Below are 57,671 nucleotides of genomic sequence, written 5' to 3' on the forward strand. Positions count from 1 at the left end.
GTTTTTATAATCACTTCCAAGCCTTTTGTTCTTATTTATTTCATTTTGCCGCTAACTCGCTGTGAACTTGGCGGATTCTTTTTGTGAAACAGGATCCCGGAGGGCTCCGGGGGACAAAAAACGACGGTTATGGCCAGATCGGACGCAGGGAAACAGCGCCGAGACTGGGGAAACGCTGTGGAAAGGCGGCGCAAGGGGATGGTGGAACCGCAGCGGATACGCAGTAGAAAGGTCGGATTGCCTATGGGCTAGACTTACGCCACAGCAGCGCAGAACCGGGGAATGCGACGAAAAAGTCGCAGCAAGGCCAGCTATACGCAAAAAAACAGTGAAGGGAGAAAAGTGCATGGGCAGCGGGAATCAGAACCGGAGAATGGACATCTCAGCGAACCCCTGAAAAACAGTCGCCCGGCCCAGAAAAAAATCCGATGGGACGGTCTCCAAGTCGGGATAACGGACAGGCGGCGGATAGACAGGCCTAAAAACCGCAGCAAAAAAAACCCACCACCATAGAAAAACAGCCCGAAAACAGGGGAGCTCAGGGTAAGGACAAATCCAGAGTTTAGTTAGGGTTTGTTTAGGTTTAGTTTAGGTATTACTTAGGTTTTGTTTAGGTTTTAGCTAAACTAAACCTAACTATATGCTAACCTAAATCTAAGCTAGCTCTAACTTCATAGTTAATCAATATAGCAGCAAGTAATAAGATGACCAAATGGCCTTAGCTTTACGGAAAAGAATATAGCTGTTCACAGTGTGTTGATCAATGAAAATCTAAAAAAGCGGAGGTCGGAAATAAAAACAAACATTGAACCCCACCACAAATAACCAGGAGTTATCAACAAGGGATTACAATTTCAAGAACTTAAAATTAAAAAAAGGATTAGGTGTTCGAAAAAAAGTTATGCAAAAAAACAGCATTAGGCTGAACTATATTGTCTAATCGACAAGAAAGGAGAAAAAATCACTTCCCTTCACCTTTAAAAACCCAAAAACGCTGAAGCGTATAATTAAAGCCTAGAGAAACAAGCAACTCGACAAGTAACTTCGAAAACAAAAAATTGAAATGATATACATCCACCAGGAAGTGAATGCCAGTAGATTTAAGCAGAATACTACCACAGACAACAATCACAAACTTCCATAACTGGCTACCTACAGAATTTTGCGTGCTACCAAAAGACCAATACCGATTGATCAAGAAATTTACGACAGCACCTAGACTGCCACTGATTGCATTAGAAAAAGGAGCGCTAATATGCAGCAATTTATAACAGGCAGAATACACCCCAAAATCAAACAATCCGCCTAAAAAGGCGGAAAGTTGTGCTTTTAAAAAAGTAATCACCTTTGAAGACATATTTATTCCACCTCCTCTTGCTGCTTTTTTAATTTGTCTTCCTTATCCTTTGCATCGCCCAATTTCAACAAAAGACGCGTATCATTTGCATTGATAATAAAAAGTAAAATGCAAATGACGAATACACACCAATTAATAGAACCAGGCACGAAAACCTCTAATAACATCACTAAAGCGATAATGACACGTATTTCTGTTGGACCGAGTATCCCGGCATCTATCGTATATTTATCTGTAATCCTATACCTAAGTTGTGATATAATCATTGCCCATCCATATAACGAGACCAAAGTAAAGCCCAGATACTTATAGTCACCAGTCGTATAAAGCACATACCCTAATCCGATAAAGACTGTACTAATCCAATCCATTACGATATCCAACGCAAATCCATACCAACGGCGCGATTTATTCCGATAAAAAGCTATACGCCCATCTAATGAATCACCAAACCATTGAACGAAAAAACCGGGTATACCCAGAAGTAAATAGCGAATATCCACGTATTCTGCAAGTATAAAGCTCCCTAAAACCATTAACGAGCCAAAAAAACCGATCGCTGTAAGGCCATCCGAAGTAATCCAATTAGGAACCCTAGGTACAAGGTATGTAATCAACTTTTGTTCGGGTTCACTTAAGATATTTGTTCTCTTTCTATCCTGAAAAAGTTTTTTATTTATTTTTAACTCACTCATTATCTGCGATTATAGCCATTTATTTTCTTTATACCAAGCCAATGCCTCCATTAAGCCTTTCTTCAAATCATATTTAGGTTGGTATTGTAGCTGACGTTGAGCCGCCGAGATATCACAGCCCCAGTTTTCAGCTGTAAGTTCATTCAATCGCTCTGGATATAGTACAGGTATTGTTTTTGAATTTTTATATACACGTTCAAAGATTACTGCTACCGCTTTTACGACCCCTAATGGAATATGTATTCGGATCATTTTCTTTTGCGTGAACTCTTTGAAAAATTTTGCCATTTCATATCTGTCATAGACCTGACCATCACTCAGATTGTATACTCTTTTCCCTCCTTGATCGGAACGACAGGCATTTAAAATCGCTTGAACTAAATCTGTCACATAAATAAAGCTAAGTTTCTGAGGAGATCTTCCAACATAAGCATCCATTCCACCGTTCATTGTCTTGAAAAGAATAAAAATATCTTTCTCTCTGGGACCATATACCGCTGTAGGCCGTAAAATTGTCACTGGTTGACCCTCAAACTCACTCAATGCGAGTTCCGCCTTCCTTTTGCTTCGACCATAAGCTGTAACTGGACAATAGGGATTGCGTTCATCAATTAAATTGGATGCATAAGGAACAGGTCCTATCGCTGCAAGACTACTTACAAATACAAATCTGCGGATTGGGTTTTCCAATGAAAAACAAGCCGACGCCAGGTTTTTGGTATAACCAACATTGACCTTTTCGAGATCTTCTTCGCGTTTGGCGCGCGTCATTGCCGCCGCATGTACGACGTAGGTGTAGTTTTCCGATTCTAATAAAGCTTTGATGGAAGCTTCATCAGTGAAATCAGGATAAACAAATTTATCCACAACAGAACGAATTTCTGAAACATCACTCGACTTTCTAACGGCAGCATGAACTTCCATCCCTGCTTCCTTTGCCGCTCTTGTCAAATGATAGCCTACAAAACCACTCGCTCCGGTGATTAATACTTTTTCTATCATAATGATTTTTGATACAAACGATAACGTTTGTACAATTCTCCATTCATTTGTTCAATAGCGTGGTTCATCATGTAATTATGCTCCAACATCCATGAACATTCGGCCCCCTTAATATTAGAATCTTTTGATTCTTTTATAATTCGGCCATACAAACATGCTTCAATACCAAGCTTACGGTAGTCTTCCAATACCCCTAACATGAGTACACGAAGCAAGTTGATTTTTTTCTTGCCAAATAACAATTTAAAAATACCTGTAGGAAGTAGACGTCCTCGCTTCACTTTGATAAGGATCTGATTGATATCTGGTATCCCTAGACCAAAGCCAACAAGCTCACCATCTTTCTCCGCAACGATAGCAAAACGTGGATCGAGAATCATTTTTAAATCTTTGGCCGTATAATTAAATTCATCCTCTGTCATCGGAACAAAACCCGAATTTTTATCCCATGCTCTATTATAAATGTCACGAACTTTTGCTGCCTCGTTTTTAAAATCCTTCACATTGAATTGACGCAATGTAATGCCAGATCTTTTCAAACGCTCTTCCAGCCTATCCAAAAGCAATACAGAACGCTTATCCGCAGACTTTTCCATAACCAAATAAGCTCTCAAATCCACTTTATGTCCATAGCCTGAATTGGTAATCAAGTCGATGTAATAAGGTGAATTGTAGGGCATCATGGCCACTGGAGGCTTATCAAAACCGTCAACCAATAAACCAACGGTATCATTGGTCGATAAATTGATCGGCCCAACGATCGTATCCCCTCCTTTAGCTTTAACCCATTTTTCTGCAGTTTCAAATAACGCGTTTGCGACTTCTTGATCATCTATACAATCGAAAAAACCCCACTGTCCTTCATTGACATGATTAAAGGCATTATGGTTGTTGTTCCAGATGGCACATATACGACCGACAATCTTATCGTTACGATAAGCTAGAAAAGGTTGTGCTTGGGAATGTTTATAAAAGGGATGCTTGTCAGGGGAAAGCAAATCGTTTTGTTCAAGAAATAAGGCAGGTACATAATTAGGATTTCCCTCATAGAGACTATGAGGGAAATCTATAAACAGCCGTCTTTGTTTCTTTGTTTCAACGGGTACAATCTGAATCATACGATTAGATTTTATATTAATGTTTCAACTTCAGCTTGTTTGAATACTTTAACCATCTTCTCAATTGCTTCATCGATTTGGTCATAAGTATGTGTCGCCATCAATGAAAAACGGATCAAAGACTCTTCCGCAGGAACTGCCGGAGAAACAACTGGATTAACGAATACACCATCATCTTGGAGCATTTTAGTTACCCAGAACGTTTTTTCATTGCTACGGATAAATATAGGCAAAATAGGACTTTCCGTAGCACCTAGATCAAAGCCATGATCTAATAATTGTGCTTTGGCATAATCTGTATTTTTCCACAATTTTTCGATGTGTTCAGGTTCATTTTGAATAATCTCTAACGCCTTCAGTGTAGAAGCAACAGATGCTGGCGTCATTGACGCACTAAACATTACCGAACGTGCATTGTGTTTCAAGAAATCAATCACATCAGCATCACCCGCTACGAATCCACCTAAAGAAGCTAATGATTTACTAAAAGTACCCATGATCAAATCTACATCGTCATTAAGTCCAAAATGTGAGGCTGTACCAGCCCCTTTGTGCCCAATAACACCTAAGCTATGTGCATCATCTACCATAACAGCAGCATCAAACTCATTAGCTATTGTAGTAAGCTCCGGTAAGTTAACAATATCACCTTCCATACTAAAGATACCGTCAGTACAAATTAATTTTGCGCTTTCTTCAGGTAATCTAGATAATTTAGCACGTAAATCGTCCATATTATTGTGACCGTATTTGATCACTTTTGCAAATGACAAACGGCTACCATCAATAATTGACGCATGATCACGTTCATCAAGCAAAATATAATCATTACGTCCCATCAGACAAGACAATGGTCCAAGATTTGATTGGAAACCTGTACTAAATAGAATCGCGGCCTCTTTACCCACATAAGCAGATAGTTTTTCTTCCAGTTCTACGTGAATATCCAACGTACCGTTTAAGAAACGCGATCCAGCACATCCAGTACCATATTTTTCCAAAGCATCTTGCGCTGCTTTTATAATACGTATATCAGTCGTTAACCCTAAATAAGAGTTAGAACCGAACATCAATACACGTCTACCATCGATTTTTACCTCGGTATCTTGCTTTGATTGAATAGGTCTAAAATAGGCATATAAGCCTTTAGCTTTTAACTCCTCTACAATCTTAAATTGCGATATTTTTTCGCCTAACTTTCCTTTACTCATGCGATAAAAAGGTATTTCTAAAACTATTTCTAACTTTTAGATGTTATTGTAACAAACAAAATTCTCGAATTGGACTTTTATATAAAAAACTCTGTCTTCGAATAAAAATCTGTTCTACCCACAATGTAAGCTAAAATTCTACGTTGTATATATTCACAATAATTCCAAAAAACGTTGCAAACATACGAAAACATAATCTGACTTTCACTTAAATTTAGTCATATTTTTAACACATCGCCCAAAACAGTTAATTTTATTTTAATACTCCGCTAACATCTCCCCACACAATTCTACTATAAAATAAGACAATTTTAATAATTATATTTGCGAACTATAAATTATCCTATAATTAGTTACATTTAGGTTCATTGCACTAGCAATGGTATAGACTTACTAATATACAACAATATATGGCTTTATCTTCAGATATCAATATAAAAAATAAAAAAGCTTCTTTTGAGTATCATCTACTGGACAAATACGTCGCTGGAATTCGACTACTAGGCACAGAAATAAAATCAATACGTGAGGGAAAAGCAAATATCAACGATAGTTTCTGCAGTTTCTTTAACGACGGCCTTTACATTCGTAATATGCATATTGCCGAATATTCCATGGGCTCATTTTATAACCACGAAGCAAAACGCGACCGTCAGCTTTTGCTGACAAAAAGAGAATTGAAAAAATTAAAAGAAAAAGGCGAGGAACGTGGTTTTACAATTGTTCCATTGCGCATATTTATCAGTTCACGCGGATTTGCAAAAGTTGAAATTGCTTTAGCACAAGGTAAAAAAGATTTTGATAAACGGGAAAATATAAAGGAAAGAGATGTCAAACGTGAGCTCGATCGCGTCATGAAATTCTAAGGCCATCTTTGCGCCAGGACGAATGCTCCTGGCGTGATACCCACCCTATTTTTAAACAGCCGAACGAAATAATTAACATCGTTGAAGCCTGCCCCAAAACAGGATTCCTTTACATTTCGAGTCAAGAGCAAAAGCTGCTTTGCTTTACCAATACGTTGCTGAATCACATATTCCATTGGGCTCAGCCCGAGTTCTCGATTGAACATTCGAGTCAAACTTGCCTTGCTCATATGAGCGACCTTCTCCAATAAGTCTATGGATATTTTCTCGGTGATATTCCTACGAATAAACTCCTGTAAATGAACAAGTACTTTGTTGGGCGATTTCCCCACCTTCAATGCCATAAGAGACTGTGACTGCAGCAATCGAATTGTGAGCTCCTTAAATGTCAGATCTGCCAAAACATCTTTAAGCGGATTTTCACTTATAATAATCTGAAACAATTTATTAACAAGTTCGGCCAGTTCGTTCGAATTGTAAAGATGAAAAAGCTCAGGATCAATATGCCAGCGGCCCAACTGTTCCTTTGGATAAAATTCATTTAAATAATCCAATACAGCTTCTATTTTCTCCTTTCGGATGGTGAGGGCCGAACACTGCGTAGGTCGCTCCAATGTAGCTTCCGGAAAGTCAATATGCATACCGACCATGGCCGGTAATACGATCATCTGCCCGGGCAGATAATCAAAAGCTTTCATATGATCCAAGTGCATAATTTTCTTCCCCTGGATCATATTGATCATCACCAGGTCATCAAACCGTAGGGGTACATGCTCCGAAACACGGTATGTCTCATATATATTCAGTTCTAGGCTATCCAATGTAAACGCGCGTCGGTTTTCCACCAGCGTACTGAGTTCCCTTCCCTGAGAAAATGGTAACGTATGAATCAGTGTCCTATCTCTCATATCGCATCAACTAAATATAATTGGAAATCAATCAAATATAACAAAAAAATCCAAGCATTTGTTTTGGGCTATCCCAGAATAATATCCCTACACTATACTGCAACAATGATGCTACCCTTTGCCTCAATAATGCTACGGTATTGAATAATTGCTGGCTAACTTTGATAAGAAGGGATTAAAAATAAGTAATAATAAATCATATGAGCGCAATTAAAAGACCATCGTTCAAAGAACGATACGACAATTACATCGGCGGTAAATTTGTAGCCCCGATCCAAGGAAAATATTTTGACAATATCTCGCCCGTAGATGGTAAAGTATATACCCAGGTAGCACATTCAACGAAAGAAGATCTCGATCTGGCGGTTGATACCGCGTCCAAAGCCTTTGAGACCTGGGGGAAAACATCAGCAACCGAACGCAGCATTATCCTCAATAAAATTGCAGACCGCATCGAGGCTAATCTGGAATATATTGCTGCAGTAGAAACCATAGATAACGGAAAAGCAGTACGCGAGACGCTAAATGCAGATATCCCGCTTGCTATTGATCATTTTAGATACTTTGCCGGAGTAATCCGCGCCGAAGAAGGATCAATAACTGAATTAGACAGCAATACCGTTTCCTTGATTGTACACGAACCGATCGGCGTTATTGCACAGATCATTCCATGGAATTTCCCAATTTTAATGGCGGTATGGAAACTAGCTCCAGCGCTTGCTGCCGGAAATACCGTTGTTTTAAAACCAGCAGAAAGCACACCGGCGTCAATTCTCGTCTTGATGGAAATTATTGGCGATCTGATACCGGCAGGTGTGATAAATATTGTGAATGGGTTTGGCTCGGAACTAGGCCGGGCCTTAGTAACCAATCCTAAAGTTGCGAAGGCAGCCTTTACAGGATCAACCGCAACAGGGCGATTAGTTATGCAATATGCTACAGAAAATATTATACCCGTAACACTGGAATTGGGAGGAAAATCCCCCAACATATTCTTCAGTTCTGTCATGGATGCTGACGATGCATTCTTGGACAAAGCAATCGAAGGTGCCGTTTTATTTGCCCTTAATCAAGGAGAAATATGCACTTGTCCTTCACGTTTATTAGTACAGGAGGATATCTACGATAAATTTATTGCCAGAGTCATCAATCGGGTCAATCAGATCAAAGTTGGGGACCCATTGGATCCGACAACAATGATGGGGGCCCAAGCTTCAAAAATTCAAAAAGACAAAATTATGTCTTATATCACACTAGGCAAACAAGAAGGAGCCGAAGTGCTGACTGGCGGAGACGAAAATAATGTCGGCGTAGGTTTTGAAGAAGGTTACTACATCAAACCAACGCTATTCAAAGGAAATAATAAGATGCGGATCTTTCAAGAAGAGATTTTCGGTCCGGTCTTGGCTGTAACAACTTTCAAAGACGAACAAGAAGCGATCACTATTGCCAATGACACTATGTATGGTCTCGGCGCCGGTGTATGGACCAGAGATGCGCATCAACTTTATCAAGTTCCACGCGCCATCCAGGCAGGCCGTGTTTGGGTTAATCAATATCACTCTTATCCAGCTGGCGCTCCATTCGGAGGATACAAACAATCCGGAATTGGTAGAGAAAATCACAAGATGATGCTTGCGCATTATCGTCAGGCAAAAAATATGTTAATATCATACAGCAAGGAAAAACTGGGCTTCTTTTAATACGCTGTAAATTAAAAACGCAATGAAGAAATGCATTATTCTTCATTTATCAATCCGTTCAGCAATGGTCAACAGAATAGATAGTACAGACAAAGCCAAAGATCTCATTCATACCCTTGAAGCACAACACGGTGCATTGATGTTTTACCAGGCTGGAGGCTGCTGTGAAGGGACTCAGCCCCAATGTTTTGAAAAAGGGGGGTATTTTCCGCGCATGAATGACGCCATGATCGGATTGGTTGAAGGATACGAGTTTTGGGTTGACCGGGATCTGTTTGAGTATTGGAAACATGCCCATTTCACACTTGATGTACTGGAGGGCTTTGGCCCGGGTGGTTTTTCGTTGGAAACACCACTTGGAAAAACCTTTAAGGTACATTACAGGCTCTTTACAGACGAAGAATTAAAAGAACTTAGCCCGATCAAACGTAGTGAATAAACACAAAAACGGGTGGAATAATCCACCCGTTTTTCTAAGTCTCTGCCAGCTCTTCCCCATCAAATTAGGCTGATTATTCAATATCCAAACCCTCCAAAACAGGAATTGGTTGTTTGTTTTCATCCAAAGCGACAAAAGTAAAGACTCCTTCAATAGCAAGTTCTCGTCCTTCTTTATACATATGCTCCAGAAATATTTCTACTTTCACTTTTAGGCTCGTACGCCCTACATTTTGGACACGCGCAACTGCCTCTATAATACTTCCGGAAGGAATTGCTTTATTAAAATCAATACGATCTGTTGATACTGTCACCAACGTTTTGCGACAGAATCTTGTTGCGGCCATAAAAGACACTTCGTCCATAATAGACATCGCCTTACCGCCGAATAAGGTATCGTGATGATTTGTCAAAAACGGGAATACTGTTGTACATACATGCGTTTCTGATAAATCAATACGTTCTTGTAAAGTCATTTATTGTTATTTTTAATGGATTCAAGAGAGCACAAATGTAAGGCTATCCAAAAACAGTTGAGTCATTTTTATCCAATATTTTCCTCGATATCGACTCCTATACCCTTTAACAACAAAGAAGCATTGAAGATCTTACACTCCCCTGTCTTCAGTTTATAGTCAAACAGCATCTGCCCTTCATCAACCTGAATATCGAAGTGATAATTTTTGATATCTTTTGGAAACTCCTGTTCCAAACTAGACAGCTGCAGATCGTGCGTTGCCACCATACCTTTACCACTCAAGCGAACCAACTGCTTAATAATCGCGCGTGAGCCCAAATATTTGTCAACCGAGTTTGTTCCGCGTAACATTTCATCAATCAGAAAAAAACTATCCGTATGTGAAGCTACAGTATCCAGTATAAATTTCATCCGATTGAGTTCTGCCTTGAAAGTGGAAGTACTTTCGTTGAGATTGTCTCTGATACGCATATAGGATATAAGTTTATAGATTGGTAGTTGAAATGATGAGGCGGCAACACTCGCTCCAGCATAAGCTAAAATTGCATTGATACCAATTGTACGTAAGAATGTGCTTTTCCCAGCCATATTGGATCCTGTTACCAATGCAACCCGATGATCGTTGCTGGTATAATCGTTGGCAACCACTAATTCATTCGGAATAAGCGGATGATAAATACCTTGCGCCTCAATCTTATCCTCATCTGGATTGACCAAGATGACCGGATAGACATAAGTCGGATGATTTCTTTTCCAAATTGCGAGACTATTCACAGCTTCAACTTTTGCCAATGTATCAAACGAATTCAAGATCTCTTGTTCATACTTATTTTTCCAATCGATAATCGCCAGTACCTGTCTAAAATCCCACAGCAAAAAAAGATTCAGGAATATCCCAACAAACACATTATTTCGTGCATCCAGATTATTGATAAGAACTGCTAATTTTTTAAATGCTTTTGAAATAGGTTCAGCATGCCCTCCCTGCTTTAATTCATTAGCCATTTCTTGTAAGGAGGCGGATTTCCATGCGTGGTTTTCTATAGCTTGTATCGCATCGGCATAGGAAGCCAGTATTCCACCAATCTTGTCTATTCTTGATGAAAATAAACCAACACTACCTGCTTTGGCGAAAGCCCAAAGAATATGAAACAAACCTAATATCGTTGCAACCGCTGCAAATTTGGAAATAAAAAAGCTTCCAACAAGCGCTAGCACAAATAAAACCGGGCCCACTTTGACATAGATACGCATGAAAGCGTTTCCAAAACTAAAATTTCCGTCTTGAAAATAATTGGACAAAAAAGTCTTAATATCTAGTTTATGATTAAGATTTGCTAGTAGTTTCGCCTGAAAATCCCATATCCATTCCGATTCACTCTCCAACTCCTTTGACGCTTCCTGATTCCGCTGGATCTGTTCTTTATCCAGGGGTGCATTTAGCCAAGATGCCAGCAAATCAATCGCCTGTTTTGTTGTTGACCGATTCAATTGGGCAAATAACGAATATACGCCGAATACGTCCATATCTGAGCTATAAGGATGATTACCATCCTCAAAGTTCTCTCCATTAGCATACATATTTGCTTTTCCATCAATGATGTTTTGCTCATTGGCCAGCACCTTCAGATAGGCTTCAAAATAGTTCTTCTGAAGCTCCAACTGGCTTTGTCGGCGTACCAAATACGCAAATAGGAACAATAAAGCAAAGAAACAAAAGAAAACCAATGGAAGACTTTCCAGCTGAAAAGTATAAAATAGCAAGGCTCCCCCACCAAGAATTACAAAGAGCCGGGTTAAACTCAGGGTATTCACCTGCTTGTTTAATTTTAAGACCGTGGAGGCAATTTCTTGATGCTTTTGATCGTATAATGTCGTGATTGGATTCATTCTTAAATAATTTTTTATTCCATCAGTTGGACGAAATCCATCCTATCCAAAATCATATTGTAACAAACTACAACTTTTAAATTGAGCGGATTCACAAGAGTAAATAGAAAACAATATATTTTCATTTACCTATCTTGCAAAAACAGCGAATAATGGTTCGAAGCACTCTTAATTTTTTCGAGACAATGTGAATTACCAGGCCTGATCACCCACCAAGGGCACAAAACGAAAAGTGTCCAATTCAATACGATCAAAATCATTTTCACCTACGCGAATTATTGTCATCATTTTCTGAGACTTCTCATCCCCGACCGGAATCACAAAAATCCCACCTATTTTTAACTGCTTCAACATGATTTCAGGAACGAATGGTGCCCCGGCAGTTACAATAATCTTATCGTAGGGGGCATGTTTTTCAATACCTTTGGAGCCATCACCCAAAAAGAAATTTGCCTTATACCCCATATAGGGTAATACCTGAATTGTTCGTTGATAAAGGTTCTCTTGGCGTTCTATCGTATATACGTCGGCACCAAGTTCAAGCAAAATACAAGTTTGATACCCTGATCCTGTTCCAATTTCCAGTACCTTATCCCCTTTTTTCACGTGGAGCAATTCGGATTGATAAGCGACAGTGTACGGTTGGGAGATTGTTTGTCCGTCACCGATTGGAAAAGCAATATCGCGATAAGCCTGATTCCAAAAGGTTTCATCAAAAAAGAAATGACGTGGTACCTTCCCAATGGCTTCCAATACTTTTTGGTCTTCAATACCTCTTCCTTTTAGATGCTCAACCAATTTCTTGCGTGCACCTCTTTCCCGATAATTATCAATAAACTTATACGCCATGATGTTTCAAATTTACCTTTAAAAAGGGATATTTAGCCGAACTATTCACAAATCACTTAATATCAAAGCAATATACAATACTGAACGTAGACCACACAACAAATCACAACCAAATAAAAACATTATATCTAAAACATTATCAAAAAGTTACATGCATTTCATCACGAAAAACTCAGTTCAGTTAGCACATGATCCAACGCTACGAGAACATAAAAACATGTCGTTAATAAGGGTCGACATCGACCTGAACACGAACGCCGCTATTGGTCTTATCAATCTCAAAATCCAATAAAACCGAACGAATCAACTCCTTTACCTTAGCAATACTAATATTTGTGCGTTCAATCTTCAATGTAATTGTCTGAATAAAATTATTTCGCACACGGGAGACCAGCGGTGGTTCAGGCCCCAATACCCTAGCTCCAAGCTGTGGTCGTAAAGCAGCGGCAAAACGATTCGCAGCATCATAGCATTTTTGAAAATCTGTATGCTTAATATCAATGCGAATAAGTCGATAAAAAGGGGGGTAAAGGTAATTCTTACGTTCAGTAATTTCCGTCATAAACATCCCTTCATAATCATTGTTAACGACTTGCTCCAAGACCCTATGATTTGTCGTATAACTTTGAATAATCACCCGTCCACCTGCTTCCCGACGACCGGCTCGGCCTGCAACTTGGGAAAATAGCGAAAAGGAACGCTCATAGGCACGAAAATCAGGAAAATTAATAATGGTATCCGCATTCACAACACCGATTAAACTAACACGCCCAAAATCCAACCCTTTGGCCACCATCTGTGTCCCAATCAGCACATCAAACTCATGCTCATCGAAAGCCGTAATAATCTTATCAAAGCCATACTTTCCTTTTGTTGAATCCAGATCCAATCGGCCTATCCGGATCTCGGGCATCAGCAATTCAAGTTCTTCTTCCACCCGCTCTGTCCCAAAGCCCTTACTTTCAATATGTGGCATTCCACAAGCTGGGCAGACCCGAAGTGGTGGCTCAACATGCCCACAGTAATGACAATGCATCATATTGGAACTTTTATGGTAGGTCAAACTGACATCACAATTCACACATTTGGCGACAAAACCGCAGGTATTACACTGGATCATGGTGGTGTGTCCGCGTCTATTCTGAAACAGAATAACCTGTTCCTTATTCTTAACAGCTTCTTCAATAGCTTTTAACAATGTTCCGGAGAAATAGGAGAACATATTTTCCTTTCGCCCTTCTTCGGGAATATTGACGAGCTCTACACTTGGCAACTGCGCATTGCCATAACGCTCCAATAACTGCACAAAGCCATACTTCTTTGCTTTAGCATTGTAGTAACTTTCCAACGATGGTGTTGCGGATCCCAAAAGCACCTTAGTCTGATGTAAAAAGCCGAGATAAATGGCTGTATCACGCGCATGGTAACGCGGTGCAGGGTCAAATTGTTTATATGAACTTTCATGTTCCTCATCAACAATAATAATTCCCAGATCCTGAAACGGAAGGAATACAGAAGAACGGGCTCCGATAACAACTTGAAACTCATTTTTCATCACCTTATGCCATACCTCAGCACGTTCATTATCATTGAATTTCGAATGATAAACACCAAGCTTATCACCAAAGTGCAGTTTTAATCGCGCAGTAATCTGTGCTGTCAATGCGATCTCAGGTAGAAGATACAAAGCTGATTTTCCTTCAGCTATTGCCTGTTCGATAAGTCGTATATAGAGCTGAGTTTTCCCTGAAGCAGTTACCCCATGCAATAGTGTTACCTCTTTTTCCTCAAAAGATTGTTGGATCTCATCATAGGCACGCTGTTGATTTTCATTGAACTGAAAATTAGCATCTAGTTCTATATCTTCTCCCTGAAATCTCGACACGACCTTCTCCTTCACTTCAAATACACCTTTGTCGATCAACGCCGTGATCGCTCCATTACCGCAACCTGAAGCTTCTGCCAACATCGGACGTGTAATCTCTTCAGTCTTTTTGACAAGCTGCATAAATGCCAAAACTGCATCTTGCTGTTTGGGTGCACGATTGAGACTATCCAATAATTCTCGTTTGGCGTCCTCATTTCTAAAGTCAGGGGCAAAACGTAAGAATACTTTTGTTTTGGGTTTATATCTTTCTGTTATTTCCTCGGAGATAAGTACGATCCCCTTGTCAAACAATTGCTTCAATATCGGAAATACCGTTTTCTGTCCCAATAACTTCACGATATCATTGACTTTAAGTTCTCCTGCTACCTCCAGGGCCTCAATAATGAGGTATTCTTTATCCGAAAGTGTCGAACGATCAAATTCTTCTGTTATAGAAGAGATCACTTTGGTTTCACTTGCCAGTTTTAATGCCGCTGGAAGTGCAGCCTGCATGACTTCACCCAAACTGCACATATAGTAATCTGCCAACCAATCCCACAATTTAAATTGGGCAAGGTTGACGATAGGTTTGTCATCAATGATATCTAAAATATACTTTGCTTCGTATTTCAGTGGAGCTTCTTTGCTGATCGATTTCACGACAGCCGAATAAATCTTGTTTCGTCCAAATTGCACAATGACCCGTACCCCAATCTGTACCCGATCATTCCAGTCAGCCGGAATACGATAAGTATATGTTCGTGCTAGAGCTAACGGTAGAACCACATCAATAAACAAGGTATCTCTTTCACTAAAAATCGAAGATTGCGGATTGGACATATTTTTTTATTATGGGATAAAAATACAAAAAAAGCGACAGAAAGAATACGTGAGTGACCTCCCTCAAAATAAAAGCCCTCCTGGATTTTTAATCGTTGGAAGGCTCTTTATCTAAAAAGCTAGCAAGCTTTATTCTATTTAAACAGCAGGATTATGATTTATTTTTTAATGCCGCTACAAATAAGGCTATCCAACCGATAATCAATGACAAGCCACCTAAAGGTGTTATGGGACCTAAGATAGCCGGATTCCCGAAACCAGTTATTTCCCTGATACTAAGTATATATAAGGATCCTGAAAAAAACAAAATACCAACAATAAAAGCAATAAAGGACACCTTGATTGAATAGGTTTTCGCACGCGAAAAAGTCGATAAAAATAACAATGCAAAGGTATGATAGAAATGATACTGATTTGCAGTTTTCCAAGTTTCGATATGATATGCACTTACCTTTCCTTCTAGACCGTGGGCACCAAAGGCACCTAATATTACAGCTAATGCTCCCAATAACGAAGCGGCTAAAATGATTCTCTTATTCATTATTATAAAGTGAATGCTGAAAACGTGTTTCTCCGATAAATGTATTAAAAACCGAACAAAATAAGGAATATTTTGTTAAATTTATATTACAAAGCCCCATTATTGAGATGATTTTCTAGCGCTTCCCGCATATTTTTGTTAGGTTTGTTTTACAGATGAAACTATCATAAGTTTATTCAAGTTGATCGCTTCATTACTATAAAAAACAAATTGACTGAAACGTGTCCATCTATACCATTGAAGATGAGCACTCATAAATATATATTCTGATGAAAAAAACAATAATCATCACTATTCTATTGTTCATAGCTGTCATTGCAGCAACGATTTATCTTTTCGGAGATTTCAATAAAAATAATAAACAGGATTCCAAGGCCTTACAATACCTCCCTGAAAATACGCTGGCCATAACATCCTTTGCCAACAACGAGACTGTAGACACGATATTTAAGGATTACGAATTATTTAAAGCCATTATAGGACAGGGAAATTTTAGTAATCTCGAGCGATTAAAAACAGAGTTATTACAAAGTGAACAATTGACACCTTTCGTTGCTGGGCAACAGATATTACTGTCTTTTCATCAAGAAAAAGATCAGATAACACCTCTTTATAGTGTACAAGTTGGGCAGAGCCTTGACAATAACACGCTGGCAACCCTTATCGGGCAAATCGGAAAAAATTATAAAGTTCAACCCTTTGATACGCTGGGCCAACGGTTCTTTGGATTCAATAAAGGAATAAAAGACAGTACGCTCTATTGCGCTTATTCCCATGAAATTATCTTTGCCAGTTATTCAAAACAGGTGCTTGCGCAAATTTTCGATAAGAATGTAAAAAAAATAAACACAAAGCAAATTGAATTCTTTGTCAATCACAACAATAAGAATACACCACTCAGTTTATATTTTTTCAATGAACAGTTAGCGCAGGTCGCCCGCATATTGATGAAATCCAAATTTGGCAATTACCTCAATTTAATTGATTCTCTCAAGGGACAAACTTCCTGGAATATGAATTTCAAACAGGATGCGCTTATCTTTAAGGGTGTAACTGATCTAACAGGCAGTAAAAACAGCTATCTACAATTGTTTGCCAATCAAACCGCTCAAGTACAGGCATTAGGAAACTACTTACCAAAAAATACAGCATCCTATATTGATTTCAGTATTTCCGATGAACATAGCTTCCGTTCGGGACTCAAAGAACTATTGATTCAGCAAAAAGAGTACGATCGCGTAAGCAAAAGCATTAAAAATCTTGAGGACGATACAAAGGTATCATTTGACAGTGTCATCGCCCCTCTTTTTAATGATGAATTTGCGCTGGCTGAATTAGACAATCAAGATGTACTGGGGCTGATTAGCATATCTGATTCGAGCTTATTCGCAAATAACTTTAAAAAATTCAGTTCATCTGTCGGTGACTCGATCTATCAATTTAAATATTCCCAGCTATTATATGCCTCTTTCGGAGAGCCGTTCAAAAGTTTTACAAGACCATACTTTACCATCGTTGATGGTATCATGGTTGTCGCAAATCGAACAGGCATCCTAAGAGATTATCGTGAATCTTTCCGTGAAAAGCAATTTCTATCGGGAACAGCAATTTTCAAAAATCACGCGGCTTTACAAAATAGCCGTAGCAATGTAACCTTCTATTTAGAGCCCAAAGCTGGCAAAAGCAATATTTTAGATAATTTAAAATCTGATTATGCCAAAAATTTTAAAGATGAAGAGCAGTTTGGTTTTCAAAATTTCTACTCATGGTCCTATCAATTAAGTGGTAATCAAGGGACATTCTCGTCCAGCTTATACGCTCTTTACAAAAGTGATACACGACTTGGAGGAAAACCTGAATGGACTGTACAGCTTGAAAGCCGCATCATCAACAAACCTTGGGTTTTGGATCAAGATGGCAAAAACAAATTTATAATGATCCAGGAGCAGGATCATACCGTACATGCGTTTTCGCCAGACGGAAAGGAACTTTGGCAAAACCTTTTCCAAGGCGAGATTTTAGGTGAACCAATTCAATTGCAAGATCTTAGCATCATTATTGTCACCAAAAGCAGACTATATCGGATCAGACCTGACGGAAAAAATATGAATGGTTTTTCTGTCGAATTACCTTCTACGGCTAGCTATGGGGCCACAATATCTAACTTCAATAAAGAACAACGTATCTATATTCCTGCCACAGATCGCATCTTAGCCTATTCATTAGATGGCAAAAGAATAGAGGGATTTGAAAATAATACTGTAGACAGCCGTATACTTTTTGATCTAAAAATAACCACACTGGGGCAAACCAATTACATTATAGCGGGTACAAGCACAGCTTCTGTTTATTTTTTCAATGAAAATGGTAAGATCATTCGCAAACAAAGCTTAGATACAGACGGCGAAAGCGTTCGGAATCCGATTGGTTTAGTAGCTGCCTCAGATGAAAAAAATTCATTTGTCTATGTCGCCGATAATAAAGGCAGTATTTTCAAAGTTCCTTTTGAAGGAGAGTCAAAAAAAATTAAATTAGGCAGCTGGGGCAAAGATGCTTTCTTTAATTTTGAAGATATCAGTGGTGGTGCAGACAGAGACTTTATCATTTTGGCCAACAATAAATTGAATGCTTACAGCAGCAGAGACTCCTCTTCCTATTTCGAATATAAATTCATCGAAGATGCGAGCAACAGACCTTTATTCTTTAAGCGTATTGGAAAATCCGACGTCTTGGGAGTCGGCACAGACAATCGGATGATTTATCTTTTCGGCTCAGATGGTTTAGTACAGGATGGATTCCCTATCGAAGGGTTTTCGAAATTCTATTATGGGCCAATTAACTATGGCGACAATGCTAATTATTTGATTTGTATGAAAAAGGATTTTAAGGTTTACGCCTACAAATTCTAAGCAACTGAAAATCATTTTTTTAACCCCAAAACAAAACACAATAAGACGCGAAAGATGTTTATAAAAAATTTGTCTAATCTAAATTTTTTATAGTAGGTTTGCAGACTTAATATGACTATGCTAAAATCGGAAGAATTAAAAGAATTATTGGCTGAACCAAAGCACATTGTAATCACCACGCATTACAAACCTGACGGCGATGCATTGGGTTCATCGTTGGGATTATATTTTTGGTTAACCGCAAAAGGACATCATGTCAATCTAATCGTACCATCAGATTTTCCTGCTTTTTTAGACTGGTTACCTGGTTTGGAAAATGTACAGATTTATACGCAAAATATCAACCTACATAATCAACAGATTGAAGCTGCAGATTTATTATTCTGTTTAGACTTCAATGGGCTCGCTCGCATTCATGAGATGGGTGATCCTATTCGTCAAGCAAAAGGGATCAAATGCATGATTGATCATCATTTGGATCCGGAAGGGTTTGAAGATTATGCATTTTGGGATCCATCTGCAGCTGCGACTGCACAATTGATCTATCGCTTTTTGGTGAATGAGATGCAAGATGCAAACAATATTAGCGCTGATATGGCTACTTGTTTATATACCGGGATTATGACCGATACAGGATCTTTTCGTTTTCGTTCTACCACTTCAGAAATTCACCGTATCATCGCAACGTTGATTGATTGTGGCGCACAAAACTGGGCGATCCACGAAGAAATATACAATAGCTCTTCGGAAAGCCGTCTCAAGTTCCTTGGATTTTGCCTGCTCAACCGTCTTGAAGTTATTCATGAATATAATACGGCAGTCATTCATGTCACCAAAGAAGACCTCAATCAATTTCAGGTCATCACTGGAGATACAGAAGGTTTGGTCAATTACGCACTTTCCATTAAAGGAATTAGATTAGCTGCGTTAATTATTGACAGAAATGAACAAATTAAACTATCTTTGCGATCGATTGGAGAAGTTCCTTGTAATGAAATCTGTAAATTGTATTTCAATGGGGGAGGTCACCTCAATGCTTCAGGCGGAAATTCGAAAGATAGCCTAGCTGTTGTGATCGCAAAATTCAAATCGATTTTACCAAATTATAAAGAAATATTAACAAAATAAGATATCGTAACATACATTAGAAAATGAAGAAAGCAATTCTATTTTTCGCGGCTGCCGGTCTTTTGATGACGTCATGCCAAAAATTCAAAAAGGCTGAAGGTGGTCTTGAGTATAAAATCGTGGATGATAATGCAAAAGAGAAAGCAGTATCAGGCGATTTATTAGCAATTGACATTGTACAATCGACAGATAGAGACTCTGTAATGAGCAGCACTTACGAAATGGGTATTCCTCAGATCGTTCAATTATATCCAGATAGTATTATTGCAAAAAATCCTGGAGACCCTACCGGTCTATTTAAATATGTTGGTGAAGGCGATAGCTTGGTATTCAAAATTAATTTGGATTCTATGGCAGCAAAAACACATCAACCAAAACCAGAATTTGCTGACAAGTTTTTAGTTTTCTCAATTAAAGTCAAAAAACACTTCAAAAAAGGAAAATTAACAGATCAACAATTAGGCGAACAAGTTCAAAAATATTTTGAAGAAGAATTGAACAAACACAAAACTGCTGAGCCTGCAAAATTGGATAAATACATCAAAGATAAAAGCTTAAAAACAACAAAAACAGCTTCAGGACTTCAATATGTAATTACTAAACCTGGAACAGGAGCAAATGCTAAAGTAGGTGATTCTATCCATGTTAATTATGTAGGTTCATTGACTACTGGAAAAGTATTTGACACGAACCTTCCGGATATCGCAAAGAAAGAAGGTATTTTTATGCCACAACGTCCTTACGAAGCATTGAAATTCCAATTGGGTGTTGACGGTGTTATCCCAGGATGGACTGAAGCATTCCAATTGTTTAACAAAGGTACTAAAGCAACCTTAGTAATCCCTTCATCATTGGCTTATGGCGATCGTCCTCAAGGTAAAATTCCTCCATATGCACCATTGGTATTTGAAGTTGAGGTATTGGATATCAAACCAGGAAAAGTTCCAGCTCCAACACCAGCGGCAACAACGCCAGGTGTAGGCGCACCAACTGCTACTGCCCCTACGGCAAAAGCTCCAGCAGCAAAGAAATAACTCTTTTAAAGATACAAGAGTTTTTTGACTCTTGTATCTTTTGCTCTTTCTCCCCTTATGATAAGATTAGATACGTTTTCAAACATATAATAATCCCATTATTATTCAACTCTTCCTAAACCTTATTATAAAAATGCAATATTAAACGATCAGATGCTGGTTATTTAAATTGTTTAACATTTTTATTTGTTTCAATTATAATTTCACTTTCTGCGACATCCACTCGATGAGAAATTAATGCAATCTGTGTTTCCTGCTCCACCGCTTGCTGTATCTAAATCACCTCGATTTAGCAGTCGTCAAATTTTTAAATATCAGAATTTGGCATAGAAATAATCAAACTTCAATCTTTTCGAAGTCTTACAATTTATTAAGCCAGCTGTCAAAAAGTTGGATAAAAGTATTGATACATTAGTATTCCCTAAAGTAGTTAGTGGCGTGATATTATTCACAATCAAAAAATTATTCAGATAATAATCATTACCTTCCAATTCTTCATCTATAAAATAAGATGTATTCAATTTCCTTTTAAAAAGTTCTTTTTTATATATGTCATCGATTTTAATAAGTTTGTCGTATGGAATGACCAATTCGAAGTGGTTTGATTTTACGTCCAGGAAAGCATTATAAAATTGCCTATGTTCGAAAATAATAAATGGGTTAATAATGATACATAAATTATTCCCAACGCAATCCAACAATTGCTGTATGCCCCGCAATTTAAACATATAATCTCCAGGTATATTTTCAATTTCCGACTTCTCTTCAGAATAAATACAGAGATTATAATCACAAAAATATCGTTCGAAATATCTTATTTGGACTTCAATTTGCTCCTTCGTACAATTTTCTTGGCATATAAATATAACATAACTTCCGTATAATGATTTCAGAGTACAATTTCTTGCAGATTTGATCGCCTCCACATATTTAATGGTACATTTCGTAAAGTCGTATTTATCCAGGTCATGATCCTCGAAAGGGGTGTAATTGATGTATTTTGATTTATAAAAATAGTGTTCGGATTGTTGTGCTGTAACACCAGCATTATGCAAGATTTTAGTATTATGCCATCTATTTACAGGTTGATAAGGCCAGCAAAAATCCAGCTCGCTATTAATTTCAAGATTAAATCCAAAATAGATACCATTTAACACCATTGACCACATATCGGCACACCACTCCTGTAGTTTTTCAAAATTTACCTCTTTGTTCGAAGCATAATCAATCAGAAGTGACTTGAATATAGGCTTATTATGTTTTATATAATTGTATATCGCTTCACTATCTTTTTCATGTTTATTCCAAAAAGTATAGTTAACACCTCTTATGACGTACTGAGCCCCCCCAAAATTTTCTATATTCTCTAATCCTTCATCAATAGGTAAGCCAACAATATTACATAAAGAGCTAATGATACTGGAACCAAATGAATTTAAATGCGCTAGCCCTATATAGTCCAACGTATTGGATAGATGCCAATTATAACTATCTGAAAAAGTCTTTTCATCTATTTTTTCTCTAAAAATAATATCGGCATCGTGATAAAAAATTTGCTTCTGCTCAAGCCATGGATATTGATCAAAATGTTTCTTTATTAAATGTGGTCGTATGGTAGGTGCATAGTAATGATCTTCCCGGGTATCTGGATAGAAAAAAAAAGAAGCCAAATCCTTATTTCTTTCAGCTAAATCTAAGACATCGGTATTAGATGTCTCGGATAAAATAACGTGGATATTTTCCTTTGGAATTCCAATCGTGTAAAAATTGTGAATATAGACTTGGATTTGCCAAGCAAAATAAAGATCCGATGGCTGAGCTGCTATATATATCATTGTTGATAATTAATCAAATAAATTAAACACAAAACCAATACTTTGCAAATCAGAACTTTTATAAATTGATTTATCCAAGAATAGTAGAGATAACTTACCATTTACCAAAGACCAGTTACCAGTTGTCATTACCATTAACTTTACTTTCTCAATTATATTATCGTCGTCATAAAGGTCACTTACCTGATATGTCGTTCTTATTAAACTCGAAAGTGATTGCCCTGCGTATAACATATGTTCCATTCTATTTTTTATAACGCTCAAACAAGCATCCTGTTGGGTAATCTTCCAAAGCATTACAAGATTATCAATTGAAAGAAAATCGAATTGTTCGATCGACAGATTCTCGGTCATATTTTTTATCAACACTAGAATATTTCCAAATTCCTCATTACCGCTTCGTACAAAACAGGTCGCTGCAAAGAAACAGTTATAGATGAACAGAATATTATCTTCCCGTAATATAATGTCAGATAATTCCAAAATCATTTCTTGCCAAATAGTATGAAGGTCCAAATAATCAAATCCAATATAGGCGTAACAAGTGAAATATTTACTTCTTACCATTTTATTTGCCGAACACTTATATCTATTTGGAATTAAGCTTGTTAAAGTGTTTTCTTCTATTTCAATAAAATCGTTTTCATGAAGAAACTTCAAGAGAACAACTAAGATCCAAATATCCTTGTCATTACACTCTTGATTGTTCTTACATTTATTAATGATGTCCTGAAGCTTCAACATTCCCCTCTCATAGATAGATGTTTCTTCGTTAATCATGCCAAACAAGACCATCGATACACTTAGTCCCAATTCCCCTGTAAAAAAATCGGTTTTATGAAAGAAATATCTATTATGTGATAACGCTTCGTCAATTATTTTCCGTAACATAGTTAATTCTCTTCAAAGAATTGTTCAACTTTTTGTTTAAATGCTACAAAAGCATTTATAGTTTTAGTATCATTGATTTTTTGAACGAAATATTCTGTAATATAGAGCCATTTAATAAACCCAACACATCCTAATGACATTAACGACTTTGAAATCATCATAGAATATTGGCTTGCTGCTAGGGCATATTCTAAGCGCGATTGTGGCTCCATTGCACAGAAAATTTTTAATAAGAGTTTCGCTTTGGAATTGATAATAGCAATTTTATATTTATTAAGTATTAGAAAACGGCAAAAGTCAAACAATAAAAACATAAGTTCGGCCTTATTAAAATTGTCATTCGTCCCTTGCAACACAAGCATTCTTTGCTGTAGAGACTTACTAAACCAATAGTACTGATCAACGCTTTTTGTCCATGTCTTAGCATATAATCTAAATGCAGTAGCTAAGTATTGTTCACATACCAAATTAGGGTATTTTTCCCTAAATAAATCTCGTAAATAGCAGCTTTTAAACGTTGTGTAATGAGCTAAACCGTAATTATTATATACTCGCTCACAATAAACTCCGATTCTCATATAGGTAGAAGCGAGTAAATTATTCGCATGCAATAACAGTAGATGGTTTTGGCTAAATCCGCGTACCACATCAAGCAGATATCTCAAGGAAGACCTCCGATCGCCATTAAGATCGAAGCATTGTGAAATTTGCAACTTGATAAATTGAACATTCACATAAGTTCCTATATCTGTCATCATTTTTAAATGTTTGAGAACCTGATGGAAAAGGTAATTCGCAATCAAATATTGTTTATTTATAAAACTAACAAATGAACTTATATAGAGTTCAAATGATGAGTTAAGCCTTCTATTTAATAAAAGCGTATTTATATTACCTAAATCTTCGTCATAAAATCTAAACGTAGACAACTCAAATATATCAGTCTGTTTAAAGATACGTGGAAGCTCAATAACTTTTGAAAGATAAAAATTATAAATATCATTTTCATTTTTAGAATATGAATCAAAATCTTTCTTTTCCTGACGTTTGCTTAGAGCAAAAAACAAATTATTCTTATAAGTTTCGGTCATTTTTCGAATATAATTACCTCAATTTCATCAATTAAACGTTCTTTGGTAATAAGACTTTTTCGGGCAAGCTCAACCAATAAATTGTCGTCATTAATATTAGGGTTATAATAGAGAGCAAGCAATTCATCCAGCCCAAATTTCCGCCGAATATATTCGCAAACCACAGCAGCGATGGTGTACGAGGGCACATTATTTTTCGCATTAGATATTTCCCTATTATATAGTTTCTCAAAATTATATAATGCCTTTCTATAACCTTCCTGCAATTCCATTCTTCCTTCATAATAGCTTATTTGCGGAGATACTCCACCATATAATGTAGGTATGCCCTCACCCAATATATACCCCATTCCACTTCTTTTTCCTAGTATCAAATGAACAAATTCATGTTTATGGATAGGCGAATCATAGGCATATACAGCATATTTCTCCTCCATATTAGTAAAACCGCCCACATATCCATAATATTTAGTCATATTACTAAGAATATCCATTTCCTCTATATTTGAACACATAAATATCTTAAACTTTTCTTTGTTCTGGCCGGGTCTCAAAACATTATACAGTGAATCCACGGTTTTACTAGCCGAAGTTAAAGCACTTCTGGAAATTGTATGATATGGGGAAATATAAAAGTCGAGATATTCAGTAGGGACATTCTGAAAGCGAGACAATTCGTATGGCAGACAGTTATCGAAAAATAATTTTCCATTAATATCAATAATAAAATATTTGTAAGTTAAATAATGCAGTCCATCCAGTGTAAAAACTTCTATCTTACAATAAGATAATGTATCATTTAGCATTTCTAATTCAGAAATCAACAATTTATTATTTTTCCGTATATCTTTAGGGCTGAAATTTCTAGACACCGCATCAATAAATACTGCATAATTATAGTCTTTTTTTTGTTGGTATTTTGGGTGCCAGAATTCTTTTGCTTGCTCTCTGTCGCCTGCAAAATAATTACGAATAAAATTAATCCTAGCTTCGATTTTGATATCAGTCGAATCAATTACTTCGTAGACATTCTGTGCTTTTAAATAATTGCCACAAAGTAATATTATATTCCAAAATAAAAACAATAGTATTTTTCTCATCTTAAATTGTTTTATATTTCTACGCATTACATATATAACATCGAAGGTAACGAGGTATTCTTGTAATTTTTCAGTAATCCATAGCCGATCCCTGCAATACCATAAAAAAAACCATTTAAAACTTGGTGTTTATTCCATCCCCCACATTTAACCATAGATAAATCCTTAACAACATCTGTATATTTTTGTCTCCAAACTTGTGTTATATTGTCTTTTCCCAAGACTGTCTCATAAATCTCCAGAATACCAAAAAATCCGGAACAAAGACTGTGGTCAAGGTCAACATATAACATTCCAACATCTATAAGTATCTTTTTGGCTTCTTCAATCTCGAAATGCAAAAAATCATTTGTATAGAAATTTGAAATCAAATGGCGGCTAAGAAGAATTCCTGCGACTCCGCTTGCCCATCCATGATGAACCTCTCCAACAAAATCCTCCGTTTTTTGCCAAAAACCCAGTTCCTTATTATAAAGAGATTGATCATATTTGAGAGCCTCGACACCAGCATCAAAGTATCTTTTATTTCCTGTTAGATCATGAACTTTAAATAGAAAGTAGCTTGTTGATGCTGTACCATGAGCGAAACCACCCCATTTATTAAAAGAAGTTGTTTCCCAGGTAATACCAAAGTTCTTTGCTAGCGAGGATTTCTCAAGTAAATATTCAGCAATTTCTTCAATCAGATATCTGATTTTATGTGGAAAAGAAGACTCCTTTTCAAACTCAATAAGAAGTAAACCGACACCAGTAGCCCCAAAAAGATAATCTCTTTTTTCATCTTTATGAAGTTTTAACTCAATATATTCGATCAACATTCCCTCAGTTTCAGGCGCTAGGGCAAATGAAAACCTATTGTCTATTTGTCGATAGAGCATGCTCATATAGAGTATGGATATTGGAAAATGAAACGTGCCAATGTCTGTCGTAGGATTATCTTTTATTTCATTCCAGCAATCCAAAAAATATTCAACACTTTGATCGTATATTTTCGTTGCACTAGACAAATATCTTTTATCGTCGCTTTCTTTATAATAAGCTAAAAGAAAGAGTCCAATTCCGGGAATACCATTAAATAAGTCGGAGTCCTGAATTCCTTGATTCCACATACTATCTTTTGTAATCGTGTAATCTATATACGTGAAATACCTATCGTTTGAAGCCCCCAGATTAAGCAAATATTCAGCTATCGACTCAACAAGATTATCTTTGCCCAGTCCTGAAACAATACCATTTTCAAGTTTCAAATTAACATTTTCATGAATAGTAAACGATCTTTTTATGGTATTTAACTGGATCTGATAATTCTCCTCAATTTCAAAATTTCTCATCTTTTCGATGGCAAAATCCAGCCCAGTCTTATTAAAAAATTTTTTGAAAACAATTTCACCATCTGGTCCTAATAGGTCTGTAGAATCTGACCACACCTGAAAAAATGGAATATCCCCATTTAATAACTGATCAATTTCAGATTGAATAACCTCCGCAGGCATATGAACAGGATGGTAACCTCGCCAAAGCATTTCCAATAAATACGCTTCTGCGGTGAAGCTTTGTAAAAAAGTCTGTGTAGATAACTTTGTCAAAAGCCGGGTATATATATTGGTATATCGAATCAATACGCGACAGATAATCGGATCACTGCTTTTAATCTGTTTTTCAACAATTTCTTTATTTTTCAAGATAAAAGAGTGCATATATTCAAATCCCGACAAAAAATTTTCCACATATTGATCAATTCCAATCTGCTTCGATTTATATATTGGAATATTGCTGTGCCTTTGATGATCTTCTAAAATCGATAACCCGCCATTGCTATACCCAGAATCGTTAATTGTCTCAAACCCAAACTGGGGCAAAAGTCCTGTTTTAAGAATGCCATTTATAAACAATACAGAAGTCTGCGAACTATCTTTATAGTTATTTCCTCGCTGGTATTTCGGATGGAGCAAAATCTCCAAATCAAAAAAACATGGGGTCTCTCCAACGGCAATTATATTATCAACGATTAAGTCTTGTATACCAAAAATATAAGCTAGATAACAGTTGATTCCTTGATTAAAATAAAATGAGCTGGCTTGTTCGACAAACTCCAGTTCTTTCTCGCGAATACCTTTATGCCATGAATAACTCATTTTATCGATTGAAGTAATTTCCACGAGTGATTTTGGCAGGCCCGTCTGCCATAAATTATTCATCAAACTAAAAAAATACTTTTCCCCCCTGGACGAACGTGCTTTATAGAATACTTCGACATTGTTCTCGAAAATTATTCCGATTGTAGACTGACAATTATTATGAAAATCCCCCAAATTTGGCTTGATATCAATTATCTTCGGGTTCTCTAAATCACTTAATAACTCGAGTATAATCTGATCAATATCAGCAGTGAGTCTAGAAAAAAAATTATTAATATGCTGAATATAATGATTTAGAATCTTATGAACACGATCGAAAAATACAGGATATTTATCAAATAAATAGTTATACCATTCTATAGATTCGGAAGCTTCCAAAACAAATAAACGTTCCGTTTCAATTGTTCGCATGGCTTGAAGTTCATTAATATATATCTTCAATTCTTCCTCTAGAATTCCATGATATGAGTTATAAAACTTTTCAATTATTGAATCTATAACTTTATATATGATCTTATCGTCCGATAGCATCGAACTGGGTCGAATGTAAGTTAATGCGTAATTCGAAAACGGGATAAATAAAAAGTGAAGGGGAGATTCCGTAATAGAAATTTGATCCTTAAGCAAAAAAAAGTCAAATCGTTCGTATAAAAAGAGGACTTCAGCTCTAAAAGCATCCAGTTTCTTCTTTGACTCTATTCCTCTAGGGAAAGTTAGATATTCATCAACAGATAAATACCCTCTATCTTTCAATAATCCTTCTCTCAGTGCTTTAACCTTATTATCGTCAAAAAAACTAGAAATTTTCTCCCAATTCATTCGTATGCAGATATAAAAAAAGGATTATAGTTAAAGACAACTTTACTATAATCCTTTAGAATGTTAAATTAATTTAAGGTCGGGTTCCACAGCAAAATGTCTGACAAACACAAGTACCGTCACAACAAACGTCACCACTGGTGGAACTGGAAGAGCCGCCACCGGCATTAACTGAAGTTCCTCCCACGATAAGCATTAATTCTTCATCGCTCAATTCTTTCTGCAAGTCAATTGTTAACTTTTGCTTCTTAATGTTTTTTAGATTTCTCATAATTAAACTGATTTATATATCTAAATATAATATTTTTTTTATAATATTAAAACACTATAAGAAAAAATTAACACAACTATCTCATGACATATAATCAGACAACCCTTTATTATTTTATATCAATTTCAAACCATTAAAGGAAATAAAAATGTTATAGCTCAAAACTCAGTATAAGAATATCCAACTAATAGTGTAATAAATGAAAATTTTTTAGCTATATTAGATAGATAGAGATATTTTATAAATCTGTATGCAAATATATTGTTCAAACAAATTAACGAGTACTTAGTAAAATGGGCACATTTAGTCAGGACGTATTTTACCATGTTCATCCGTTAGATTCTGTCAGAGACATCAGTAATATAACTTTTAAAAAAACTAGACGTGATTTCGAATATTGATTGCAATAGTGCAATTATTACTGAATACACTATTTTTATAATCTTATTTAATAATAAAACGCCATCCACATGAACTTATAATCTCAATTAAACAATGTAAAGTGATCTGCCGAATCAGTATATATATTCCAGCCCGGATTGACTGTTCTTATAAAGATAGACATTGTAACTATAAAAGATGTAAAACTAAAAGATAAATTATTAAAATTTCAATCGGTTAATTCAAGATGTTAAACAAATATATGATTGTATGTCAATAGAAAATGAGTATTATATCCCTTCATACAAACTTTCGATGAATGATAACGAAACCTTATCACATTTGAAATCGTATTTGAAAGATGCCATTTCAAATGAGCATGATATCGTATATTTTTATGAAGACGAAGCTATATATCACCATCATATTTTCGAAAATATAAATTTAATCGTGGATCACAGAATTCACTTCATCTCAAATAGAGTGATAACATCAGGTCCTTTGTTACCAATATCAAATAACATTTATTTCACTTATCGACTAGAGAAAGTAAAATCTTTTTACTTAACCTCCCCAATATTTAAATTACTGCTCCTATCAATCGAAGAAAATAGATTCAATAATATAATTGAATTATTAAGTGGCAGCATCCTAAGAAAGTTTGTCATAGGCAGTAAACAGCCTCAGTTATCAGAGCAGGAAATTATTATTATTGTACCATTTAGAAATTGTATTAATTTTATAGATGCGTGCTATGAAAGCTTAACAAAACAAAATTATTCAAACTATCGTATTCTTTTGATAGATGACTGCTCTACCGATGGAACATCAACATATATCGAAAAATTCCGAAATGAGAGAATAACTATTATTAGAAATCCAAAACAGCTATTTGCGATTGAGAGCATTGTATCTGTCTTAGCAAACCTAGCGCCTGAAAGTAAGAGTTCAATTATCACAATAGTAGATGGAGATGATATATTGCTCCACAATTTTGTTCTTCAAACGATCAATTGGTATTATTCTTTTTATCGTTGTAAACTTACCTATGGCTCATATATTTCCCTTTCCAACGGACAACTTCACTCATCAAGTTATTCGAAAGATGATTTTAATAATATAAGAAATGCTCGTTGGAATGCTTCGCATCTAAAAACTTTTCAATACGATCTTTTTCATACGTTACAAAGAACTCCAAATTTCGACATGAATTTTAAAAATGACAAAGGCTACTTTTTAAAAGCTCCGTATGATATGGCGCTCATGTTTCCTCTTTTAGAATTAGCTGGCCATATCCATAGTAAACACATCGAATATCCATTGTATGGTTATAGGATCCATTCAAATAATGATCATATAATGAACAGAAAGGAACAAGAAGATGGAGAGAGAATACTCAGAGAAAAAAGAATATAACTTGCTAGCTGTATTCGAATGACTACTATAAACACCAATATTCCATACGTATTCCATCAAATTATCGGACCCAACATAACATCTACGATCATTACATAGAATCCTGTAAACAAGTACTTACTCATAAATTCGAGTTAAAATTTGGAATGATCTGACAATTGACGAATTTATATCTAAAAAATATACTTTTTCCTTTGAAGCTTTCATTAATGCCAGAAATCACGCAGAAGCAGCGAATATTATGTGGATTGGGATATCGAATTATTGGACATAAATACTTTCTTACACGCTCTTCCCTGTACAAAAATCGGGACTTGCTTATTGCCACTATGAATGGGACCCTAGCTTCAGAATATTTTTGTTCGAATATTCACTGAAACTAAAAAAAAAATTACTCCCTTTAAAAATAATTGATTGTGTTAAAGTTCAAGGACGCCATAGTACTCGGAACCGTATCGGATGAGAGACAGCTTTGCAAAACAAAACCTACCGTAATGACAGTAATACCTGTCAAAGAAGTATTTGTCTAAGACTATTCTGAGATTCGGAATTCCGTCGAACCGAAACCAAAACGACCACTAATACATTATTGGGTACATTCTTGGATAAAATCGAACATGATGTGGAAAAAAATATTCTACAATATACTCACATCCTAAAATTCAATAAAAACCGAAGTATAAACTGTCTTTTAAGAATTTACGATGCGAGAGAATTTAACAACAAATCAAAATAATTTTATTTCATGTTTCACAGTATTTTATATCTATTGCTTAACTCGACTTTTCACCTAAAGCCTGCTTTAATTTTCTTATCTTCCACCAAAGTACAGCAACCGCCAGTACAAAACTAATAATCATAATAATAGTCAATGCGATTAAGGGTTTATGGGTATGATAGTTTTCAGCATGCTGGATAAATAGCAATCTAAAAATCCGAAGATAATGTGTAGAAGGGATAACATTCGCAATAGCTTGCACCCAACCCGGCATTAGACTCGAAGGCCAAGTAAAACCGCTCAGAATAAAAGCTGGTGTTGCGATCACCATTAATACTTCCGTTGATTTTAGTTGGGACGGTAAAACCATACTCACAAGCACACCTATAAAACATACAGCCAACAAAAACACGAAGGTACACAGTACAAAACGGCCAAAGTCTGCTTGGAGTGGCATTCGATAGTACTTACCAAAAGCCCAATACAACAGCAATATCCCGATAGACATTAAAACATAAGGCAATATCTTTACGAGAATAAGCCCAATCGGATTGGAAACTTTTTTGACAAGTTCAGCGAACGTGTTCCCTTCAAATTCTGAAGAAAAAGATAGAGCCAAGCCCAATAACAACACTTGTTGCAATACGGTGATAAGTACCCCTGGTAGCATAAAATAGAGGTAATTCCCACTTCGAATATTTTGCTTAACTATTGTTGTCTTAAAGGGCTCATACTGTTGGGCGGCCACTTTTGCCGGTACCCCACGCTTCATTTGCGATTGAATCTGTATACCTGCCTTAAGCGTCATCGCACAGACATTGACAGCCATTAAGGCTGTATTTGAAGTTAATGTATTCGCCCCATCAACAAACACGGTCACCTCTGGCAAACGGCTCTGCTGCACACCTGCAGCAAATCCTTTGGGGATATGAACAATTGTCGTTGCATCATATTGAATAGCGACATCCTTAGAATCAAACAAGGAAGGCAATACCTTTGCAACCTGAATACTCTCATTGTCCGAAAGCATATCTATAAATGAACTGCTTAAAGGACTGTTATCTTCATCCACTACGATTACAGGCATTTCGGTCACCTTGCCCTGTTGATAAACATGCCCAACTAAGACACCATACAGTACCGGTGCTCCTAGAAAGAGCATCAGCAGAACCTTATTATTAAAAAAGAGCTTAAACTCCCGTTGAATTAATTCTAGAAATCTTTTCACATCCATTCACTTTAATTCGCTTGGAGAACCACGAGCGTTTTTGTTAACAAATCTTTCGTTCCAGCCATATCCTCAGGGACGATCTTTAATTCAAATACAGCCTGCTGCGGGTCAAAATCAGGGTACGCTGAAGCGATATTGGCATAGGAATTCAATGCCTTGATACTAACGATCTTGGCGGGCACCTTTTTATGGTTCAAATAAGGTACTTCAACCGTTACTGTAGCACCTTTTTGTAATTTTCCGATCTGATTTTCAGGCAATGTAAATCTAAAATAAGTAGAACGATCAAGGTATCCATTAACAATTGGATAGCCAGCCATCGCCAGTTCACCAACTTTTAGATTGATTGTCTCGACGCTCATATCCTGCGGTGCAATCACGTATTTCTCCTGTGCAGCAACATTAACCTCAGATACAGCTCCAAGTGCTCTTTCCTTTTGCCCCAAAGCCATCACCTGCTGTTCTTGTCGGGCACCAGTCCTAGCTTCGGCCATTTCTGCCTGTGCAGCAAGATATTGGTTTTTAGCACCTTGATACTTTGCATAAGTCTCATCATACTTCTGCTGAGGGATCAGACTATCCTGCAATAGCGCCTCAAGTCTTCCGATTGACTTCCTCGCAAACTCGTATTGTTCTTTCAAACCATCGACTTTTGCCTGCAATTGGATCAGCTGCCCTTTGGTAGCGCCTTTAACAGCCATATTATATTGTGCATCAGCAGATTGCAGTGCTCCTTTTGCCTGCTCCTCCTTGGCGTCCACTTCAGGAATGCTTAAAATAGCCAAAGTGTCACCAGCATGCACAAAATCCCCCTCTGCAACAAAGATCTTCGCGATTTTACCGGGTACTTTTGTGACTACGGTCACCTGCTCTCGCTCCACTTTACCCTCGATGGGTTTTTCTTTCACTTGATTTGTACAGGAAACAAAAATAGACAAGGATAATATCCCATATAAATTTTTCATGTTACTCATGTATAGTTTGTAATAATTTTCCGGATGTGTGTAATAATTCAACTGCAGCATTTCGTTGTTGCAAAACGTTGTTAAAATAACCCAAATTGACTTTATACCAGTCATTTTCTGCTGCCAACAATTCTGTCACATCAATCAATCCCGCCTGATATTGCTTTACGGCCATAGATAAGTTGTTTTCAGCAACCTTCAGCTGTTGTTCACCTACTTTCACTTTCTGATTTCCAGTACCATAGCCAACTTTATTTTTACGCAATAACAGATTTAGTTTTTCTTCTGTATCTTCCTTTTTTGTAGCATTAATGGTTTGATCAAGTTTGACCTGTTTGATCTTGTTATGATGCTCTCCACCTGTATAAAGATCCCATTTTACTCCGAGTCCAACCAAGAGATTTGGGCTCCCCTTAATCGAATTTAGTGGAAGGTTGACTGTTCCCAATAACGGTTGGTCTTTTACACTCAATTTTGAATTGAATACATTTAAGTAATTTGCCGATCCAAAGGCAAAAACTGCTGGAAGGGCACCTCCTTTTTCCTTTTTATATAGGTATTCATAGGCTTTTGATGAAGCCTCCAAGGCCTTAAGTTCTGATCGTTGCTCAACATCATTCGGGATCTCCGATAAAAATATCGGTTTTAATCCATAATGAATTCCACTGACTTCCTGAAAAGGAACACCAGCTTCCTGTTGAATTTTTTGACAAAGGAGATCCCGGTTTCCAGCTACCTCAACTTTCTTCTCCTCTAGTTCAAGCAGAGCCAGTTTGAGTTTATCACGATCATAAGGAATAGCCAATCCATGTTGAATTGCTTTATTGACCTTTTCTTGTTCTTTTTTTAATCTTTTCTCCGAATCGACAATAAGTTTATCGACTTCGTCTAGAAGCATTAACTGATCAAAAGAAGCGATAATATCTTTTGACAGTGTCTCACGGCTTGCAGATTCTAAATATTGCTGTGCAACGGCCTTCTCTTTTAAGGCCTTTATTCCATTAGGTATTTGTAATCCTGAAAAGATAATTTGTTTCACCGAAACACCCGCATATGCCGCCTGTCCATGCATGCTAAATCCCGTCGCCCCCTCAAAAAGCCCTAAATTCAAGAGCGGAACATTCACGGTAGGAATATCCACACTACCGTTGCTATGCACATATCCGTATAGTCCTAAGGCCGATACATGTGGTAGTCTGTTCGCTTTTACACCCTCTGCCTCCAACCGTGCTTTGTCAACTTCATATGCCTTTAGTTTTAGTTCCTTATTTGTTTGGAAGGCCTTTTGAATAATATCTTTTACCGATGGGTCGACCAGCGACTGCGCATGCAGCTTATTTAAACACATAACCGATACAAAGGCAAACAACCCTATGCATAGTTTCTTATTCATCATATGATTCATTTATTCTTTAAAAAATAGGGCAACAACCGTTCTTCTGTTTAACAGCAAATAATAAAGTATGTTTTACCACATGTTATTTTTTCCAAGATAAGAAAAAAAGTATAGCCCATATATGACTCAAATTCTCCTTTTTGGTTTTTCCAGCTCAATTATCCGGCAATAAGAGAATCCGTTATTAATTTTCATTTTGTTAATTAATAAGTTATCTTTGGAGAACGAATTGAAATTTTGGTAATGAAGCCTACCTCTTTATTCGATAATAATAAAAAGAAGTTTTACCCTAATCCGCTTTTGCCTCCACGCAGAAAACTATGTTGCTTACTGATACACATACACACATTTACTACCACGCCGGTACCAATAAACTACAAGAATACTTACAACGTTGTTTAGACAACCATATAGAAAGACTCTTTTTACCAAACGTAAATAGTGCTTCCATCAAACCTGTATTCGATACGGTTGCAGCTTACCCTGAACACTGTTTTCCTATGTTGGGACTACATCCCTGTGATGTTAAGGAAAACTATATAGACGAATTAAACAACATCCAAAAGAGCTTGGAGAATAACAAAGTCCATGCCATAGGTGAAATTGGATTAGATCTTTATTGGGATAAAAGCACATTGGAAATTCAAAAAGATGCTTTTCGAACACAAGTGCAATGGGCTAAGGACCTTAATTTACCCATCGACATTCATTGCCGAGAAGCCTTCACAGAATTATTTGAGTTGCTGGAAGAACTTCATGACGAAAAGTTGTTTGGCATACTACACTGCTTCACCGGAACATTGGAGCAAGCCCAGCATGCAATTGACTTAGGTTTTGCGCTTGGCATAGGTGGTGTGGTCACCTTTAAAAAGGCAGGATTGGACAACGTCGTCAGAGAGATCGATTTAAAGCATATTGTATTGGAAACGGACGCTCCTTACCTTGCTCCTGTTCCCTACCGCGGCAAAGAAAACGAAAGCAGCTACCTAGTTTATGTTGCCCAAAAAGTTGCCGATCTACATGCGATGTCGATTGAAGAGGTGGCAGAAATCACAACAGCAAATTCAAAACGTATTTTTGGTATATAATCTATAGAATCCCATGCACAATATCTTTATTATCTACACTGGCGGAACCATTGGAATGGTCAAAGACGAAACAGGCACTTTTGTACCCTTCGATTTTGAACTGATCAAGCGTAATCTCCCTGATTTAAGCCGTCTGGATTATAAATTGACCGTACACTCTTTCGAACCGATCATCGATTCTTCCAACATGAAGCCAGAGATCTGGATAGAAATGGCCCAGATCATCAAGGATAATTATGCCAATTATGATGGCTTTGTTATTTTACATGGTTCGGATACAATGGCATTCACAGCTTCTGTATTGAGTTTTATGTTAGAGGGGCTTCAAAAACCAGTAATCCTTTCGGGGTCGCAATTGCCTATTGGAGAGATCCGTACCGATGCGCGCGAGAATATGATGACGGCATTGGAAATTGCTTCCGCAAAACAAGATGGTGTTTCCATTATCCAGGAAGTATGTATCCTTTTTGACAATAAGTTATTCCGTGGAAATCGCTCTTTCAAATATAACTCAGCTAAATTTGAAGCATTCAGATCGCCCAATTACCCCGTGCTCGTGGAGGCTGGCATCCACCTTAAATACAATACGGATGCATTATTGAATAACATTGATAAAGAATTTATCCTACATACCAAGTTAGACAACCGGGTTGCTGTATTGAAACTTTTTCCGGGAATATCCGCACAGACAATCAAATCGGTTCTTGATTCGGATGTAAGATCTATTGTGATGGAAACTTTTGGATCGGGTAATACGACTACAGACAGCTGGTTTCTGGATTTACTAAAAGGAGCTATAGAACAGGGAAAAAATATCCTCAATATTTCACAATGTAAGGTTGGCTCAGTTGAATTGGGGAGATATGAAACCTCACAAGGCCTGAAAGCTATTGGTGTACTCAATGGATATGACCTTACATTTGAAGCTGCAGTAACCAAATTGATGTATCTTCAAGGCGAACTCGAAGATCAAAAAGAAGTTGCGTACTGGGCCGAAAAAGATATTCGTGGAGAATTGACTGTTAATGATTAGAAAAAAAGTAACAAAACCTTCATCCTCTCACAAGCATCAACTGCCATGAAAATTGATGGAAGGCTCTTTCTGAACAATAAGCCGAACGTAGCGGGTTCATTGATAACTTAAAGAAAAAATACGAATCAATAAAACCAGATAATTCAGAAAGAAAATACTGTATAAAAATTAAGGAAAAAGGATCATAGACTGTGTAGATTAGCTTAAGCTGACAAACCCAGTATCTCTGATCCTTATTCTTTACATTATAATCCCTTATCTACTGCGACCAAGACTTCAGCCACCACAAAATTACTACCACCCACAAAAATCAGGTCGCCATCTTCATAAGCAGCTTTAGCAGCCACAAAAGCTTCCTGTACTGAGGAGTAGTCTCCCCCATGCAAATCAAAGGCCTCAGCCTCCTCACGGAGCAAATCTGAAGGCATTGCTCTTGGCATATCCGGCGCTGAGAAATAATAAGCAGCGTCTTTCGGTAGATACGGTAACATGTGCGATAGATCTTTATCCCGCATAGCACCAATGACAAAGTGTAATTTGTTATAGCTGGTGCTGTTCAGATTTTTTATAACCTCATGAATTCCATCTTCATTGTGCCCTGTATCACAGATTATAAAAGGATCTTTGGATAACTGTTGCCAACGCCCCTGAATACCTGTAGTAGATTGCACCTTTTTCAAGGCTTCATGCACATGAAGGTGACTGATTTGAAATCCTTGCTTACGCAATTCGTCAACAGCCAAAAGAACACCAGCAAGATTCTTCACCTGATAGGAACCTTTGAGGTCAAGTTGATAAATTTCTTCGGCACCATTTTCATCAATAACTTCAATACGCAGGTAATCCTGGTCGACACTCTGCATCTTTGTTTGATACATCTGGGAAGCAAATTGGATAGGAGCATGTTCTACCTGGGCTTTATCCAAGAATACCGATGCTGTTTCAGCAGCATATTCAGAAATCACCACCGGCGTGTTTCTTTTTATAATACCTGCTTTCTCACTAGCAATCTCAGCTAATGTATTTCCAAGCATATTCATGTGGTCAAACCCGATGTTGGTGATTACAGACAGTAATGGCTGGATAATATTCGTGCTGTCCAATCGTCCACCGAGTCCTACTTCAATAACAGCAATATCGACTTTACTTTTCTCAAAATAATCAAAAGCCATCGCTACAGTAATTTCAAAAAAAGAAGGATTTACCTCTTCTATCAAAGCCTTGTGGGTTTGAACAAAATCCGTAACAAAATCCTGTTCACACATCACACCATTGACACGGATACGTTCTCTGAAATCCAGTAAATGTGGTGAAGTATAGAGCCCGGTCTTATAACCTGCTTCGCTCAATATAGCCGCAAGCATATGGGATGTAGATCCCTTTCCATTGGTACCAGCGATATGTAAGGTTTTGAATTTTTGCTGCGGGTTGTCCAGCGCGTTGCAAAGTTTGATGGTATTGTCAACGTCTTTTTTGAAGGCCGAGGCGCCATCCCTTGTAAACATAGGTAATCGAGTATATAAATACTCGATTACCTCCTTATAAGCATTCATCTGAATGATTTTTATCTTAATCTAAAATTGAATACAATCCGCCCTGTTTGGGTATCAGGGGCATTAGGCAGTTGATTTAGTCGCGCCCCTCTGACGGCACGTTCACATTTCTCCAACAGAGAAGGATCTGTGATCGTCGTGCCCTTTACACCAGCACGGGCATACGTAATAACACCTTGCTTATTCACTCTGAATTCCACCGCAACCTTTCCAGCTTGCTGGCCATTATCATCAATGCTTGGTCGTTGTGTAAAACTACGGTTTTCAATGGACAACATCATGTTGCCATTGCCTGATCCTCCTTCGCCATAATTGCTAGCCAAAGGATCCCCTAATTTAGAACCTTGATTTCCTGGAGTTGTACCTGTACCGTCGCCAGCACCCTTACCGTTATTTTTATTTCCTTTGAAAAGCGCTTTTGCATTTGCTTGAGGCGCCACTGCTTTCGTTTCTTTGGTCGTTTCAGGCGCTTTTGACACCACCTTCTTTTCGGTTTTTGTTACAGCAGGTGCCTCTTCTAGATCCTGTGTGACAACTGCCTTTTCAGCAACTTGTTGTGTTGGTGTTGGCGTTGGGGTTTCCACGGGGTCTATACGATCTGGGCGCTCATTATTTGCATTGGGATCTACAGAAGGTTCTTCTACACTCATGTAATCATCTCCCATTCCTTCAGGAGAGGTGCCATAGTTGACGATCATACCGCCCATACCATACTCATCCGGTGCTTGTGCTTTAAAGACCACAAAGAAGCCAATCAACAGCAGCGATGCCATGACCAATGTAGATATCCCCAAGGCCTTGGGGAAATTATTTTCTTCATGTTGAAGATGATATCTCATTGTATAAATCTCCTATATTAACATATGAACAATAAACTTCGAAAAAGTTTAATTGTTCCTATTTATCTTTTTTTGGTTCCGTTGCCAAGACCACCTTCACTTTCAGACGATTGGCTACATCCATAACCGAAATGACATTTTGGATAGGAACAGTATTATCGACGTAAAGCATAATCGTCAATTCTTCTCCACCAGCCATTTGCGACTGGATAGCCGCCTCCAAGCCCTCTACAGGGACCGGATTTTTATCAATGAAATAGCCCAATTCCTTTGTGATGGATACTGTAAGCGTCTTTTTCGCAACAGATTGTTCACCTGCACTCGACTTTGGCAACAATAGCTTGACCACTTGTGGATTCGAAACCGCCGATGCCAACAGGAAAAACAACATCAGGAAAAACATGATGTCGTTTAACGCTGAAGTATGGACTTCGGCAGATGGTTTATTTTTTCTACTTCGTAAGTTCATTATCTTCCTGGTTCATCCAATAAATCAATAAATTCTACTGCATCAGTTTCCATCCGTAAAATCAATCGTTCAACCATCATATTTAAGATATGATAGCCTAAATAAGCCAAGATACCGACAGCAAGACCCGAAGCTGAAGACACCATTTTCACATATAGACCACCGGATACGGACGCGATGTCTATACCACCCGCCAATTCTACCTCATGAAAAATCCTGATTACCCCAAAGATGGTACCGACGAAACCAAGCATTGGCGCGATACCCGCGATAATACCAAGGATATTGATGTTTTTCTCCAACTTGGCAACTTCTAATTTACCAACGTTTTCAATCGCGCCTTCAATATCTTTGATTGGTCTACCTACACGTAATAGGCCCTTCTGCAACATACGTCCTAAGGCCGAGTTACTGGAACGACATACAGCCAAAGCTGAGTCTAAATTTCCCGATAATACATTTGCTTTCACTTGAGACATCAAACTATTATCGTATTTGGCTGCTCTGCGAATAGTCAGATAGCGTTCAAAAAAGATAACCAACCCAATAAAGAACAGTAATAGGATTGGAACCATTATCCATCCCCCTTTGATCATCATATCGATCAAACTCATGTTTTCTGTACTAGCAGCAGCAGGTAACGGTTGTTGCGCAGCTTGATTAAACGTATCTACAGCAGCCCTTGCTGTATCTTGCACTAATGACATAATTATTAATAGTTTTATATAGTTTCTATAATGTTTCTACCCAAGCACCTTCAATTTTTTTCTCTACAGATTTTTGAGCGAGGTCAGCCTCCGCTTTTGTCATGTAGGTATTCAGGATGATTTTCTTTCTATTCCTTTTAAACTTACCCTCTACTGCGCGCGCAGTTTTATAACCTAGGGCCCGAAGACGTTTTGCCTCTTCCTCTGCCTGTGCCATTGTACGGGCAGAACCGATAACGAGCTGATACTTTGGCTGTGCAACAGGAATAGATTCTTTGATAACTGGATCGGCCTGCAAAACCGGAGTTTTTTCAGTTGTTTTCTTTTCAGCGACTACTGCAGTACCTTTTAATGAATCAGGAGTCGTTTTTGCCAGAGAATCTACCTTCTTTAAACTGTCCGCCACTAATGTGTTGGATGTAGTATCATTGATTGGTAAATTATTTTTCTGAACAATTGTATCACCAGCAGGTTTTAAGGCCGGTTGTGTCCCCCCAAACAGTGAATTTTTCAGGCCCGGATTTGTATAAAGGACGCCCACTGCAATCATGACCAATACAATGGCCGCTGTTATCCAATACCAGATTGCATTCGAATTGCGCGGTTCCTCTTCATAAATATTGGGAGCATAAGCAGAATTTGCAGCAGCAATAGCACCAACTTCCTTCTCCGCAATTTTCTCATCTTCGGCAACTTCCTGGCTATCGTTCTGGTCAATCGGTGTCGAAACAGCTACAGTATCTAAAAGTTCTGCTTCAACCTTGGCTTTCTCCTCCACGGTATTTTCCGCTAGCGTATCCTGCTCCACGATCGGAGTGATAGGTTCTACCAATTCGGCTACAGATTCAGTCGGTGTAAAATTGTCATCATTTTCTAAATCCTGTGGCTCTCGCTGTTCGTTTGCAGTTTCCTCTTCGGTTTCAACGTCATTCCCAACAACAGCATTTGCCTCATTAACCAATTCTTCAGCAGGTTCTGACACTAGGGCTTCGTCTGACTCAGCAAGTCCATGTTCATCTTCCCGTACCGGAATAACCGTTTCAATTTCAGGACCGACTAAATTAACAACGGGTTGAAAATTAAAGCCAGATAAATCTAAAGGCTTAAATACCAAACTTGAACCGTAGCTAATCAATAGACCAAGATCATCCAGTTTTACCTGTCCAAATTGCCCTAAGTCATTTCTTAAGCTGCCCACAGTATCGTCCAGAATTTGCTGCGCCTGCCCCAAACTTAAGTTTTCCTGTTGTTGAATATAATGCACGATATTGAATCCATGTTGTGCAGAATAGTCCAGTTCGACATAGGATATAGGTGGCAAAAACACATTATTCTGTTTATCAAATTGAGCCGGAGAATGAATTCTTTTGAACACACCTATTCCGGGCACGTATACTTCCGCATAGCGTCTTAATAAACTATTGATGTTTTTGCCTAGATTCATTGTTCTATGATTTAAAATGCAAATTTATAATCTTAATTCGTTAAAACGAATAATTAAGACCACCAATTACATTGAATCCCAATCTTGGGTAATACATGTAACGCTGATATTCCTTCCCAAAGATATTATTTGCTTTCACGAAAACACCAAATTGTTTTTTAATTCGGTATTCAGCACCAGCATTTAAATCCGCAAAGGAAGCAATCGTAACCTTATGACCACTATCTGCTACACGGCTGCCATCGGTATTATAATCGTAAACATATGCATAAGTATTACCTTGGCTAGAAAGCTCCGCGTCCACAAAGAATTTATCCGAGATATTGAAACGCGCATTGGCTTGCAACCTAAATTTAGGTAAGCCCCATGCCTCTTCTTCATCACTCAGATTATAGTCATCAATAAATACTTTACCGCCTAGGTTAACCAATTGTGATAAGCGTACATTAATCTCCCCTTCCAATCCCATATGTTTAGCTTTATTGATCTGACCATCATAGACCACATCAAAAGCCCAAGGAATATATCCACCTTGATTATCGCCAAACGCACTATTTTTAAACAAAGGCAGTCCTTCGATCTGCTTGTAAAATACCTTTACTTTATAACCAAATGTCGCACCCGCATTCCCTTTTAAACCACCATATACATTCAATTTTTCGATGGAGTTGGCAATTCTAACGTTTGGTGCCAAATAAGGGTTTTCCTTTGCAAAGTTACGGAATGAACCTTGTCTCACATTCCCGTTAACACCGGCAAATAAAGAGATATATTCTGGAGCCAAAGAAAAATCGGCTTCCACTGATGGGAAAACATTGAAACGGGATTCGTCACCAAATTCCGAAGTCAGGTTGGCACCCAAAGTTACATTATAGTTATCTCCTTTGAATCGAATGTAAGGATTGATCAAAAACAAATTATTTTTCACATTCGCTGTGTCATTTTCGTTTTTGACATCGTTCATGGTCACGCTCACGTTGGCGCCAACATTGAAAGCACTCATGCGTTTATTCAAATATCCCGATAGGGCAAAGGAATTTTCCTTCGCTTTATAAGCATCCTTGAATAGGTAACCATCTACTTTAGCAGAGTAGCTCACAGATTGCTCATTCTTCGGATCAACATTACTTGCTAGCTCACCATTTAAATAAATATCAGTAAATGTTTGTTTGTCTGGTGATGTATTCAATAATGTTGTCCCTGGTTGGTCAAAAGTTTGACCGTAGAAATTCGTACCATATCGATTGTAACCGATTGTACCTTTTACGGTCACGGCATCCAATACACGACGTCCAAAAATACCAATGTCCTGCGTGCTAAATTTCTGACCATCGATATTCCCCTTTTGGCTTAAGTGTTTCGCAAATAATCCAAAACGAGTATTTTCAAACTGCTCGGAAGCTAAATACGCTTCGCCTAAAATGGTATTATAGTTACCCACACCAAATTTGACATAGTTACTGCTGTGTTCAAAAGGTTGTGCAAATGGAATCTCCTGCACATTCAATTGTTTCAGACCTGTATTGATATCTAATTTCTTATCAATAATATTACCATAGTTTAATTTTGGTTGATATTCCCGTTTGTTGGTCATATCAGGACTACGACGGATTTTTACAGCATCTGCAAGAATCGGTTTGTAATCACGAACAACATCAAAAGAATCAATAGTGACCGGTTTTTCAGGATCGTTTTTCTTGCCTGTTTCTTGTGCAAAAGAATTCAATCCCACGCCCATCAAAAGCGCTGCTAAGGTATATTTCTTCACATTTCTATTTTGCAACTTCTTCATTGTATCCTATTTCTTTTTGTTGTTCAATTTATTTAGACGCTCTTTTGCCGCAGGCAAAATATCATCTTTCGCATCGTAATTATCCACAATTGATTCAAGTGTTGCTTTCGCTTGGAATGCATCGCCTTTACCAGCATAGGCATCTGCCATTGTGATAAAGCTTTTTGCCACCCAATATTCATAAGAAGAGAAATTGTCAGACAAATCCATTGCCGTTTTGATACAGGCATCGTATTGTTTGTTCTCTAATTGAATGACAGCAACATTGTATTTCGCTTCAGCACCAAATACGGTACGGCTCTTCAAAGCAGCTAAGCTAAACTCTTTCATAGCCTCCGTTTTTTTGTTCTGCTTGATATAGCATTTACCAGCATATAAAAACGCATTAGCAATCTCCTCTTCAGAAGACTTTTCGTAATTCTTAACAGCGTTGGTATAATTTAAAGCTTCCTTATAATCTCCAATTTGGTAATAGGAAACCATCAGGTTATTGATCGCAAAACCATAATTAGACTTATATTCAGAAGTCAGCTCCAGTTTTTTCAACAACTGAGTTGCCTCATTATATTTTTTTTGTTTCAAATATAAATTTGATACCGAAATCAATGTACGTTCAGTATAAGGAGAAGTCCAGTCATTCAAGATAATATTGTAATCGTGTAAGGCATCTTCTGTATTTCCCAATGCTGCATTACTTTCTGCACGCACAAAACGCGCATATTTTTCTTGGTTTGGTTTCGGAAACTTATCGAAATACGCATTTACAGCTTCTACAGCGCCTTGGTAATTTCCACGGGAGAATAAGGTTGTTGCTGTCGAGAACGAACGTGAATCTTGCTCAGATTTCGAAACGTCACCCAAATTTGTTCCTGTTGCATATTTGATATATCCAGTCGCATCCCCTTTATCCAGATAGATATTCTCGATCGAGCGCATGGCCTGTCTTGCCTCGTCTGTAGATGCATATTGGTCAACGACACGTTGGAATGTTGCTAGCGCAGCATCATTATTATCCTGGTTATATTGAACCAAACCAATTGTTACCAAAGCACGTGGCACATAACTGCTTCGTGGGTATTTTTCCACCATCGATTGAAGTCCAGAAATTGCCTGATCGCTCTCACCCATTAAGAAACGAGTATAAGGAATTTCAAAAGCAATATCATCCGCATAATTCGAGCTCGGAAATTGTGCGATGACAGCATTCAATGTTGAGATCTTACCATTATTATCTCCCTGTAATCCTTGGATAACACCACGTTGGAACAAGGCATAATCTTGGCTTGGTGCTTTTGAAGAGATCAGCTTATTATATTCCGTCAAGGCTCTACCATAGTTTTTAGAAGAGAAATAAGAGTCACCCAGACGCGCGATCGCATCATTACGGGTATTGATCTCTAAACCTTTTGAACCACCCGAGGCCAAGAAACGTTCAAAATAATTCGCTGCTGTATTGTAGTTTCCATTACGGAAAGCGGCATAGGCTAAAGCATAATTTGCGTAACCGTATACATCTGTTTTATTTGCACCTGGCAAACGTAAGAACTTATTGAAGTTTGTTACTGCTTCACCATATTTACGCACCTCATACATCGCTTCAGCTTTCCAATAGGTCGCCAAGGCGTAGATTTCTTCATCATAACGGTGCTGTTCAGAACGCAGGAACAAAGAAATTGCATTTTCAAAAGCACGCTCGTTATAAAACTCCAAACCTCTGTAATACGTTACTTTTTGGTAAGCAGCATTTGCTTCTTTACCGCGTTTTGGAATAGACTCCAAGATATCGACCGCCTCACGGTAATTTTTCGTACTTAACAAGACTTCTGCCAATAAGGTTTTTGCCTCCTCTTGACGTTTCGATTTTGGATAAGTTTTTAGATATTCCTGTGTAGAAGCCAGAGCAACTTGGTGGAACTCCAATTCGTAAGAAAGCTTTGCGTAGTTGAACAAACCCTCTTCTTTCATGGCTGGATCAAAGTCCAGTTTTGATGCTCTAAAGAAGGCATTACGTGCAGACTGTTTGTTCCCTTTTTTCAAGAAGCTATCCCCCAAGGTAATCATAGCAGATTGGTAATAAGCATCAGGCTCTGTCATTTTTTCCAGTTCCGTAATTGCCTTATCGTAATCCTTTAATTTATAAGCGATATAACCGATCTGATAACTATCTTGGTTATTCTGAGTCTTGCCTTGATCTTGTGCCTGGAATTTATCGTAATAATCTTTTGATGTTTTTAGGTCACCTTTAATAAAGTAGGTTGCGGCGATAATACGAAACATCTCAGTCTCATTTTCCTGCTTGGTGCGCGACAAGATTGGCAATGCGTAGTCCAATACATCATCGTAGCGTTTATCTAAGAAATATAGCGCCGTAATGTAGTAAGGATAACTGTTTTCGAATTGTTTGGAACCATTCAAACGCTCAAATTCATTTAAAGCAGTTTTGTACTCTGCATCTAAATAACATAAATAAGCAAAGTAGTAGATTGATGCCTCCTGAAATTCAGTTTTCTGATCTTTTAATCCCTCAAATAATGGTTTTGCTGTCTTATAATCTTTTGTCATAAAAGAAGCATAACCTAATTTAAAGCGATATTCTACATTCTCTTTACCAGCAAGGTTTTTACTATCGATCTTTGTAAACCACTCAATCGCTTTCACATAATCTTTTTTGGCATAATATGATTTACCGATCTGAAAATAAGCAGCTTTAGAATTGGCGCTAACAGGGAAATCTTGAATATATTTTAGGAAACGATTTTCAGCATTTGACTCGCCCAATTCCAGGGCGCAAACAGCTTGATAATACCGTACATTTTCCTTTAATAAAGATAGCTCTTCTGTCTCATCCAATTGTAGATTGGATTTCGTCCGTAAGGCCTCTACACGATCAAATTGCGCTGACGCAGAACCAAATTTCCCACGTTCATACAATTCCATTCCTGTTTTGTAAGCCTTGTTGATTTGTTGCCATTCTGTCTGTTGCGCTAATGCTGGCGTCGCCATAACGGTTAGTGCAACTCCCACCTGGTAAATCTTCTTATACATAATATGTGAAACCTAAATATGTTATTTATCTGCAAATGTAAATGAATCTCCTTTCAAACCCTGATAAATTTGCCCTGAAATATAAATTTATCGCCTACTCCGCCGCCATTTAAAGCTTTAAGATCAGTCAAAATTTATTGAAAATCAGTTCAAATCTCTGCAATCCTGGGAGATAGTTTTATTCATTTTACTAAATTATACTTTAATTGAGCTATTTTACACAAAAGTTATTAACATCTGTGAATAATCCAGTATTATAACGGAAATTTTGCACAAAAAATATGCCCGACCAAAAATAAAGTCAGGCATAATATTGTCGATTGAAGAATCATTCGATTTGGTTATTCCGCATCGATGACTCTGCCTTATCGGCTCCGCTATTGAAACACCAATTAACCGCGTTGTCCAGCCAATAGGTACAATACTGCCATGCGGACAGCAACTCCATTTTCAACCTGATCTAAGATAATGGAATGCTCACTATCGGCTACATCCGAAGTGATTTCAACCCCACGGTTGATTGGTCCGGGGTGCATAATTGTAATGGGTTTTTCTAAGGAATCCAAAATTTCCTTATTTAAGCCATATAGCATGGAATATTCTCTTAGCGAGGGAAAATAGGCAATATCTTGTCGTTCCAATTGGATACGCAACATATTTGCAACATCGCACCAATTCAATGCTTTTCTCAAATCGTGCTCAACCTTTACACCTAAAGAAGTGATATGCTTTGGAATAAGGGTGGTCGGTCCACAGACCATGACTTCTGCCCCCTGTTTTTGAAGACACAGAATATTAGATAGCGCAACCCTTGAATGCGTAATATCACCGATAATAGCAACTTTACGCCCAGCAACATCACCAAAACGCTCGCGTATGGAAAAAGAGTCCAACAAAGCTTGCGTAGGGTGCTCATGTGCCCCATCGCCTGCATTCACAATTTGAGCATCGACATGTTTACTTAAAAACACACCAGCCCCAGCATAAGGATGTCGCATCACGATCATATCAACCTTCATAGCGAGAATATTATTGACTGTATCGATCAATGTCTCGCCTTTACTCACAGATGAAGATGAAGCTGCAAAATTAACGATATCTGCAGATAGTCTTTTTTCAGCAAGTTCGAAAGAAAGCCGCGTACGTGTTGAATTTTCAAAAAACACATTGGCAATGGTGATATCGCGTAAAGAAGGGACCTTTTTGATGGGTCTATTTAATACTTCTTTGAAATTACTCGCGGTATCCAGAATCAATTGGATATCTTTCTCATTTAGATCTTTGATTCCCAATAAATGGCGAGTACTTAATTGTTCTACTGCAGATGACATTTTATAGTATATTCAAGTATTTACTAATCATTTTTTAATCGGACGGTTCGTTCCCAAAGGCCAATTAGAACCTTCAGCCATTTTTACTGAACTTGCTCCTAATCATTACCCGAAGTTTTTTTCTCCGTGACCAAGATAATGCTATCCTGATCGTCAGATTCCTTCCAATTCACAATCACTTTCTGTGAATCTATAGAATCAACTTGTATTCCAATATAATCGGGTTGAATCGGAATCTGTCTAGAGAATCGACGATCGACCAAAACAAGCAGTTCAATTCTTCTTGCCCTTCCAAATGCCTGTACAGCATCCATCGCCGCCCGAATGGTACGTCCTGTCCATAAGACATCATCAATAAAAATGACATCTTTACCTTCTACAATAAAATTGATATTTGTGCTATTTGCTAACAACGGACCAGCATTACCTTTTGTACGGAAATCATCGCGATAGAATGTAATATCCAGATCACCGACCAAGATCGGTTTTTCGATCATGCGTTCAAGTTCTTTGACAATACGTTTAGCTAAGAAAGTTCCTCTTGGTTGAATACCTATGACGACAGCATTTGAAAAATCACCGTGATTCTCAATCAATTGACGACATAGTCTTTGAATGGTGATTTGAAATTTTGGTCCGTCTAATAAAATCGACTGTTTCATTATGGGAATGTTTGAGCAAAGCTACACTTTTTTTGACAAAAAACACGGTTTATACGCCAATTAATTTCAATATTTCAATTCTCCACAGGAGAATTAATAAGCACTAAAGCAACGTGCCATTAGCGCGATTGAGTTACTCCACAGACATCCCTTCCAGAACAATCCAGCTTTTTTTTCCGCCCTTGACCTATTCGTCCGTTTTCTTTTGATTACCCTACACAAAAAAAAGAATGTCCCCTCAGTCGCCACTAGCATATAGCCCCTATTAACAGCAGCCCCTTTTAATCATTCTTTTTATTGCCTCGTGCAAAATAATACACAGGCAATCCAATCAATACCAATATAAAACCTGGCCAGGTATACTGTGGTTTATAGATAATGAGTAGTACACAAAATACAGTACCAATCAGGAGATAGATAATCGGTGTTAAGGGGAATAAAAATGTCTTATACGAACGTTCGATTTCAGGCTTTCGAACACGTTGAATAATAACTCCCAATACCGTAATCATATAGAATATCACAATAACGAAAGAGATCATATCCAACAGATTACCATATTGACCGCTTAAACAAAGTAAGGAAGCCCATATCCCCTGCAACCATAGCGATCTAGCCGGCACATCAAATTTGTTATTAGGAATAGCCTGTTTCAGGAATAAGCCATCTTTGGCCATCGTCTGAAAAACTCGCGCTCCTGACAGCGCAAGACCATTGACGCAGCCAAACGTTGATATCATCACCAAAATGGCCATTGCAATCGTACCAGTATGCCCCAGCATCTTTTCAGCCGCTGCAATAGCCACGCGATCATTTGTCGCAAAAGCGATCTCTTCGCGGCTCAATGCAGAAAGATAAATGTAATTACAACAGATATACAAAATCATAACAAGACTGGTTCCGATGACAAGCGCACGAACCACATTGCGCTGCGGATTCACAATCTCGCCAGACACAAAAGTCACGTTCTCCCAGGCAACACTGCTAAATACAGAACCGACCATAGCTGCGGCCAACGCCCCCATTAAAGCACCACCGGAAATCCCCATCCAGCCCTCACCTTTCAAATTTTGAAAAGCATCCCAGCTATAAGCCATATTTTCCGAAAAATGATTCTCCTTAATGAGAAACAAGCCTCCTATGATCAATAAAACCAATGCAATAATCTTTGCTGATGTAAAGAAAGATTGTACCGACTTACCACTTTTTATTCCGCGGGTATTGATATACGTCAACAAGAGAATCACGCCCATAGCCAACACCTGTATCCAGGTAATCTTAAACTCTCCACGTTGAAATATTGGTGCGGCATCATTCAATTGGGGGATTAAGTAAGCCGTAAACTTCCCAAAGGCAACGGCAACCGCTGCGATTGTGCCAGTCTGTATAACAGTAAATAAACTCCAACCATATAAAAAACCTATCGGTTTCCCGAAAACTTCCGTGAGATATGTATACTGTCCACCTGCTTTGGGATACATGGAAGAAAGCTCACCATAGCAAATCGCGGCCGCCACCGTAGCAACCGCCGTCAACAACCATACGATTGCCAACCAGTATCCTGAGCCCAGTTGCCGCATCATATCACTCGACACAATAAAGATCCCACTTCCGATCATCGAGCCCATGACCAGCATAATCGCATCCCACAATTTCAGTTGACGTTTCATCATAATATCAGGTTGGTTTTATGCCGTTAAGCTAAGAAAAAATAATCAAAAAAAGAGCTGTCCTTTTTATATGCTTTTCAAATTAAATTTTGAGCAACATACAAAAAGGACAGCTCTTTATAAAACAGGGCTTGAACGATTATTCTACACCATATTGTTGTTTATAAGACTTCTCCAGCTCCGTCACTTGTTGTAGCAACTGCTTCTCCGAAGTCGATGCCAGAATGCTCTTATATGCACCCAAAGCACGTAGTGCTGTTCCGATATTTGAATATTCCAGTTCCGCTTTCGTTTGTGCAATATCCTGATACCAACGCATATTTTGTGTCATAAATTTCAGATTGCGATTGACAATCTCATTTGCACGTTTATTCTCACCAGTTTCATACAATACGTTAATGATTGGAATATAGCCCAAAATATCACGCATCAAGTACACACGTTTTGGCATTTTCTCATACGTCTCAACAGCTATTTTACGCGCTTCATCTTTATGACCTTCCATCATTAACTGTGTTGCCGTTCCTCCCATCACGGTATTGGTGATCATGGTGATCATTCGATAGGATTCAGGGTCTAAATAAGAGGCATTCGCCATGTTACCCCATTGATATTTCGTAGTAATATCTTTGAATGCAGATTGTGTATCCACCAAGGTTCCCTCTGCTCCTGCAGGAGTTGCAATAGGCATCAAACGCAAGGCAAAACCTTCTTGTACTAAATATTTATCCAATCCAAGATAGTTGTCATTTGGAACAGTCGCAGCAAAATAAATCGGACGTTTCCAGTTATTATTGAGCAGCACATTCAGCATAGACAACTCCGCTCTAGTAATGTAATTTTTATTATACGTCCAACTCATCGTATCCACAATAGATTCCTGCCATGCTTTTGGAACAACACTATTTTTTAACACCGCTTCTCTATCCACCGGAAGGCTAAAATTTTTAGTCGGCAAGAAGTTCTCAAATTTACCACCACGCAATTCCAATTTATTCTTTTGATCATCAGACAACAAGATCTGCATGACCAAATCAAGATCCACATGACCCGGCACTTTCATATCTTGATAATAGAGTATCTCACGAACACCTTTTTTGAACTTTTCGTTATCAATATTGATCGGTAAGCCATCTGCCTGATTTACCTTTTGTTTCATCTGACGCATATACCAATCAGAACTCAACAAACTTAAATTGACGACCCGAACATCCGGACGATAATTTTCAACTTCTTGCACATACCACAATGGGTAGGTGTCGTTATCACCATAGGTAAATAAAATTGCATTTGGTGCACAGGAAGCCAAGTAGTTTTTCGCCAAATCACGTGCGGTTGTTTTCTCTGAACGATCGTGATCATCCCAGTTTTGGAAGGCCAATAATAGAGGAGCACCCAACAAACAAGCAGCTGTCGCTATCCCTGCAGCTATCTTCCCATCAACCTTTTTGCCTAGGTAATCCGCAATGGCAAATACCCCCAGACCAATCCATATCGCAAAGGCATAGAATGAACCTGCATACGCATAATCACGTTCACGTGGCTGAAGCGGGCTTTGATTCAAGTACAATACAATCGCTAGACCAGTGAAGAAGAATAATAAGCCCACAATACCAGCATCTCGTTGTCTTTTACCAAAATGCCAGAATGCACCAATCAAACCAATAATCAAAGGCAAAAAATAATATTTATTGTTTGAAGGATCTGTTTTCAATGAGTCTGGAATAGCATTTTGTCCGCCCACATGCATCTGGTCTACAGGTTTAGCCCCTGAGATCCAGTTCCCCTCAGTGAAGGAACCCTGTCCTTGTTGGTCATTTTGACGTCCGGCAAAATTCCAAAGAAAATAACGACCGTACATGTGTCCGATCTGATAGCTAAAGAAGAACTTTAAGTTATCCCCAAATGTTGGCGATTGTCCTTCAGGAATCTTTAGGTAATCGCGATAATAATCTATATGATTTTGGTCTCTTGAGCTATAAACACGAGGAAATAACATGGTCTTATCGTATTTATAATTCATACCATTCTCTACTTTCGTGTATTTATCACTGTCTTTTCGATAAGTATAAGTTGCCTCAGCATCCACCACTTGAGCATCAAAGGTTGGCCCACTTAATAGTGGTTCACTAGTATATTGCTCCCGCCCCAAATAACTGACAAATGAAAACGCGTTATCTGGATCACTATTATTTAAGGTAGGGTTTGCTTTGGCACGTACCATGATCATTGCAAAGGAACTATAACCGAAGATAATAAATGCTGTACTGATTAAGATCAGGTTCAACATCGGTTTTACTTTTTTGACCGAGTACCAAATACCATAAACAAAAAGAGCAATTACCAATATAAAAAACAGATTAAATCCGGTTCCAAAACCCATGCCTAGACTATTCACAAAGAACAAGTCAAAATATGCGGCAGCTTTGACTGTATATTGGATGATACCCCATAAAATTAAGGCCAGCACAACCACACCGATCAAGAATGCTTTCGTTGCTCCCGAAGAAGTTACTGTTTTAGAGCGTTTAAAATAAATTACCAAGGCTATAGCAGGGATCACAAGTAAGTTCAATAAGTGAACCCCAATTGATAGTCCCATCACATAGGCTATAAAGATCAACCAACGGTCAGAACCAGCTTCATCTGCATGGTTTTCCCATTTTAATATCCCCCAAAAGACAACAGCCGTACAAAGCGAAGACATCGCATACACCTCAGATTCAACCGCGGAAAACCAAAATGTATCCGTAAATGCATAAGCCAATGCGCCGACAGCACCTGAACCAAATATTTTGATCAAGTCAGCTGAAGTATAGGACTCGCCAACTCCTTTTGCAACGACCTTCTTTGCTAGCGCTGTGATCGTCCAGAACAAAAATAAGATTGTCAGACCACTACATACAGCAGATCCCACATTCATCCAAAAAGCGATCCGTGTTACATCACCTCCAGCAAGATTTGAGAAGATGTTTTGAATCATTAAGAATAAAGGTGCCCCTGGCTGGTGCACAATTTGAAGTTTAAAGGCTGAGGCGATAAACTCACCGCAGTCCCACCAACTCGTCGATCGTTCGGCAGTCATGACATATGCTACTGTTGCAATGAGCGCACATATCCATCCTAAAAGATTGTTGATTTTAGTATAGTTCATAAAATGATAACTGTAAAAGTATTATAATACGGCTCGAAAATAAGGATAAGTTAATAAGAAATGAACTTTATTCTGATTTTTTAACACATATTGATTGAAAAAATTTCATTATGCGATGCAATATTGGCTGTAAAGAAAGCAGCACAAAGGCATTCATGCGCTTGACTAGACTAATACCGGTACAAAAAAGCCGCAAGCATGAAGTAAATTTTAGGGCAAAACAAAAATTATTTATTTGAAAATCAAGCCCAATGCACTTTACAGTACATTTTTATTTGCAGAAACAAGAATAGTCCGTATATTTGCATCATCAAATGTGAACGACATCATCACGATAACGAACACTTTGAATTGTTTGTCCGATAGTATAAGGGTAGTACAACAGTTTTTGGTTCTGTTTGTCTTGGTTCGAATCCAGGTCGGACAACAAACAATAGAAAAGGCTTGCAATCGCAGGCCTTTTCTGCGTTATATGCAAGGCTTATTTTTTATAAAAGGTTTAGATTTTTTTTAATTTGAATTTTGATTTTTAAAACAAATCTCTATCTTTGCGTCGTCAAAAGAAAAAAGACGGAAACGTTCACTTCTGAAAGACATTGTCCGATAGTATAAGGGTAGTACGACAGTTTTTGGTTCTGTTTGTCTTGGTTCGAATCCAGGTCGGACAACTTTTAAAGTTAAGAGTATATGGATTGTGCAAACAATCCATTTTTTTTAATGTTTAACTTTAAAAAATATTAGGGAATAAAAATATTGAATAAACGACAATACAATAACCCAACATAAATATACAAAACCATGCCTTTGCAATTCAACACGGTTAAATTATTTGCAGGTTCTGGCACTACAGAACTAGCCGAGAAAATCGCACAATCTTACGGGAAACCTCTAGGAGACAAAACATTATCGCGTTTTAGCGACGGTGAGATTCAACCATTCTACAATGAATCTGTTCGTGGAGCCGATGTATTTATCATCCAATCTACCAACCAACCTACCGACAATCTTTTTGAATTATTGTTGATGACTGATGCTGCAAAGAGAGCCTCAGCGCACTACATCACTGCAGTGGTCCCTTATTTCGGTTTCGCAAGACAAGATCGAAAAGACAAACCAAGAGTTGCTATTGGCGCCAAAATGATTGCCAATCTTTTGACTGCAGCCGGAATTCACCGTATCATGACGATGGATTTACACGCTGCACAGATCCAAGGATTTTTCGATATCCCTGTTGATCACCTAGATGGCTCCATTATTTTTGTTCCTTACATCAAATCCTTAAAACTTCCAAACTTGACAATTGCTTCACCTGACATGGGTGGATCGTACAGAGCGCGTACTTTTGCTAAATTCTTCAATGCAGAAGTTATCATCTGTGACAAACGTCGTAAACGTGCAAATGAAATCGAGTCGATGTCTATCATTGGGGATGTAACGGGTCAAGATGTTGTATTGATCGACGATATCTGCGATACTGCAGGTACACTTTCTAAAGCCGCTGCTTTGATCATGGAGAATGGTGCAAGATCTGTAAGAGCAGTTTGTACACACGCGGTGTTATCGGGTAAGGCCTATGAAACAATTGAAAATTCGGTATTGTCAGAAATGATTGTGACAGACACCATTCAATTGGATCCGGAAAAAGCAAAACAATCAACAAAAATCAAAGTGTTGTCTACGGCTGATTTGTTCGCAAAAGCAATCACTAGCGTCAACCAACATACATCTATCTCAGATTTATTTGACGTTGAATAGTCTTTTTTAGTATAGCGTATTAAGATATTAGTATTTAGACTCTGGTATGGTAAGCCTACGGCTGAAATACTGGAGTCTTTTTTAGTATTAAGTATTGAGATATGAGTATTTAGATCCTGGTATGGTAAGCCGGAGGCTAGAAAGTTTGTTTTTTATTCTTGTCCCACACAATAGCCTCTTAAAACAAGCATCTAAGGACAACCAAGATTACAATTCAACAGCCCCTCCTCAAATTAATATAATAACCGTTCACCACGTTATCCCCAAGATTTGTTTCAAGTCGGCAACTTACAAAATAGCATAAGGGATCTTAGTCCCTCAATATCAGCAGCTATTTTTTTGATAATACCAAAAATTAAACTATCTTTGCACCTCAAAATTTATAAAAAATTAAAAGATGAAATCAATTGCTATTAGCGGTTCTGTAAGACAGAACGTAGGGAAAAGAGATGCGAAAGAGTTACGCTACCAAGGTTTAGTACCAGCAGTACTTTACGGAGGTAAGGAACAAACTGCTCTTGCTGTATCCGCAGCTGATTTGAAACCAGTTCTTTACACTGCTGATGTTGTAATCGTAGAATTAAACATTGACGGTCAAACAAAAAGAGCTATCGTTCAAGACGCACAATTCCACCCATTAACTGACCTAGTTACTCACGTTGACTTTTTAGAATTATTTGATGATAAAGAAGTATCATTAAATATTCCTATCAAATTAACTGGAACATCTCCAGGTGTTAAAATGGGGGGTAAATTAGTTCAAAAATTGCGTAATTTACGTGTAAAAGCATTACCTGCTAACTTACCACAAGAAATTGAAGTACCAATGGAATCATTAGAAGTTGGTAAATCATACCGTGTGGCTCAAGTTCAATTAGAAAATGCAAAAGTATTGAACAACTCTGACGATACAATCGTTTCAGTTATCATGTCTCGTGCATTGCGTCAAGCTGAACAAGAAGCAGCTAAAGCAGCTAAAGGTGGTAAAAAATAATCTGAACAAGATTTTTATACTACAGAAAGCACCGAAATTCGGTGCTTTTTTGTTTATTAAATTTTTATTTTTGCAACATGAATTATCTTATCGTTGGATTGGGCAATATCGGCAGCGAATACGCCGACACACGACATAACATTGGCTTTATGGTTGCAGACGAATTGGTCAAACAGGCCGGTGCAAGCTTTTCTTTATTGAAATTAGCCTACTACAGTGAATTTAAACAGAGAGGGCACAATGTAACCGTCATCAAACCGACCACCTATATGAACCTCAGTGGCAAAGCGGTTAATTATTATATGCAACAATGTAAAGTGCCTATTCAAAATGTATTGGTGATTGTTGATGACCTCGCGATTCCATTTGGTTCTCTACGTATGAAACCCAAAGGCAGCAGTGCTGGCCACAATGGGCTTAAATCCATCGAACAGCTTTGCGGAGGACAGGTTTACCCGCGTCTACGCTTTGGTATCGGAGATAATTACCCCAAAGGTAGACAGGTCGACTATGTCCTTGGCCCATTTGACAAAGATGAGCAAGCTGAACTGCCTGCGCTAATAGATCATTCTGTCAAAATGATCCAAAGTTTTGTCAATATCGGCATCGAGCTGACCATGACAAACCTGAATACAAAATAAAAGGGACATCAGTCCCTTTTATTTTATTCCACCAAAATATTATGGTTACTACCCTTTGGCAGCTTCAGCACGTTTTCTTTCGGCATCAAGCTCAGTCTTGATTGTTTTCTTTATCTTGACGTCCAAACTTTCGCCCTTATCATCTGTTTCTTTTAATTGAGCGGCATTCTTCTTCGTAGTGATAATAATAACTCCATTCCCCCCTGCAGCACCGTATAAAGCTGTAGCATTTTGATCTTTAAGAATCGAAATCGATTGAATATCCGAGGCATTCAAATCATCTATGTCTATTAGCTGCACCTGACCGTCCACAATAAATAATGGCTTTTCCTTTCCTGATAACCCACGGAGTCGAACAGCATCTTTACCTACGATAAGTTCGGAAGTCACTGAATGCGTCACTCCTCT

45 protein-coding genes (1 of these 45 running past the window's edge) are annotated in these 57,671 nt (G+C 37.8%); 13 read left to right on the forward strand and 32 right to left on the reverse strand.

The genetic code is table 11. The features are described from left to right. Window positions 1-83: 83 nt before the first annotated feature. The gene (locus ABFX33_RS20530; RefSeq protein ID WP_346087931.1) at window positions 84-227 is read left to right on the forward strand and encodes a hypothetical protein; all 144 of its coding nucleotides are present in this window, start codon (window positions 84-86) and stop codon (window positions 225-227) included. A 734-nt stretch (window positions 228-961) separates the two neighbouring features. On the opposite strand, the gene ABFX33_RS20535 is transcribed toward ABFX33_RS20530, so the two are convergent. From ABFX33_RS20535 to spt, 5 genes are read right to left on the reverse strand one after another with little or no spacing between them, the layout of a single operon-like run. After that, a complete protein-coding gene (locus tag ABFX33_RS20535; RefSeq protein ID WP_346087933.1) occupies window positions 962-1,357 on the reverse strand; it encodes a GtrA family protein in 396 nt (131 codons plus the stop codon). Window positions 1,358-1,359: 2 nt separating this feature from the next. Then, window positions 1,360-2,052, reverse strand: coding sequence for a CDP-alcohol phosphatidyltransferase family protein (locus ABFX33_RS20540; protein ID WP_346087935.1), 693 nt, complete (start codon window positions 2,050-2,052; stop codon window positions 1,360-1,362). A gap of 9 nt (window positions 2,053-2,061) precedes the next feature. Further along, a complete protein-coding gene (locus tag ABFX33_RS20545; RefSeq protein WP_346087936.1) occupies window positions 2,062-3,054 on the reverse strand; it encodes an NAD-dependent epimerase/dehydratase family protein in 993 nt (330 codons plus the stop codon). Further along, window positions 3,051-4,172, reverse strand: a complete 1,122-nt coding sequence (locus tag ABFX33_RS20550) for a hypothetical protein (protein ID WP_346087937.1) — start codon at window positions 4,170-4,172, stop codon at window positions 3,051-3,053. Before ABFX33_RS20550 ends, ABFX33_RS20545 begins: the two co-directional genes overlap by 4 nt. Window positions 4,173-4,183: 11 nt before the next feature. Beyond that, window positions 4,184-5,383 (reverse strand): serine palmitoyltransferase, encoded by a 1,200-nt coding sequence (spt, locus tag ABFX33_RS20555; protein ID WP_108635089.1) that lies wholly within the window; start codon window positions 5,381-5,383, stop codon window positions 4,184-4,186. Between the two features lie 410 nt (window positions 5,384-5,793). On the opposite strand from spt, the gene smpB reads away from it, so the two are divergent. Next, window positions 5,794-6,249 carry an SsrA-binding protein SmpB gene (gene smpB, locus ABFX33_RS20560; protein WP_223582125.1) on the forward strand — a complete coding sequence of 152 codons (456 nt, stop codon included), beginning with the start codon at window positions 5,794-5,796 and terminating at the stop codon, window positions 6,247-6,249. Here smpB and ABFX33_RS20565 read toward each other — a convergent pair. Then, complete coding sequence (locus tag ABFX33_RS20565; RefSeq protein WP_346087939.1) at window positions 6,246-7,157, reverse strand: AraC family transcriptional regulator; 912 nt, start codon at window positions 7,155-7,157, stop codon at window positions 6,246-6,248. The two genes, smpB and ABFX33_RS20565, sit on opposite strands and share 4 nt — an antisense overlap. A 200-nt stretch (window positions 7,158-7,357) precedes the next feature. Here ABFX33_RS20565 and ABFX33_RS20570 point away from each other — a divergent pair, with 200 nt between their 5' ends. Then, window positions 7,358-8,860, forward strand: a complete 1,503-nt coding sequence (locus ABFX33_RS20570; protein ID WP_346087940.1) for an aldehyde dehydrogenase family protein — start codon at window positions 7,358-7,360, stop codon at window positions 8,858-8,860. Window positions 8,861-8,882: 22 nt separating this feature from the next. Beyond that, a complete protein-coding gene (locus ABFX33_RS20575; RefSeq protein WP_346087941.1) occupies window positions 8,883-9,299 on the forward strand; it encodes a DUF779 domain-containing protein in 417 nt (138 codons plus the stop codon). Window positions 9,300-9,372: 73 nt separating this feature from the next. On the opposite strand, the gene ABFX33_RS20580 is transcribed toward ABFX33_RS20575, so the two are convergent. The 5 genes from ABFX33_RS20580 to ABFX33_RS20600 all read right to left on the reverse strand — a co-directional run bounded on the left by ABFX33_RS20580 (window position 9,373) and on the right by ABFX33_RS20600 (window position 15,763). Beyond that, window positions 9,373-9,774 carry an acyl-CoA thioesterase gene (locus tag ABFX33_RS20580; RefSeq protein ID WP_257087367.1) on the reverse strand — a complete coding sequence of 134 codons (402 nt, stop codon included), beginning with the start codon at window positions 9,772-9,774 and terminating at the stop codon, window positions 9,373-9,375. Window positions 9,775-9,842: 68 nt separating this feature from the next. Further along, window positions 9,843-11,666: a MutS-related protein gene (locus ABFX33_RS20585; RefSeq protein ID WP_346087943.1), complete on the reverse strand. Its 1,824-nt coding sequence runs from the start codon at window positions 11,664-11,666 to the stop codon at window positions 9,843-9,845. Between the two features lie 192 nt (window positions 11,667-11,858). Continuing rightward, window positions 11,859-12,515, reverse strand: a complete 657-nt coding sequence (locus tag ABFX33_RS20590) for a protein-L-isoaspartate(D-aspartate) O-methyltransferase (RefSeq protein ID WP_120260051.1) — start codon at window positions 12,513-12,515, stop codon at window positions 11,859-11,861. Window positions 12,516-12,738: 223 nt separating this feature from the next. Next, window positions 12,739-15,222 carry a replication restart helicase PriA gene (gene priA, locus ABFX33_RS20595; RefSeq protein ID WP_346087945.1) on the reverse strand — a complete coding sequence of 828 codons (2,484 nt, stop codon included), beginning with the start codon at window positions 15,220-15,222 and terminating at the stop codon, window positions 12,739-12,741. Between the two features lie 151 nt (window positions 15,223-15,373). Beyond that, a complete protein-coding gene (locus ABFX33_RS20600; RefSeq protein WP_120260053.1) occupies window positions 15,374-15,763 on the reverse strand; it encodes a DUF423 domain-containing protein in 390 nt (129 codons plus the stop codon). 269 nt (window positions 15,764-16,032) lie between these two features. On the opposite strand from ABFX33_RS20600, the gene ABFX33_RS20605 reads away from it, so the two are divergent. From ABFX33_RS20605 to ABFX33_RS20615, 3 genes are all read left to right on the forward strand, one after another. Then, window positions 16,033-18,672, forward strand: a complete 2,640-nt coding sequence (locus ABFX33_RS20605; RefSeq protein WP_346087947.1) for a hypothetical protein — start codon at window positions 16,033-16,035, stop codon at window positions 18,670-18,672. Window positions 18,673-18,789: 117 nt separating this feature from the next. Further along, window positions 18,790-19,800 (forward strand): DHH family phosphoesterase, encoded by a 1,011-nt coding sequence (locus ABFX33_RS20610; RefSeq protein WP_346088603.1) that lies wholly within the window; start codon window positions 18,790-18,792, stop codon window positions 19,798-19,800. A 23-nt stretch (window positions 19,801-19,823) separates the two neighbouring features. Further along, on the forward strand, window positions 19,824-20,834 hold the full coding sequence (locus tag ABFX33_RS20615; RefSeq protein WP_346087949.1) for an FKBP-type peptidyl-prolyl cis-trans isomerase: 1,011 nt from the start codon (window positions 19,824-19,826) through the stop codon (window positions 20,832-20,834). A 314-nt stretch (window positions 20,835-21,148) separates the two neighbouring features. Here the strand turns inward: ABFX33_RS20615 and ABFX33_RS20620 are convergent, their stop codons facing one another. From ABFX33_RS20620 to ABFX33_RS20645, 6 genes are all read right to left on the reverse strand, one after another. After that, window positions 21,149-22,669 carry a hypothetical protein gene (locus tag ABFX33_RS20620; RefSeq protein WP_346087951.1) on the reverse strand — a complete coding sequence of 507 codons (1,521 nt, stop codon included), beginning with the start codon at window positions 22,667-22,669 and terminating at the stop codon, window positions 21,149-21,151. Window positions 22,670-22,678: 9 nt separating this feature from the next. Beyond that, window positions 22,679-23,560 (reverse strand): hypothetical protein, encoded by an 882-nt coding sequence (locus ABFX33_RS20625; protein ID WP_346087952.1) that lies wholly within the window; start codon window positions 23,558-23,560, stop codon window positions 22,679-22,681. Window positions 23,561-23,562: 2 nt separating this feature from the next. Then, a complete protein-coding gene (locus tag ABFX33_RS20630) occupies window positions 23,563-24,651 on the reverse strand; it encodes a hypothetical protein (protein WP_346087953.1) in 1,089 nt (362 codons plus the stop codon). After that, window positions 24,648-25,751 (reverse strand): hypothetical protein, encoded by a 1,104-nt coding sequence (locus ABFX33_RS20635; protein ID WP_346087955.1) that lies wholly within the window; start codon window positions 25,749-25,751, stop codon window positions 24,648-24,650. Before ABFX33_RS20635 ends, ABFX33_RS20630 begins: the two co-directional genes overlap by 4 nt. A gap of 26 nt (window positions 25,752-25,777) precedes the next feature. After that, on the reverse strand, window positions 25,778-28,708 hold the full coding sequence (gene lanM, locus ABFX33_RS20640) for a type 2 lanthipeptide synthetase LanM (RefSeq protein WP_346087957.1): 2,931 nt from the start codon (window positions 28,706-28,708) through the stop codon (window positions 25,778-25,780). Between the two features lie 73 nt (window positions 28,709-28,781). Beyond that, entirely contained in the window at window positions 28,782-28,979 is a 198-nt protein-coding gene (locus ABFX33_RS20645) for a hypothetical protein (protein ID WP_346087959.1), read from the reverse strand. A 651-nt stretch (window positions 28,980-29,630) separates the two neighbouring features. On the opposite strand from ABFX33_RS20645, the gene ABFX33_RS20650 reads away from it, so the two are divergent. Further along, window positions 29,631-30,776 (forward strand): glycosyltransferase family A protein, encoded by a 1,146-nt coding sequence (locus tag ABFX33_RS20650; protein ID WP_346087961.1) that lies wholly within the window; start codon window positions 29,631-29,633, stop codon window positions 30,774-30,776. A 773-nt stretch (window positions 30,777-31,549) separates the two neighbouring features. Here the strand turns inward: ABFX33_RS20650 and ABFX33_RS20655 are convergent. The 3 genes from ABFX33_RS20655 to ABFX33_RS20665 are packed head-to-tail and all read right to left on the reverse strand — an operon-like array spanning window position 31,550 to window position 35,086. Next, window positions 31,550-32,722 carry an ABC transporter permease gene (locus ABFX33_RS20655; RefSeq protein WP_346087962.1) on the reverse strand — a complete coding sequence of 391 codons (1,173 nt, stop codon included), beginning with the start codon at window positions 32,720-32,722 and terminating at the stop codon, window positions 31,550-31,552. Between the two features lie 11 nt (window positions 32,723-32,733). Further along, the gene (locus ABFX33_RS20660; RefSeq protein ID WP_346087963.1) at window positions 32,734-33,690 is read right to left on the reverse strand and encodes an HlyD family secretion protein; all 957 of its coding nucleotides are present in this window, start codon (window positions 33,688-33,690) and stop codon (window positions 32,734-32,736) included. 1 nt (window position 33,691) lies between these two features. Then, entirely contained in the window at window positions 33,692-35,086 is a 1,395-nt protein-coding gene (locus tag ABFX33_RS20665; protein ID WP_346087964.1) for a TolC family protein, read from the reverse strand. 320 nt (window positions 35,087-35,406) lie between these two features. Here ABFX33_RS20665 and ABFX33_RS20670 point away from each other — a divergent pair, with 320 nt between their 5' ends. Both ABFX33_RS20670 and ABFX33_RS20675 read left to right on the forward strand, forming a co-directional pair. After that, window positions 35,407-36,174 carry a TatD family hydrolase gene (locus ABFX33_RS20670; protein WP_346087965.1) on the forward strand — a complete coding sequence of 256 codons (768 nt, stop codon included), beginning with the start codon at window positions 35,407-35,409 and terminating at the stop codon, window positions 36,172-36,174. A 13-nt stretch (window positions 36,175-36,187) separates the two neighbouring features. Next, entirely contained in the window at window positions 36,188-37,207 is a 1,020-nt protein-coding gene (locus ABFX33_RS20675) for an asparaginase (RefSeq protein ID WP_120260058.1), read from the forward strand. A gap of 245 nt (window positions 37,208-37,452) precedes the next feature. Here ABFX33_RS20675 and ABFX33_RS20680 read toward each other — a convergent pair whose 3' ends face one another. From ABFX33_RS20680 to ABFX33_RS20730, 11 genes are all read right to left on the reverse strand, one after another. Beyond that, on the reverse strand, window positions 37,453-38,760 hold the full coding sequence (locus tag ABFX33_RS20680) for a bifunctional folylpolyglutamate synthase/dihydrofolate synthase (RefSeq protein ID WP_346087967.1): 1,308 nt from the start codon (window positions 38,758-38,760) through the stop codon (window positions 37,453-37,455). Window positions 38,761-38,771: 11 nt separating this feature from the next. Next, the gene (locus tag ABFX33_RS20685; protein WP_120260060.1) at window positions 38,772-39,599 is read right to left on the reverse strand and encodes an energy transducer TonB; all 828 of its coding nucleotides are present in this window, start codon (window positions 39,597-39,599) and stop codon (window positions 38,772-38,774) included. A gap of 58 nt (window positions 39,600-39,657) precedes the next feature. After that, window positions 39,658-40,068 (reverse strand): ExbD/TolR family protein, encoded by a 411-nt coding sequence (locus tag ABFX33_RS20690; RefSeq protein WP_120260061.1) that lies wholly within the window; start codon window positions 40,066-40,068, stop codon window positions 39,658-39,660. Beyond that, the gene (locus tag ABFX33_RS20695; protein ID WP_120260062.1) at window positions 40,068-40,775 is read right to left on the reverse strand and encodes a MotA/TolQ/ExbB proton channel family protein; all 708 of its coding nucleotides are present in this window, start codon (window positions 40,773-40,775) and stop codon (window positions 40,068-40,070) included. The genes ABFX33_RS20690 and ABFX33_RS20695 overlap by 1 nt, the downstream gene beginning before the upstream one ends. Window positions 40,776-40,800: 25 nt before the next feature. Further along, window positions 40,801-42,219: an HU domain-containing protein gene (locus ABFX33_RS20700; protein WP_346087969.1), complete on the reverse strand. Its 1,419-nt coding sequence runs from the start codon at window positions 42,217-42,219 to the stop codon at window positions 40,801-40,803. A gap of 40 nt (window positions 42,220-42,259) precedes the next feature. After that, window positions 42,260-44,011, reverse strand: a complete 1,752-nt coding sequence (locus tag ABFX33_RS20705) for a hypothetical protein (RefSeq protein ID WP_346087971.1) — start codon at window positions 44,009-44,011, stop codon at window positions 42,260-42,262. A gap of 6 nt (window positions 44,012-44,017) precedes the next feature. After that, entirely contained in the window at window positions 44,018-47,056 is a 3,039-nt protein-coding gene (locus ABFX33_RS20710) for a tetratricopeptide repeat protein (protein ID WP_346087972.1), read from the reverse strand. 392 nt (window positions 47,057-47,448) lie between these two features. Next, window positions 47,449-48,387, reverse strand: a complete 939-nt coding sequence (locus ABFX33_RS20715) for an aspartate carbamoyltransferase catalytic subunit (RefSeq protein ID WP_120260066.1) — start codon at window positions 48,385-48,387, stop codon at window positions 47,449-47,451. 98 nt (window positions 48,388-48,485) lie between these two features. Continuing rightward, a complete protein-coding gene (pyrR, locus tag ABFX33_RS20720; protein WP_120260067.1) occupies window positions 48,486-49,049 on the reverse strand; it encodes a bifunctional pyr operon transcriptional regulator/uracil phosphoribosyltransferase PyrR in 564 nt (187 codons plus the stop codon). A gap of 281 nt (window positions 49,050-49,330) precedes the next feature. Then, complete coding sequence (locus tag ABFX33_RS20725) at window positions 49,331-50,722, reverse strand: APC family permease (protein ID WP_346087974.1); 1,392 nt, start codon at window positions 50,720-50,722, stop codon at window positions 49,331-49,333. A gap of 136 nt (window positions 50,723-50,858) precedes the next feature. Further along, window positions 50,859-53,873: a glycosyltransferase family 117 protein gene (locus tag ABFX33_RS20730; protein ID WP_346087976.1), complete on the reverse strand. Its 3,015-nt coding sequence runs from the start codon at window positions 53,871-53,873 to the stop codon at window positions 50,859-50,861. Between the two features lie 798 nt (window positions 53,874-54,671). Between ABFX33_RS20730 and ABFX33_RS20735 the strand changes: the two genes are divergently transcribed. From ABFX33_RS20735 to pth, 3 genes are all read left to right on the forward strand, one after another. After that, window positions 54,672-55,628, forward strand: coding sequence for a ribose-phosphate pyrophosphokinase (locus tag ABFX33_RS20735; RefSeq protein WP_104383969.1), 957 nt, complete (start codon window positions 54,672-54,674; stop codon window positions 55,626-55,628). A 397-nt stretch (window positions 55,629-56,025) separates the two neighbouring features. Beyond that, a complete protein-coding gene (locus ABFX33_RS20740; protein WP_346087977.1) occupies window positions 56,026-56,622 on the forward strand; it encodes a 50S ribosomal protein L25 in 597 nt (198 codons plus the stop codon). A 77-nt stretch (window positions 56,623-56,699) separates the two neighbouring features. Then, entirely contained in the window at window positions 56,700-57,263 is a 564-nt protein-coding gene (pth, locus tag ABFX33_RS20745; RefSeq protein ID WP_104383967.1) for an aminoacyl-tRNA hydrolase, read from the forward strand. Between the two features lie 48 nt (window positions 57,264-57,311). Here the strand turns inward: pth and ABFX33_RS20750 are convergent, their stop codons facing one another. After that, a protein-coding gene (locus ABFX33_RS20750) for a M56 family metallopeptidase (RefSeq protein ID WP_346087978.1) crosses the window boundary here: on the reverse strand, window positions 57,312-57,671 show its 3' portion. 1,725 nt of this gene lie beyond the right edge of the window; 360 of the gene's 2,085 nt are visible here — the last part of the coding sequence; its start codon lies beyond the right edge, outside the window; the stop codon is at window positions 57,312-57,314.

The organism is Sphingobacterium ginsenosidimutans, assembly GCF_039536865.1.
GTDB lineage: Bacteria > Bacteroidota > Bacteroidia > Sphingobacteriales > Sphingobacteriaceae > Sphingobacterium > Sphingobacterium detergens.

What these genes read in the sequence shown, in the direction of transcription:
- ABFX33_RS20540 (WP_346087935.1), bottom strand. Translation starts at nt 2,052, where the DNA reads ATGAGTGAGTTAAAAATAAATAAAAAACTTTTTCAGGATAGAAAGAGA.
- smpB (WP_223582125.1), top strand. Translation starts at nt 5,794, where the DNA reads ATGGCTTTATCTTCAGATATCAATATAAAAAATAAAAAAGCTTCTTTT.
- ABFX33_RS20670 (WP_346087965.1), top strand. Translation starts at nt 35,407, where the DNA reads ATGTTGCTTACTGATACACATACACACATTTACTACCACGCCGGTACC.
- ABFX33_RS20600 (WP_120260053.1), bottom strand. Translation starts at nt 15,763, where the DNA reads ATGAATAAGAGAATCATTTTAGCCGCTTCGTTATTGGGAGCATTAGCT.
- ABFX33_RS20730 (WP_346087976.1), bottom strand. Translation starts at nt 53,873, where the DNA reads ATGAACTATACTAAAATCAACAATCTTTTAGGATGGATATGTGCGCTC.
- ABFX33_RS20725 (WP_346087974.1), bottom strand. Translation starts at nt 50,722, where the DNA reads ATGATGAAACGTCAACTGAAATTGTGGGATGCGATTATGCTGGTCATG.
- ABFX33_RS20535 (WP_346087933.1), bottom strand. Translation starts at nt 1,357, where the DNA reads ATGTCTTCAAAGGTGATTACTTTTTTAAAAGCACAACTTTCCGCCTTT.
- ABFX33_RS20650 (WP_346087961.1), top strand. Translation starts at nt 29,631, where the DNA reads ATGTCAATAGAAAATGAGTATTATATCCCTTCATACAAACTTTCGATG.
- ABFX33_RS20735 (WP_104383969.1), top strand. Translation starts at nt 54,672, where the DNA reads ATGCCTTTGCAATTCAACACGGTTAAATTATTTGCAGGTTCTGGCACT.
- ABFX33_RS20610 (WP_346088603.1), top strand. Translation starts at nt 18,790, where the DNA reads ATGCTAAAATCGGAAGAATTAAAAGAATTATTGGCTGAACCAAAGCAC.
- spt (WP_108635089.1), bottom strand. Translation starts at nt 5,383, where the DNA reads ATGAGTAAAGGAAAGTTAGGCGAAAAAATATCGCAATTTAAGATTGTA.
- ABFX33_RS20675 (WP_120260058.1), top strand. Translation starts at nt 36,188, where the DNA reads ATGCACAATATCTTTATTATCTACACTGGCGGAACCATTGGAATGGTC.
- ABFX33_RS20620 (WP_346087951.1), bottom strand. Translation starts at nt 22,669, where the DNA reads ATGATATATATAGCAGCTCAGCCATCGGATCTTTATTTTGCTTGGCAA.
- ABFX33_RS20680 (WP_346087967.1), bottom strand. Translation starts at nt 38,760, where the DNA reads ATGAATGCTTATAAGGAGGTAATCGAGTATTTATATACTCGATTACCT.
- ABFX33_RS20630 (WP_346087953.1), bottom strand. Translation starts at nt 24,651, where the DNA reads ATGACCGAAACTTATAAGAATAATTTGTTTTTTGCTCTAAGCAAACGT.
- ABFX33_RS20625 (WP_346087952.1), bottom strand. Translation starts at nt 23,560, where the DNA reads ATGTTACGGAAAATAATTGACGAAGCGTTATCACATAATAGATATTTC.
- lanM (WP_346087957.1), bottom strand. Translation starts at nt 28,708, where the DNA reads ATGAATTGGGAGAAAATTTCTAGTTTTTTTGACGATAATAAGGTTAAA.
- ABFX33_RS20645 (WP_346087959.1), bottom strand. Translation starts at nt 28,979, where the DNA reads ATGAGAAATCTAAAAAACATTAAGAAGCAAAAGTTAACAATTGACTTG.
- ABFX33_RS20740 (WP_346087977.1), top strand. Translation starts at nt 56,026, where the DNA reads ATGAAATCAATTGCTATTAGCGGTTCTGTAAGACAGAACGTAGGGAAA.
- ABFX33_RS20665 (WP_346087964.1), bottom strand. Translation starts at nt 35,086, where the DNA reads ATGATGAATAAGAAACTATGCATAGGGTTGTTTGCCTTTGTATCGGTT.
- ABFX33_RS20565 (WP_346087939.1), bottom strand. Translation starts at nt 7,157, where the DNA reads ATGAGAGATAGGACACTGATTCATACGTTACCATTTTCTCAGGGAAGG.
- ABFX33_RS20585 (WP_346087943.1), bottom strand. Translation starts at nt 11,666, where the DNA reads ATGAATCCAATCACGACATTATACGATCAAAAGCATCAAGAAATTGCC.
- ABFX33_RS20635 (WP_346087955.1), bottom strand. Translation starts at nt 25,751, where the DNA reads ATGAGAAAAATACTATTGTTTTTATTTTGGAATATAATATTACTTTGT.
- ABFX33_RS20660 (WP_346087963.1), bottom strand. Translation starts at nt 33,690, where the DNA reads ATGAAAAATTTATATGGGATATTATCCTTGTCTATTTTTGTTTCCTGT.
- ABFX33_RS20570 (WP_346087940.1), top strand. Translation starts at nt 7,358, where the DNA reads ATGAGCGCAATTAAAAGACCATCGTTCAAAGAACGATACGACAATTAC.
- ABFX33_RS20710 (WP_346087972.1), bottom strand. Translation starts at nt 47,056, where the DNA reads ATGTATAAGAAGATTTACCAGGTGGGAGTTGCACTAACCGTTATGGCG.
- priA (WP_346087945.1), bottom strand. Translation starts at nt 15,222, where the DNA reads ATGTCCAATCCGCAATCTTCGATTTTTAGTGAAAGAGATACCTTGTTT.
- ABFX33_RS20705 (WP_346087971.1), bottom strand. Translation starts at nt 44,011, where the DNA reads ATGAAGAAGTTGCAAAATAGAAATGTGAAGAAATATACCTTAGCAGCG.
- ABFX33_RS20685 (WP_120260060.1), bottom strand. Translation starts at nt 39,599, where the DNA reads ATGAGATATCATCTTCAACATGAAGAAAATAATTTCCCCAAGGCCTTG.
- ABFX33_RS20715 (WP_120260066.1), bottom strand. Translation starts at nt 48,387, where the DNA reads ATGTCATCTGCAGTAGAACAATTAAGTACTCGCCATTTATTGGGAATC.
- ABFX33_RS20550 (WP_346087937.1), bottom strand. Translation starts at nt 4,172, where the DNA reads ATGATTCAGATTGTACCCGTTGAAACAAAGAAACAAAGACGGCTGTTT.
- ABFX33_RS20545 (WP_346087936.1), bottom strand. Translation starts at nt 3,054, where the DNA reads ATGATAGAAAAAGTATTAATCACCGGAGCGAGTGGTTTTGTAGGCTAT.
- ABFX33_RS20580 (WP_257087367.1), bottom strand. Translation starts at nt 9,774, where the DNA reads ATGACTTTACAAGAACGTATTGATTTATCAGAAACGCATGTATGTACA.
- ABFX33_RS20695 (WP_120260062.1), bottom strand. Translation starts at nt 40,775, where the DNA reads ATGTCATTAGTGCAAGATACAGCAAGGGCTGCTGTAGATACGTTTAAT.
- ABFX33_RS20700 (WP_346087969.1), bottom strand. Translation starts at nt 42,219, where the DNA reads ATGAATCTAGGCAAAAACATCAATAGTTTATTAAGACGCTATGCGGAA.
- ABFX33_RS20575 (WP_346087941.1), top strand. Translation starts at nt 8,883, where the DNA reads ATGAAGAAATGCATTATTCTTCATTTATCAATCCGTTCAGCAATGGTC.
- ABFX33_RS20605 (WP_346087947.1), top strand. Translation starts at nt 16,033, where the DNA reads ATGAAAAAAACAATAATCATCACTATTCTATTGTTCATAGCTGTCATT.
- pyrR (WP_120260067.1), bottom strand. Translation starts at nt 49,049, where the DNA reads ATGAAACAGTCGATTTTATTAGACGGACCAAAATTTCAAATCACCATT.
- ABFX33_RS20690 (WP_120260061.1), bottom strand. Translation starts at nt 40,068, where the DNA reads ATGAACTTACGAAGTAGAAAAAATAAACCATCTGCCGAAGTCCATACT.
- ABFX33_RS20615 (WP_346087949.1), top strand. Translation starts at nt 19,824, where the DNA reads ATGAAGAAAGCAATTCTATTTTTCGCGGCTGCCGGTCTTTTGATGACG.
- pth (WP_104383967.1), top strand. Translation starts at nt 56,700, where the DNA reads ATGAATTATCTTATCGTTGGATTGGGCAATATCGGCAGCGAATACGCC.
- ABFX33_RS20590 (WP_120260051.1), bottom strand. Translation starts at nt 12,515, where the DNA reads ATGGCGTATAAGTTTATTGATAATTATCGGGAAAGAGGTGCACGCAAG.